This window comes from Cyanobium sp. Aljojuca 7A6 (genome assembly GCF_024346455.1).
GTDB lineage: Bacteria > Cyanobacteriota > Cyanobacteriia > PCC-6307 > Cyanobiaceae > Cyanobium.
The window spans coordinates 1-54,706 of the sequence record NZ_JAGQCY010000004.1 but is presented as its reverse complement, the minus strand read 5'-3'; the positions used below and the strand labels follow the sequence as shown (position 1 = coordinate 54,706).

The window sequence follows — 54,706 nt, the reverse complement described above, 5'->3', positions numbered from 1 at the left end:
ATCCGCTCGGCCCAGACCGTGTTGCGGGGACTTCGCAGCGGCGCCAATGGCGAGCGCTACCGGGTGACTTGCTTCTACATCGATCGCTGCGGCGGCTGGTGGCCGGAGGCCGTGGCGACGGCAGTCCTGGAGCGGGGCCTGCCCGCCGAACCGGACGATCTGCCGGGCCAGCCGGAGGCGGGCGGCTTCCGGGGCTTTCCGGAGGGTGCCCTGGAGATGGAGGTGTGGTTTCCGGTGCTCCATGGCCCCAACGGGGAGGACGGCACGGTCCAGGGGCTGTTCACCTTGATGGGGGTGCCCTTCGTCGGCTCCGGCGTGCTGGGGTCGGCCCTCGGGATGGACAAGCAGGCCATGAAGGCCGCCTTCGCCGCCGCCGGCCTGCCCCAGGTGCCCTACGCCTGTGTCGAGGCGGCTGAGCTGGCCGCCTCCAGCCCCGGTGCCCGGGAGGCCCTGCTGGAGCGGCTTGAGAGCCAGCTCGGTTATCCCTGCTTCGTCAAGCCGGCCAACATGGGCTCCTCGGTGGGAATCAGCAAGGCTGGCGACCGTGCCGCCCTGCTCATGGGCCTGGAGCTGGCCGCGGGCCTCGACCGGCGCCTGGTGGTGGAGCAAGGCGTGAAGGCCAGGGAACTGGAATGCGCCGTGCTGCAACGCAGCGATGGCCAGGGAGATGGTCTGAGCGCCTCGGTGCTGGGCGAAATCCGCTTTGATGCCGACTGGTACGACTACCAGACCAAGTACAGCGAGGGGCTCAGCCACACCGTGATCCCCGCCATGGTGAGCGAGGCGGTGAGCGAACGGGCCCGGACGATGGCCCTCGACGCCTGCCGGGCGGTGGCGGCCGGGGGGCTGGCCCGGGTCGATTTCTTCTACGACGAAGCCTCTGGCGGCCTCTGGCTGAACGAGATCAACACCCTGCCGGGCTTCACGAGCCAGAGCATGTACCCCATGCTGTGGGAGGCCAGTGGATTACCACTCCCCGACCTGGTGCATCAATTGGTGCTGGGCGCGAGAAGATCGGAGCACTGGATGAACGTGGAAGGACCAGCCGCATGATCCATGGCCTGCTGTGGCTGCCCCTGTTGGCGGCCTTCGTGCTCCTGGTGTCCCTCGGCTGGATTGAGCGGCGGCGGCAACAGCTGTTCCGCGACTGGGCCAGTGGCGCCGAACTGGCCAAGCTGGATGGCTGTGGGGCCGCCCGGCTCATCAATGGGGAACTGAGCTGGAGCCGGTTCGTGGCCGGCAGCTTCCAGCCGGTGGGCTGTTTCAGCATCAAGCGCCTCGAAATGGTCGAGCTGCTCTCGCTCAGCTCCGGGGAAGCTCCCCTGACCGAGGAGAGCGAAGGGGCCTGCCGGCTGCGGCTGGTGGGAAGTGGCCAGCAGGAGGAGCTGCCCTTCACCGACGCCCGTCGCGCCCGCACCTGGATGGATGAACTCATGGCCCGCTCCCGCTGCGAGTTGTGAAGCAGGCCCCCTCTTCGCCGGGAGCGCCACCGTCGCCGGGAGCGCCCCTGCCGCCGGGAGTGCTGCGCCGCAAGGAACTGCGCCGTCAGCGCCGCAGCGAGCGGCTGCGCCTGCTCTGGCGCATCCTGGTCTTCAGTGCCGTCTCCGCCGGCCTGGGTTACCTGCTGCTGCGGCAGGGCTGGACCCTTCGGGATCCGGCCCAGGTGGAGGTCATCGGCAGTGCCGTGGTCAGCCGCGACCAGGTGATCACGGCGGCCGGACTGCGCTTTCCCCAGCCCCTGATGGCCCTGCAGCCCCGCCAGGTGGCCAGCAACCTGATGGGGGCCCTGCCCGTGGAGCAGGTGAAGGTGAGCCGGCTGATGCTGCCGCCCCGACTTCGGGTGGAGCTCAAGGACAGGGAGGCGGTGGCCCGAGCTGAGCGCCGCACCGACCGCGGACCGGAAATGGGCTTCGTGGATCGGCTGGGAAATTGGATCAGCATCCGCCAGCACATGGGAGTGCGCCGCCAGGGCGACCTGTCCCTGCTGGTCGTCGGCTGGAACGCCCGCCACCGGGCCGTGCTGGCCCAGGTGCTGAAGGAGCGGGAGGTGCTGGGTCCCGGTCTGCGGGAAATCCGCTTCGAACCGGACGGCAGCCTCTGGCTCACGACCATCCAGCTGGGCCGGGTGCGGCTGGGCCCCCCCGACGCCCGCCTGCCCCGCCGGCTGGAGGTGGTTGCCCACCTCAGTCGCACCCTGCCGGCCAGCATGAAAGGAGGCCCACCGCTGCTGATCGATTTGAGCGATCCCGAACAACCCGAGCTCAGCTTGGGGCGCAAAGGCGGAACCGCCGCACCGCCCCGGCCTTTGAAGCCCCGCCCTACTCCAGCCGGCGCCCAGTGAGGGATCTCAGCCACCGCCAGGCCATCAGCCACCCAGCCAGACAATCCTCACAGGCCGTTGCGCCCTGATGCGTTTCAGTCCAATGTGATCTATCGGCAACTTTGGCTGAGCTGGCCACCGACATAATGCAGCCGCAGACCAACGGCCACGCCTCCCCTCCCGCGATGTCGCGCGATCAGGACCGCCTTCACCACGTCGATCTTTCGTCCCCGCAGGAGCCCCACGCGATGAGCCAGACCTCGCCCAGCAGCAATGGGATCGTCCCGAGCCAATCGGCCCGGATTGAGGTGATCGGCGTGGGGGGAGGCGGCAGCAACGCGGTCAACCGGATGATCGCCACCGACCTCAAAGGGGTGGGTTATCGGGTGCTCAACACCGACGCCCAGGCCCTGCTGCAGTCGGCGGCGGGCCAGCGCATCCAGCTCGGCCAGAAGCTCACCCGGGGCCTGGGGGCCGGCGGCAACCCGGTGATCGGCCAGAAGGCGGCGGAGGAATCCAGGGCCGATCTGCAGCAATCGCTTGAGGGCGCCGATCTCGTCTTCATCGCCGCCGGCATGGGCGGTGGCACCGGCACCGGTGCGGCGCCGATCGTGGCCGAGGTGGCCAAGGAATGTGGCGCCCTCACCGTGGGCATCGTCACCAAACCGTTCGGCTTCGAGGGCCGCAAACGGCTGCGTCAGGCCGAGGAGGGCATCGCCCGCCTGGCCGAGCACGTCGACACCCTGATCATCATTCCCAACGATCGCCTGCGGGACGCCATTGCCGGGGCGCCGCTCCAGGAGGCCTTCCGGGCCGCCGACGACGTGCTGCGCATGGGCGTGAAGGGCATCACCGACATCATCACCAGGCCGGGTCTGGTGAACGTTGACTTCGCCGACATCCGTTCGGTGATGGCCGATGCCGGCACCGCCCTGCTGGGCATCGGCGTGGGCTCCGGGCGTTCACGGGCCATCGAGGCGGCCCAGGCCGCCATGAGCAGCCCGCTGCTGGAGTCGGCCCGCATCGACGGCGCCAATGGCTGCGTCATCAACATCAGCGGCGGCAAGGACATGACCCTGGAGGACATGACCACCGCCTCCGAAGTCATCTACGACGTGGTCGACCCGGACGCCAACATCATCGTGGGGGCCGTGGTGGACGAATCCCTCGAGGGCGAGATTCACGTCACCGTGATCGCCACCGGCTTCCAGAGCGGCGGCCACTACCGACCGGAGCGCACCAGTGCCGCGAGCTTCGCCGACAACCTCACCCACACCCCTGAGGAGCGCGGAGCCATGATCCCGCCGTTCCTGATCAATCGCCAGAACCGGATCGACTGATCGTCCTGGTTACAAGAGGGTGACCCGGAATCCACGCCTGCCCTGAGCATCCCGTGTGGCTGCTCCCTTCCGGTCCTGACCAGATTTGGGCGTCAGAGCCGCGTGGGTCCGAGTCGGGTCGATGCTAGCAATGCCCCCTCCGCCCTCCGTGCCGTGCCCCTGCGACCCGCTGATCTGACACGGCGCAAGCGGGGGGGTCTGCCGATCACCGTGCTGACCGCCTGGGACGCGCTCTCCGCCGCCGTGGTGGCCGGCGCCGGGGTGGATGCGGTGCTGGTGGGCGACTCCCTGGCGATGGTGGTGCTCGGCCACGCCACCACCCTGCCGGTCACCCTCGAGGAGATGCTGCACCACTGCCGCGCCGTTGGCCGGGGGCTGGCGGCGGCAGCGGTGCCCAATCCGCCGCTGCTGATCTGCGATCTCCCCTTTCTGAGCTACCAGTGCGGCGCCGATGCGGCGGTGGCCGCCGCCGGGAGGGTGCTGAAGGAAACACCCGCGGTGGCGGTCAAACTGGAGGGGGCCGAGCCCGAGACGCTCACCGTGATCGACCGGATGGTGCGCAGCGGGATTCCGGTGATGGGCCACCTGGGGCTGACCCCCCAGTCGGTGCATCGGCTGGGCTACCGGCGCCAGGCCGGCGATCCGGTCAGCCAGGACCGGCTGCGGAGGCGGGCCCTGGCCCTGCAGGAGGCCGGTTGTTTCGCCCTGGTGCTCGAACATGTTCCGGCGGAGCTGGCCAGTGAGCTGAGCGCCGCCCTGGTGATTCCGGTGATCGGCATCGGCGCCGGAGAGGGCTGCGACGGCCAGGTGCGGGTGACCGCCGATCTGCTGGGGCTCACCAGTCGCCAACCCCCTTTCAGCCCCCCCCTGATCGAGGGCCGGGCCCTGGCGGTGGAGGTCCTCGGCCGCTGGGTCAAGGAGCAGGGGCCGGCAGCGGTTCCAGGGCCTGCTCCAGCTCCAGGTCCTGCCACCAGGCCAGCATCTCCCGCAGCACCCCATTGCTGAGGGCCAGCCCCGCCGGATCCGCCAGGCGCCAACGGGGTCCCTCGACGCAGAGCAGACCGCGCTGCTCATAGGCCACGAGCCGCTCCCGCAGGCCCTTCAGCTGGGGCGCCTCCAGTCGCTTCTGGCGGGCCAGCTGTTCCATGTTCACCCCCTCCCGGCGGCGCAGGCCCACCATCAGCCGTTCATCGAAAGGCATGCCCTGCTCAGCTTCATCCGGCTCCTCCACCTGGGCCCCCAGGGACACGCCTGCCGCCAGGGACTCCGCATAGCCGGCACGGGTGCGGGGATGGGCCCGCCGGCGACCGCGGGGGGCACCGGTGGCGCCCATGCCGAACCCCCACCAGCCGGCCCCGCTCCAGTAGACGCGGTTGTGGCGCGAGGCGTGGCCGGGCAAGGCGTAGTTCGACACCTCGTAGTGGCCGTAGCCGGCAGCCGTGAGCCGGGCCCAGGTCAGGTCCATCAGGTCGGCGGCCAGATCCTCCGGCGGCAGATCCAGCTCCCCCCGCGCCAGGCGCCGCTCAAAGACCGTGCCCGGCTCGATGCTCAGGTCGTACACCGACAGATGGGGGGGCTCCAGGGCGATGGCCGCGCTGAGCTGGTCGTCCCAGTGGGCGGCGTCCTGCCGCGGCAGCCCCTGGATCAGATCCAGGCTCCAGCTGGCCAGCTCCCCCCGCCGGCGGGCCCGGCGCAACCAACCGGCCGCCTCCCGCAGGTCGGCCCCCCGGTGGCGGCGGCCCAGGTCGAGCAGCACGGCGTCGTCAAAGCTCTGGCCCCCCAGGCTGACGCGGTTGATGCCTGCGGCCAGGTAGCCCGCCAGGCGAGCCTCGTCGAAGCTGGCCGGATCCAGCTCCAGGCTCAGCTCCGCCCCCGGCGCCAGGCCGAAGCGGCTGGCCAGGGCCTCCAGGATCGCCGCCACCTGGGCGCTGCTCAGCATCGAAGGAGTGCCACCGCCCAGATACACCGTTGCCAGCGGTGGGCCGCCGGGGGAAGTGGCGATCTCCTGATGCAACAGGGCCAGGTAGGCGGCGATCGAGCCGGACGCGGCCCCATCGGCCCTGTCGCCGAGGGGCACCACCGGGAAATCGCAGTAGAAACAGCGCCGGTGGCAGAAAGGGATGTGGACGTAGGCGGATCGGGGATCCATCACGGGCGGTAATCCCAGGGACCCAAACGGCGGAAGATCGGCCAAGCTGCTTTGAAGACCTGCTGGGCGGCCAAGGCGTCGGGACTTCGAAGCATGGTGGACACCCTCATCTTGCTCCTGTTCCTGATCTCAGGCGGAGCCACCGGCTGGCTCGGGGTTGACCTGCTGCCGGAGCAGCTGCTGCTGGAGGTCACCAACCAGGAAGGGCTGCGGACGGTGATGGGGGGCTTCGGCGCCTTCTTCGGGCTGATCGCCGGCATCTTCTTCCAGCAACTGCGCCGGCGGCTGATGGCCCAGGTGCGCAGCATGCCCACCGACCTGCTGATCAGCCGGGCGGTGGGACTGATCCTCGGCCTGCTGGTGGCCAACCTGCTGCTGGCGCCGATCCTGCTGCTGCCCCTGCCCTGGGAGGTGGTGCTGGTGAAGCCGCTGGCGGCTGTGCTCAGCAACGTCTTCTTCGGGGTGCTGGGGTACAACCTGGCGGAGGTGCATGGCCGCACCCTGCTGCGGCTGTTCAATCCGGCCAGCACCGAGGCCCTGCTGGTGGCCGATGGGGTTCTGCTGCCCGCCACCGCCAAGATCCTCGACACCAGTGTGATCATCGACGGCCGCATCCGTGCCCTGCTGGCCTCCGGCCTGCTGGAAGGCCAGGTGATCGTGGCCCAGGCCGTGATCGACGAACTTCAGGCCTTGGCCGATTCCTCCAACAGCGAGAAGCGCGCCAAGGGACGCCGGGGCCTGAAGCTGCTCACCGAACTGCGCGAGAACTACGGTCGCCGGCTGGTGCTGAACAGCACGCGCTACACCGGCAACGGCGCCGACGACAAACTGCTCAAGCTCACTGCGGACACCGGCGGAACCCTTCTCACCGCCGACTTCAACCTGGCCCAGGTGGCCCAGGTGCAGGAGCTGCGGGTTCTCAACCTGAGCGAACTGGTCATTGCCCTGCGGCCCGAGGTGCAGCCCGGTGATGCTCTCCAGCTCAAGATCGTGCGCGAGGGCAAGGAGGCCGATCAGGGCGTTGGTTACCTGGAGGACGGCACGATGGTGGTGGTGGAAGATGCCCGTCGCCGCATTGGCGAACGTCTGCCAGTCACCGTCACCGGTGCCCTGCAGACACCCACCGGCCGCATGGTGTTCGCCCGCTGCGACCGCAACCAGGACCGCCCCGGCGAGCAGGGCAATGGCCGCGGCCTCGACAAGCAGGGAGGGAAACCCGTCGCCCTGCGGGAGCACCAGCCTCCTGGCCCCGGCTAGGCTCCTGCCTCAAGAGTGCTGGTGAGCGCGGATGACGGTGTCGGCCCCCTACTACGGCGATTCCGCAGCGATGCGCACGCCGCCGCCGGATCTGCCGTCCCTGCTGCTCAAGGAGCGGATCGTCTATCTGGGCCTGCCCCTGTTCTCCGACGATGAAGCCAAGCGTCAGATGGGCATCGATGTCACCGAGCTGATCATTGCCCAGCTGCTTTACCTCGAGTTCGACAATCCTGAGAAGCCGATCTTCTTCTACATCAACTCCACCGGCACCAGCTGGTACTCCGGCGACGCCATCGGGTTCGAGACCGAAGCCTTCGCCATCTGCGACACCCTGCGCTATGTGAAACCGCCGGTGCACACCATCTGCATCGGCCAGGCCATGGGCACCGCCGCGATGATTCTTTCGGCCGGCACCAAGGGCCAGCGGGCCGCCCTGCCCCACGCCTCGATCGTGCTGCACCAGCCCCGCTCCGGCGCCCGCGGCCAGGCCAGCGACATCCAGATCCGGGCCAAGGAAGTGCTGCACAACAAGCACAGCATGCTGGAAATCCTCTCCGAGAACACCGGCAAGAGCGTCGAGGACCTCTCCCGCGACTCCGACCGGATGACCTACCTGACGGCTGATGAGGCCAAGGCCTACGGCCTGATCGACCGGGTGCTCACCAGCCGCAAGGACCTGCCGACGGCCGCCCCAATGGCGTGACGCACCAGGTGGGCTGAGCCTCGCCAACACCCGGCCCTCGGCCGACCCCTTCCACCACCTTTTCTCCCCGGCTCCGAACGAGAGCCTTCCCGACATGCCCATCGGCACCCCCAGCGTTCCCTACCGCCTTCCCGGCAGCCAGTACGAGCGCTGGGTCGACATCTACACCCGGCTCGGCGTGGAGCGGATCCTGTTCCTCGGTCAGGAAGTGACCGACGGCATCGCCAACAGCCTGGTGGCCCAGATGCTGTATCTCGACTCCGACGACAGCTCCAAACCGATCTACCTGTACATCAACTCCCCGGGCGGCTCGGTGACGGCGGGGCTGGCGATCTTCGACACGATGCAATACGTCAAATCGGACGTGGTGACGATCTGCGTCGGCCTGGCGGCCTCCATGGGCGCCTTCCTGCTGGCGGCCGGCACCAAGGGCAAGCGTCTGGCCCTGCCCCACAGCCGGATCATGATCCACCAGCCCCTCGGCGGCACCAGCCAGCGCCAGGCCAGCGACATCGAGATCGAGGCGCGGGAAATCCTGCGCATCAAGGACATGCTCAACCAGTCCCTGGCCGGAATGTGCGATCAGCCCCTGGAGAAAGTCACCAAGGACACGGACCGCGACTACTTCCTCAGCGCCGCCGAAGCCAAGGAGTACGGCCTGATCGACCGGGTGATCGCCCATCCCTCGGAAGCAGCAGGCGGCTGAAGACGGTGCGGACGCACACCTAAAGTCTGCGTTTGCCCTGCCCGCCGCCCGGAATGGCCCAGCTCTTCTACGACTCCGACGCCGATCTCGGCCTGCTGACCGGCAAGACGGTGGCCATCATTGGCTATGGCTCCCAAGGCCATGCCCACGCCCTGAACCTCAAGGACAGCGGTGTCAACGTGGTGGTGGGCCTTTACGACGGCAGCCGCTCCGCCGCCAAGGCCCGGGCCGACGGCCTCGAGGTGCTGAGCGTCGCCGACGCCTGCGCCAAGGCCGACTGGATCATGGTGCTGCTGCCCGATGAGGCCCAGAAGGCCGTCTACGCCGCCGAGATCGCGCCCCACCTGAGCGCCGGCAAGGTGCTGAGCTTCGCCCACGGATTCAACATCCGCTTCGGCCTGATCCAGCCGCCCACCGACGTGGACGTGGTGATGATCGCCCCCAAGGGCCCCGGCCACACCGTGCGCTGGGAGTTCCAGAACGGCCAGGGCGTGCCCGCCCTGTTCGCCATCGAGCAGGACGCCACCGGCAACGCCCGCGCCCTGGCCATGGCCTACGCCAAGGGGATCGGCGGCACCCGCGCCGGCATCCTTGAAACCAACTTCAAGGAAGAAACCGAAACCGACCTGTTCGGTGAGCAGGCCGTCCTCTGCGGCGGCCTCAGCGAGCTGGTGAAGGCCGGTTTCGAGACCCTGGTGGAAGCGGGCTACCAGCCCGAGCTGGCCTACTTCGAGTGCCTGCACGAGGTGAAGCTGATCGTCGATCTGATGGTCAAGGGCGGTCTCACCGCCATGCGCGATTCAATCTCCAACACCGCCGAGTACGGCGATTACGTCAGCGGCCCGCGACTGATCACCGCCGACACCAAGGCGGAGATGCGGCGCATCCTGGCCGACATCCAGGACGGCACCTTTGCCCGCAACTTCGTGGCCGAGTGCGAAGCGGGCAAGCCCGAGATGGCCAAGGCGCGCGAACGCGATGCCGCCCATCCGATCGAGGCGGTGGGCAAAGGCCTGCGCTCGATGTTCAGCTGGCTCAAGGCCGCCTGATCCCCAGCCGATGCACAGGCGCCTGCTGACCCTGGCCTGGAGCAGCAGCCAGGGCGGCGGCACCCTCGCCATTGGCGCCACCGCCTGGCTGCTCAGCGGCCTCACCCCCTCACCACTGCTGAACGGGGTGCTGCCGGCCCTGGCCACCCTGCCACTGCTGGTGCCCCTGCCCCAGCGCATCCGCCTCGGCTACCTGATCCAGCTGCTCAGCCTGCTGCTGCTGCTGGCCGTGGCCGCCGAACTGCTGGGCCGCTCCGTGCTGGGGCCCCTGCTGGGCATCGCCCTGCTGGCGGTAGGACTGCGCCTGACCCAGGAGCCGCTGGAGCGCCAGCTGCACGGCTTCGGGGCGGTGCCGGTCGGTGAGCTGCGGGCCGGAGCAGAGGCGGGCCGGCTGGTGGGCAACCTGCTCACGGCACTGCTGTTTCCCCTGGGCAAGGCCCTGCTCCAGCTCGGCACCGCCCTGCTGCTGCTGCTGCCCCTGGTGCCGGTGATCGGCGCGCTCCAGGCCGGCGACCGCCCCCAGCCAGACCCCAGCGCTGATCAGGGCGCTCAGGCTCTGCGGCTGGAGCCCAGCGGTGTGCTGCAGGGGCTGTTGTTCGGGGGCCTGTTCGCCCTGCTGCCCCTGTGGGTGCGCCAGGAGGCGGCAGGCAACTGCTTTGATTTCGGCCTGGTGCTGACGGCCTACGGCCTGGGCCGCACCGGCGCCGAAGCCTGGGGCCTGCGGCTGCCGCCGCGGCTGCCTTACCTGCTGATGGCCGCCGTGCTGGTGGCGACCCAACTCATCGGCGGCTGGGGCGCCGTGCTGCTGTTCGTGCCCTTCGGCCTGCTGGCGGCCGTGGCGGACGCCAGCCTGGCCATCGGCGTGGATCCGGCCGGCGACCTGCAGCGCAGCTGGAACCGCCTGGAGCGCTCCTCAGCCCTGGGGGGCCTGGTGGGAAGCCTGGGGATGGGCCTGATCGCCCAGGTGATCGGCCTGGCCGGCAGCCTGCCGATCCAGTTGCTGGCGTTCCTGGGGGCCGGAGCCCTGCTGCCCCTGCTGCAACGTCGCCGGCGTTGACCCCCGCCCTGCTGGTGCTGCTCGCCTGCGGGCTGGATCGGCTGCTGGGGGACCCCCTCTGGTGGCCGCACCCGGTGCAGGCCATGGGCTGGGCCATCGGCGTGCTGCGCCGGGCCGTGGAAGCCTTGGCCGGTGATGTCCCCCGGCGCCTGCGCCTGGGCGGGGCGCTGCTCACCCTGCTGCTGGTGGCCGGCAGTGGCCTGGCGGGCTGGGGGATCGAGGTCCTGGCCAGGCGCGCGCCCCTGGTGGGAACCCCCCTGCTGCTGCTGGGCCTGGCCAGTGCCCTGGCGGGCGGCAGCCTGGCCCGGGCGGTGCGCGCGGTGCTGGAGGCACTGCCGGATGTCCCCATGGCCAGGGAGCGCCTGGCCCGGATCGTGGGCCGCCAGGTGAACCAGCTGCCGGAGGCGGAGATCCTGCGGGCCGCCGCCGAGACCGCCGCTGAAAACGCCGTCGACGGACTGTTCGCGCCGCTGTTCTGGATGCTGGTGGGGGGGGCGCTGCTGGCGCTGGGGCCGCCAGCGCCTTCGCTACCACTGCCGGGGCCCCTCGCCCTGGCCTGGAGCTTCAAGGCGGCCAGCACCCTCGATTCGATGCTCGGCTACCGCCACGGTCGCCTGCGTTGGCTGGGCACCGCCGGCGCCCGCCTCGACGATCTGCTCACCTGGCTGCCCACCCGCCTGGTGGCCCTGACCCTGCCCCTGGCCGCAGGGCACCCCGGTCAGACCCTTCGCTGGTTTCGGGCGGCCCTGCGGGACGGCGCCCCCGACCCTTCCCCCAACGCCGGGGTGTCGGAAGCGGCCTTCGCCCACGCCGCCGGCGTGCGCCTGGGAGGCGCCAACACCTACGCCGATGGCGTTCGGATCAAGCCAATCCTGGCGGCCGCAGGGCGCGCACCCGATGCGGACGCTGTGGAGCGGATCCTGGCCCTGGGGGATCGGCTGCAAGGGCTCTGGCTGCTGGTGGCGCTGCCGGCCCTCTGGGCGCTTAGCGCAACGGCGGCGTTTCAGTAGGCGCCGCGGTCGCGGGGATCCAGCATCACGCTGATCGTGCGCAGGATGATGCGCAGATCCATCAGCAGGTTGCGGCGGCGGGCGTAACGCACATCCAGCCGAACCCGTTCCGGGTAGCTGAGGTTGTTGCGGCCGGACACCTGCCAGAGGCCCGTGAGTCCGGGGCGGACGGCGAGCACCTCGTCCATGCGGTCGCCGTAGCGGACCAGCTCACTGGTGACGATGGGACGGGGGCCGACCACACTCATCTCGCCGCGAAGCACATTGAGGAACTGGGGCAGTTCATCAAGGCTGGAACGGCGCAAAAACTTGCCCAGACGGGTGATGCGGGGATCGTTCTTGAGCTTGAAATCGTTGCGGAACTCTTCGTCGAGATCGGGCGATTCCGCCAGCAGCTTGGAGAGCAGTCGATCGGCGTCCCGACGCATGGTGCGGAACTTGATGCAACCAAAACTGCGGTAATCGCGACCGACCCGTTGCTGCACGTAGAACACGGGCCCCCTGGAGGTGATCTTCACCAGCAGGGCCAGGGTGAGCAGCACCGGGGCTCCGACCGTAAGCACCGTCAACGAAAAAAGGATGTCTCCACTTCGCTTGACGACGCGATCCCGCTTGGACTGGATGGCGATCAACTCTTCAGCGGTGAACACCTGCGCCGGAGCCGTCACGAGCTGACCAGAGGCGTAGGGGGTCCCGATGGAAGAGAGCATGGGAGCCTGCTTCGATAGATGAAGTTAAGGATCAGCAGGACCCGAACTCCATGGCGGGGGGCCACTCAGACCAGAGGCACAGGACCGCGGAGGCGGCGGCGATGCTGCCGCCACAGCTTGTCCAGCAGCGTTTCCATGCGTCGCCGGAAGACCGCCGGGGCGAAGCCCTCCGCCCAGCGCCGCTGCTCCTCCGCCGGCAGGGATCGCCACAGCCGGCTCGCCTCGAAGTGCTCCAGCGCCGCCGCCAGGCTGGCGGCGCTCTGCTCCGGGAACAGCAGACCAGTGGCGCCCCGCTCCCCTTCCCTGAGGCAGCGCACGCTGTCGAGCACCCCGCCTTGCCCGAAGGCGATCACCGGGGCACCGGCGGCCATCGCCTCCACCGGCGCGATGCCGAAATCCTCCAGGCCCGCGTACACGTAGGCCCGCGCCCGCGCCAACCAGGCGGCGCTCTCCTGATCCGACAGGCGACCGAGGAAGCGGACCTGGGGCCCCGCCATCGCCTCCAGGCGGCGCCGTTCAGGACCGTCGCCGATTACCACCAGGGGCAGCCCGGTGCGGTTGAAGGCTTCCACCACCACATCCACCCGTTTGTTGGGCACCAGCCGGCAGAGGCTCACGTAAACGTCATCCCGGGGCCGATCCCAACGGAACCGCTCCACGGCCACGGGGGGATGCAGCACGTGGGCACGGCGGCGCCAGAAACAGCGGATCCGGCGGGCGGTGAAGCGGGAATTGGCCACCAGGGCACCCACCCGGGCGCTGCTGACCACGTCCCATTGACGCAGCTGGTGCAGCTGCAACCGCACCAGGGGACCCAGGGGCCCGCGGGCCAGGGCGGAACGGGCCAGGTAGGGATGCATCTGGTCCCAGGCGTAGCGGGCCGGGGTGTGCACGTAACTGACATGCAACTGGTCCGGGCCGGTGATCACCCCTTTCGCCACCAGATGGCTGCTGCTGATCACCAGGGGATGGCCGGACAGGTCGAGTTGCTCGATCGCCAGGGGCAGCAGCGGCAGGTACTGCTGAACGTGGCTCACGCCCCAGGGCAGGCGCTGAATGAAGCTGGTGTGGATCCTGCGCCCCGACAGCCAGCTGCCGGGCCGGCCGCTCTCCCCATCCACCAGGGCGTAGAGCTCGGGCGGGGTTCCCCGCTGCGCCAGAAGCCGGTCGAGTTCCGCCACCACATGCTCGGACCCACCCACGGACCGGGGTGTGAACCACTCGTGCACCAGGGCGACAGGGGTGGGGAAGGCCTCCATGCCAGGCACCGTAAGGCGCCAGTATCACGAAAACTCTCAGCCGATTGCCCTTGCGGGACTCCCTGCCGAAGCTAAGGCGACGACTGGGATGGCGAGAGCCGCAGCACGATGGCGATCCGCGAGCTCCTCGAAGACGCCTTGCAGGAGCCTTCCATCGGCGAGACCGCCTGCTTCCGGTGGCATGCCACCTCGGTGGGCATTGCGGCGCTCTGGTGCGACGGCAAACCGCCGCCGGCCCCACCGTTTGATGTGGCGCTCCGGGAAGGGCTGTTGGTGGGCCTGGATCTGAGCCGGGAGGAACGGGAGTTTCACCAGGTGAAATCGGGCCTGGTGCTGCTGTTCCATTCCTGAGCGGACCCTTGGCGTTGACGCGCCGATGCCAACCGCAACGCCTGTCGCAACGCCCGGTGCTACGCAAGAACGTCCACAGCCAGGAATCTGGATGACTTGTTTTCGGTCTCGATGGGCACTGCTGCTGCTGTTGCTCCCCACGGCCATCCACGCCCAGGAAGCCAAGATCCAGTGTCCTGGCGATAACACGGTGGAGATGCGCTACTGCGCTGCTCTGTCCTGGGAGCAATCCACCGACCAGTTGAAGCGCAAGCTGCCCAAGCGACGCTTCGAGCAGTGGCAGGAGGCTACAAGGGAGGTCTGTCCCCACGCCTATGCCCCCTACAAGGACGGCACCATCTACCTCCAGTTGGTGGTGGGATGTGAAGACCGCCTCAATCGGGCACTGCTGAAGGCGTTCCAGCCGCTCAACGACCTCCCGTAGATCCTGCCTCCAGCACCATCGCGATCTTCCCTGCTATGTCCAACAACAGTGTCGATGCCACTGTCTGATCGTGCCGAGACCTGGAGGCGACCAACATGGAGGCCAGGTTTGCGGCATAAAAAGTTTTACGACACAGTTAGATATACTTCCTAGTCGCGTCCATAAAATGACATCGACACGGCATTAAAGATGCCATTCGTTCGCTACTTAGCCGTCCGACTGGTACTGCCATTCACCTTCGTAGTTCCATCCAGCGCAGCGGACTGGAAAGGCAGCGACTGTCGCAAAGGCAAGGATGACAGCGGTAATCGCGTTGAGATTTTTCGTGACAACGAGTCAATTGGAGTCTTCTGGGACGATGGCTCGTTTGTCAATGGCTGGTGCGACAATCGCCAATACGGCATTGATTACAAAGGCCTGAGTAAAACTGAGGCAATCTCCTGGGTTGACTATTATTGCAATTGAATCAAACTCAATTGCCCCTATGAAACCTCGGCTTGCAACTTAGGGGAGTTCTCAGCCACGAGGCTCCAGGCAAGACTCCAAGCCATCGCCCCTTGAAGCGGCACTCAGCCGGCCTGTACGTTTTACTCATCACCCGAATCCCCACCCGTTCGTGCTGCACTCGCATCCGGTTCGTCTCTGGAGCTGGAGGGTCGCCCTGGCGAGCACCTTGGTGCTGCTGGCGTCCCCGGCGATGGCGGGCACGGCGGTGGCGGGCACGGCGGTGACGGGGATGTTCACCTACCTGGCCGACGCGGCCAGCATCCGGCTGTGCGCCACCGGCGAGCAGCTGCCGGTGGCCATGGAGGGCGACTTTCTGGCCCTGCAGCGCGCCTATCTCCAGGCCCGTCCGGCAAACCAACCGGGCCAGCCATTGCTGGTGGAGCTGCAGGGGCTGATCACCCAAAGGCCGTCGATGGAGGCAGGGCAGCCGGCTCGCCGCACGCTGGTGGTGGAGACGTTCGGGACGTTCAGGCCCGGCAAGGAGTGCCCACCGCCCCTGGTGGCCCCGTTGCGGGGTACCAACTGGCGGCTGCTGGCCCTTGGTGGGGAGACCGTCGAGCCCCAGCAGCCCCCCGGCCGGGCGATCGAGCTGCAGCTGGCTGCCGAGACCCTGCGCCTGGCTGGGAGCGGCGGCTGCAACCGCTTGATGGGCGCGTTCAGCCTTGAGGGCGAAACGATCCGGTTCTCCCAACTGGCCAGCACCCGAATGGCCTGCAGCCCTGAGCGGATGGCCTTGGAAGGGCGCTTCAGCGAAACCCTGGATCAGGTTCGCCGCTGGAGCATCGACAAGCGCAGCCTGTTGCTTCAGGACGCCTGCGGCAAGACGCTGCTGCTGCTCCAGGCGGGCGAATAGCCAGATCCGGCCCCAGAAGACGGCAAGGGACCTCCGGGAAGGCCCTCAGATCTCAGAAAACGGAGAGGGTGGGATTCGAACCCACGGAAGGTTTCCCTTCAAACGATTTCGAGTCGTTCGCTTTCGACCACTCAGCCACCTCTCCAAGCCCTTCGGCCAGGTGGCATCTTACGGAGCGGCCAGCGCCCCGCTCGCCCCACTGGCCCGCCAACCGGGCGGCAAGGGAGACCCTCCTGGGCCCGGTCCACTGAGCCACACCTGCCGCGGCCCGTGGGCCAACAGGACGCGATGGTCGGAGGGCCGGGGGCGGAACCCCAGCCACACGGACTCCGCCGCCGACCCTGAGGCGTTGGCCGGTTGGCCCGATCGCCAGCTGGCCAGCGACTGTCGATCGGGCAGCAGCAGCCAGCGCTGGTGGCCCAGCTGCAGCCGCAGGGCGTGGCTGTCCATGGCCAGGGCCTGCACCGCCAGCCCCCGGCTCGCCAACCGCTGCCCTGCCGCCAGGGGGACCGCGCCATCGCCGTAGGCCACCACTCGAGCAGCCTGGCGGCTCCAGCAGGCCGGATCGGCGCCCGCCACCGGATCGAGCAACAGGGCCCAATCGAAGCGGGCCACCCCCAGACCCTGGGCCAGCTGGCCGGCCTGGCGGCAACTGAAACCATCGGCGCGGGTGCTGACCAGGGCGGCGCGGCCGCGGTGGCGGGCCAGTAACAGATCGCGGCCGGGACCACCCTCCCCCTGGTGCACCAGCAGCAGCTGGTCGCCACCCAGCAGCACCAGGTGCAGCACCAGCACCCCGAGGCCCAGGCCTGCCGCCAGCAGTCGCCGGCGCCGGCCCAGGCCCGGCAGCACCAGGCCCAGCAACGCCAGCGTGAACAGCAGCACCAGCAGGGGCAGGGGCCGGCCGCTCTGCCACTGGGCCAGGGGAAGGCCGGCGACGACGTGGGCGAGCTGGAGCAGCAAGGCGGCCAGCCAGCCGAGGGGCACCAGCAGCGGCGCCAGCAGGGGCGGCACCAGCACGGCCACCAGCGCCAGGGCCATCGCCCCGAGGGTGAGTGGCGTCAGCAGGGGGGCCGCCAACAGGTTGGCCGGCACGGCGTAGAGGGGCACGACGCCGAAGTGGAGCAGTTGCAGCGGCAGGGTCCAGAGACTGGCCGCCAGCGGCACCGCCAGGGCGGGCGCCAGCCAGCCCGCGCCAGGCAGCCGCTGGGCCAGGGCCTGTTCCAGGGGCCTGGCCGTCAGCACCAGGCCGGCGGTGGCGGCGGCGCTGAGTTGGAAGCCGACGTCGTGGAGCCAGGCCGGCCGCAGCAGCAACATGCCCGCCAGGCTCAGGCCAAGGATCCCCAGGGGGCGCCCCCGCCGGCCGCTCTCAAGCAGCACCAGGGCAATGGCCCCCATCAGCACCGCCCGCACCACCGAGGGCTGGGCTCCGGCCAGCAGCAGAAACAGCGCCATGGCACCACCGCCCAGGGCCAGCCGCGCCGAGCGGCCGAGGCCCCGGCCCAAGGCCAGCACCGCCCCCAGCAGGACGCTGAGATGGAATCCAGAGGCCGCCAGGGCATGGGAGAGGCCGGCGACACGGAAGTCGGCGCGCAGCTCCGCCGGCAGGGGCACCACGGCACTGCCCAGCACCAGGGCCGCCAGCAGGCCGCCCCGCTCCGGGCCCGCCGCGGCCACAAAACGGGCGGCGATGCTGCGGCGCAGGTCGGCAATCGGGGTGGCGGGCCGGCGCAGCACCTCCAGCCGCTCCACCGTCAGGCGGGTCCAGCTGCCGTGGCGGGCCAGGCGCTCGGCCGGGCCGGCCAGCAGCGGATGGGGGGCCGGCCGGGGGCGCCGCAGCTGTCCGCTCACCCGCACGTCCCAGCCTTCGCGCAACGCCGGACAGGTGCCGAAGCTCAGCTCGCTGCGGCCTCCAGCCGTCTGCAGGAGTACCCGGCAGGGGCCGGCCTGGCCGGCGGGGGCAGCCTCGGAAGCCGCGCTGGCCACCGGATCGCTCAAGAGCTGTCCCGTCAGGATCGCCAGCTGGGGGCCATCCCCACCGTCGAGCAGCCGCAGCGGATCCCCAGCGCCGGGCTGGAGCGGCCGCAACTGGGCCTGCACCAGCACCGCGAGCAGCAGCAACAGGGGCAGCAGGGGAGAACGGAGCATGCTCCAGGGTTCCCGGAGGCCGCGATGATCTCCAAAGCCACGACCACCACAGCCATCGACGCCACTGGGTCACCACGGGACAATCCGATCGGCTGATCCAGGGGAACGGTGGTCGAGCGACACAGTGGGAATCGCACGCGGTGGCGCCTCGGCGCGCTGGCCACCCTGCTGGTGCTGGTGTTCGGCCTTGGGCTGAGCCTGCCACCCAGGCCCACCTGGGCCATGGCGGAGGCCATGGCAGGCTGTGCGCCCACGCCCAGCTTCATCGGCCTTGATGGCCGCCGCGATCTGGAGATCCGCCGTGCTCCCGGCGCCCAGAAAATCGACGACTACGTGCGTCGCAGCAACCTCCGCCTGCGGCAACTGGCCGAGGACCGCAGCTTCGAACCGGACCAGATCGTGGTGCAGGAGCAGCCACCCTTCTCCCTGGTCGGGATCCTGAAAAGCGATGGCCGCTTCACGCCTGAGTTGGGCGTGGACGATCCCGCCGGTGCCTGCTTCGGTCTGAGCCGGCAGCAGCTGGCGCTCCGCTACCGGGACGACTTGCGGCGGGCGATCAGCACCTACCGGGGTACCCATACCCCCAGCGCCTGGCTGAAGGGGACGGCGCTGGCGGCGCTTGTTCTGGCGGTCTACATCCTCTGGCTGCGGCTGCAGGGATGGCTCAACCGGCGGCTTCGGCGCCATTTCGCCGAGCGCCCCCACTTCGTGATGCAGGGGCTGGGCCGCCTGGGCGTGGCCGGGTTCGTCGAGGCGGATCAGGTGCGCCAGCTGATGCAATGGCTGCGCCAAGTGGTGCACTGGACGCTGGTGCTGGTGGTCAGCTACCTGTTGATTCCCCTGTTGCTGGGATTCTTTCCTCCCACCGCAGGCATCGCCGAAGGGTTACGGGGACAGATCAGAACCACGCTGCTGGGTGTCCTGCGCTCGGGGGTGCAGGCGATTCCGAACCTGGCCTCGATGGTGGTGGTTCTGGTGATCACGGTGCTCGTGATCCGGGCCAGCCAGGCCTGGTTCAGGGCCATCCACCACGGGCGAATCCGCCTCCCAGGCTTCTACCAGGAATGGGCCCTGCCCACCTCCCGGCTGGTGACGATTCTGTTCAGTCTGTTCGGGCTGGCGGCGGCCTTTCCCTACATCCCCGGCTCCGGCAGCAAGGTGTTCCAGGGCGCCGGCCTGTTCCTCGGCGCTCTGGCGGCCATCGGCTCCAGTGCCGTCACCACCAACATCATCAGCGGCCTGATGCTCATCTACACCCGGGCCTTCCGCGAAGGCGACCGGGTGGAGGTCAACGGGGTGGTGGGGGTGGTGCAGGACCGGGCCCTGCTGGTGACGCGCCTGCAGACGCCCCGCAACGAACTGGTGAGCATTCCCAACGCCAGTGTGATCGGCGCCTCGGTGGTGAACTACAGCTTCTCGCGGCGCGAGATCCAGCAGCCCGTGGCGATCGCCACCACCATCACCATCGGCTACGACGTGCCCTGGCGCCGGGTGCACACGCTGATGCTGGCGGCCGCCCAGAGCGTGGAGGGCATCACCGACGAGGTGGCGCCGTTCGTGCTCCAGACCTCCCTCAACGACTTCCACATCAGCTACGAACTCAACGCCTTCGTGCGCCATCCGGACACCTACCGCCAGACCCTCTCAGAGGTGCTGGCAGCGCTCCAGGATCAGTTCGCCGCCGCCGATGTGGAGATCCTCTCGCCGGGCTACCACGCCATCCGCAACGGCAACCGCAGCACGGTGCCCAAGACCGTCGAGCCAAACGGCTGATCAGCCGGTGGGCGCCAGTTCCCGCTGCTGCCATTTCAGGAACAGGGTGGTGACGATCACCGTGATCAGCACGTAGGACAGGATGCCGGGAACCAGACCGGGCAGCGCCTTGCCGTAGGTGAGAGCCAGCTGGGCCGCCAGGCCCGTGTTGCGCATGCCCGTCACCAGGGCCACGGTGCGGCGCTCCAATGGGTCCGCCCCTGCGAGGCCGTAGCCGATCGCCAGGCTGAGCACGCAGAGGAGGGCCATACCGGCCAGGGCCACCAGGTTCTGCTGCAGGAAGGGCAGCAGAAGCTTGCCGCTGAGCAGCACCAGCGCCACCATCATCAGCAGCAGCATCAAGGTGGCCAGCTTGCCGAGGGCCTGGCTGCAGCGCTGGGCCAGCTGCGGCTGCCATTGCCCCAGCAGCACACCGGCGATCACCGGCAGCACCTGCACCTTCAGCACCTGGCCCGCCACCTGGGCAGGGGTGATTCCCCAATCCACCATCTCCCAGCCGCGCAGGCCGGCGCCGGTTCGGAACACGATCTCCAGCAGCGGAATCGTGACGATGGCCAGCAGCGCCGCGGCGATCTGCAGCCGCGCCGCAAGCTCGGCCGTGCCGCCACTGCTGCGCACCCGGAACAGGATCAAAGGGGCGCTGGGACACGCCAGCATCAGGCCCATGGCCACCCAGGCGGGCCGGCTCAGCAGGCCGTGCAGGGGCAGCAGCACCAGCACCAGCCCAGCCAGGGGCACCAGCAGGCAGGTGCCGAGCAGCACGCGCCAGAGAAAGGCGGGGCGATCCTTGAGCAGCCGGAACGGGTACTGCTTCAGCCCCAGGCCGAGGCTGAACATCAGCGTGACGATGGTGGCGGTGACCAGAAAGGCGGCGGCTTGGGGCATGGCAGTCAGGTGAAAGGGGAACCCATGATCAGCAGCACGAAGGCAAAGATGCCGATGACAGTGAGGGCAACAGCCGTGAAGATGGAAATCGAGCGCTGATCAGCGTAAAGAAAGTCGTCGCGCCGGATCAGCTTGAGCGTGCGCAGGTGCTGACGGGTCGCCGCCGCCATCGCCAAAATCCCGACCAGAACAAACCCCATGGAGATCAGCCGCACACTCAGGCCGGCATGGGCACTGCGATCGAAGCGGCTGCTGTTGATGGCACCGATGATCTTGTCGAGTCCGAAGCCGAAACTGATCAGCGACAGGCAGGTGCGGATCCAGGCCATCATGGTGCGCTCGGCCGCCGCCCGGTTGCGCTCCTTGGCCAGTTCGTTGTTGAGATTCGCCATCAGAAAGAAGCGGTGGTGTCGGTGGGAGAAGTCGGCTGGCTCTGCTGGTTCTGGGTTTCCTCAAACTTCAGCTCCAGTTCCACTTCCCGGCCCAGGAAGATGTTGAGGAAGGTTCGAATCACAGCGATGACCCCCAGCTGAATCAGGTTCTGATTCGAGGGTGCGGTGGTGGTGGCCACGATATCGGCGGCCAGCTGAAACTCCAGCGCCATCGACAGCCAGCTGCCGAAGGTGAGGCGGAGGCTGTTGAACCGCCGCCCCTGGGATTGGCGACCGTGGCCATGGAGCAGCGACTGGCGCAGGGTCTGACGAAGGCTCAGGCGCAGCGTGGCGGCGAAGCCCAGGGCCACGCACACCAGCGACACGGCCTCCAGCACGACACGCAGGCCAAAGGCGAACCGATCGAGCCACTCCAGCAGCGGGATGTCTGGCATGGTTCAGCTCCTCACCAGGCAACGAAAGCCCATGTGACAGGTGGAGGTGTCGATCCCCTGGGCCAGGCGCGCGGCGGGCCGGTAGCGGCGGCAGTAGCTCGGAGCGCAGGGAAACGAACCGCCTTTGACCACCTTGCGGGGCAGGCTGCCGTGCTTGGAGGTGGGATCGATGCTGGCTTCCCGGCAACAACCACCGGGGTTGTCGATGCCGCTGGCATGGGTGACGTACCAGTCGTCGGTCCATTCCCAGACGTTGCCGATCATGTCGCGCAGTCCATACCCGTTCGGCGGGTAGGTTCCCACCGGCGAGGTGTGCTCGGCGGCCGCCCTGTTGCGCTCCTTGGCCAGTTCGTTGGTGAGGTTCATGGAGGTGCCGATCGGTGCCGAAAGCAAGGGGCTGTTCAGGGTTTCGGACTCAGAGGACGATCCTGCTCCAGCCGCCGTTCCGCCGCCAGTTGGATCAGGTTGCTCTCCGAGGGAGCCGCGGTGGTGGCCACGATGTCGGCCCCAAGCTGGAATTCCAGTGCCATCGACAGCCAGCTGCCGAAGTTGATCCGGATCGTGCTGGGGGGACGTCGGCCGCGATGGCCCAGGACAGGCAGGAACGGCAAGGCCAGTCGAAGGGTGGTGATCACCCCCGCCGCCACACAGAGCACTGAAAAAAATTCCAGGGTGAAGCGAACGACACCGGCAAGCCCCTGGAGCAGGGCCTCGGGGGATTCGAGCCAGGGCATCTAAGGGGTCACGAAGGGCACCTGCTGCTTCTGGCGCTGCCAGCGCAGGAAGGGAGTCGACAGCAACACAGTGATCAGCAAGTAGGCGAGAACGGCGAGTTTCAGGCCAGGGAAGCCGGCGCCGTAGGTCGTGGCGAACAGCAGGGCCAGCCCTGGGTTGCGCATCGAGGTGACGAGGGCGAGCGTGGTGCGCTCCCGGTGGTCAGGGCCAGCGATCCCATAGCCGATGGCCAGGGCCGCCAGCACCATCACAGCCATGAAACCCAGGGCCACCACGTTGGCGGCCGCAAAGGGCAGCAGCAGCGGCAGCGACTTGACCAGCACCAGCACGATCAGCACCAGTAGCAGGCCATTCCCCAGCGTCTCGAGCGGACCCGACAGCCGATTCGCCCAGAGCGGCCGCCAACGCCTGAGCCCCAGGCCCGCCAGTAGCGGCAGCACCTGGACCTGGCCCACCTGCAGGGCCACCTCCTTCGGGCCGATGTCCCACCCTGAAATCCCGAAGGAGGAGCGGAACAGATCCGCGATCAGGGGGATCGAAACGATCGCGGCCACCGCCGCGCAGGCCTGAAGCACCGCCGCCAGCTCGCGGTCGCCCCCCTTTTTGCCGGCCTTGCGCAGGGTGAGGGGAGCACTCGGTGAGATGGCCATCAGGGCTATGCCGAAACGGGCGGACCTGGAGAGGGCCAGGTCCGGAGTCAGCTTCATGAGCACAAGGGCCACCAGCGGGACCAGCACACAGGAGCCGATCAGCAGCCGGATCACCAGGGCAGGCCTGCGGCGCAGCTGGAGGATGGCCTCTCCCTTCAGGCCAACACCCAGGCCGAACATGATCGTGAACAGGGTGAGGCTGACGAGCAGCAGGGTTGCCTGGGCCATGGCGTCAGGGTCGGGGGGAGGAAACGGCTTGAGATTTGGAGCGGGTCAGCAGATGGGTCAGCCATCCAGGTACGGAGAGCGTCGCCACCAGGATGGTCAGGGAGGTGCTGAGCCGACTGGAGAAGGTGCGCGCCGTATCCAGTCCGGAATGCAGAAAGCTGAAGGTGACCAGCACCGCGAAGATGCCGGTGGTGAGTGCACTGGCCGAACGCAGCAGGTCCCTGGGGTGGCGGGCGGAATCACCAACGGCATCGCGGCTGAGGTTGTGCCCGGCGATGCAACCGGCAAGGGCGAGACAACCGAGCAGTACGGCCCTGCTGGAGAGATCTGACTGCGGTTCGCTCTGCTGAAGTTTCGCCGCCAGCACCACAGCACTGCCCAGCACCGAGCCGCAGGCGGTGCCGAGCAGGGCCCACCACCGCAGCGGGGAGTGGACCCTGCCGATGAACGTGGAGATGGCGGCCAGGACCAGGGAACTCAGCAGCGTGGCCGGCAGAAAGGGCAGCTGGCGGGTGATCGCATAGGCGGCGGCCATGCCGACGAAGGCCCCAGCGATCCGGCTCCTCTGGGCACGGGGCGCCGTGGGGTCAGCAGCCGGGGGATGGGGCAGCTTCTGGATCACCATGCCATCGGAAGGAATCACGGCTTCAGAGACGCACGATGCAGCGAAAGCCCATGTGGCTGGTGGAGGTGTCGATTCCCTGGGCCATGCGTGCCGCTGGCCTGTAGCGGCGGCAGTAGCTGGGGGCACAGAGATAGGAGCCGCCCTTCACCACCTTGCGCGGCATCGCTCCGTGCTGGCTGGTGGGATCGATGCTGGCTGCACGGGCGTCCGTTGATCCGGCGTTGCTGGCATGGCTGGCGTACCAGCTGTCGGTCCACTCCCACACATTGCCAATGGTGTCAAACAAGCCATAGTCGTTCGCCGGGAAGACACCCACCGGCGAGGTGCCCGCATAGCCATCCAGCAGGCTGTTGTGGTGGGGAAAATCTCCCTGGAAGGTGTTGGCCACCGGGCGCCCGCCTGGGTGCAGTTCCTCCCCCCAGGCGAACTCAGCCCCTTCACTGCCACCCCAGGCGGCCCGCTCCCATTCCGCTTCGCCGGGCAGCTGTTTGCCGCTCCAGGCGGCATAGGCTGCAGCATCGGCATGGGCCACATGCACCACGGGATGGTGGTCGCGCTGCTTGATGGAGCTGCCCGGCCCTTCGGGATGCCGCCAGTTGGCGCCGGCGATGTACTGCCACCAGCGGTAGGGATCGCCCTTGGAGATCGGTCCGGGCGGTGGCACGAACACGATCGAGGACGGCACCAGCAACTCCGTCAGTGCGTCGGGATACTGGGCCGGATCAGCGGGCTGCTCCGCCAGGGTGACGTGGCCGGTGGCCTTCACGAATTTGCGGAACTGGGCATTGGTGACCAGGTAGCGATCCATCCAGAAGCCGTCCACGCTCACCGTGTGGGCGGGCGCCTCCTCCGGGTAGTGGAGGTTGGAGCCCATCAGAAAAGTGCCTCCAGGGATCCACACCATGTCCCGCGCCGGGGGGCGGCCATGCTCACGGGAGGCGCCATACTTCAAGGCGGCCCTCATAGCTGGTGACCCGTACATAGAAGGGGGCATGCCATGGATTCTGGCCCCAACATCAAAAACAACATCATCGGGCGATCCCGCTTGAGTCTTTGACCTCGAAATGAGACTTTATCATTTCGACGCAAGTATATTTAGGCTCCGACTATGAATCGTTACCAGTCGACAGGATGGGGTCTGGATCAACATGATCCCGCCTCCTCGCCGGCTCTCGAAACAGCAACATGTCAGGGCAGATGGTGGCTTCCATCCAGAACGTACGTTTGAGCGCGTCGGACCCGCTGAAAACCCAACCATTCGTGAGAGCATCACTATTTGATAACCAAGTTCTTGCTCTCATTCTTCAGATATTGCATGGCGCTCTCCTTCGACTTGGGAACATAGACGCGAAGCAACGCAGTGAATGGCGAAGGTGTTTCGACGTTGTTCGGCAATCCCGGAGAATTGAATCGAATCGTATAAGCTCCATCTGGGTTAGGAGTTGCCTCAGAATTCGAAATGGCGGCTTTGTCCATGGCCAGCCAACCTTCACTGTTGTAGGTGGTGATCGACCAGAAACCACCTCGGCCATAATCGATTTCGGGAGGCATGAAGGTGATGCTTGATGGCAACGCCTTGCCTTCCCTGATCTCCGTGCAGTTCGTGATCGGAACGTACGCTGCATGTTCGACAGAGAGGCCTCCCCATCCGTAGGCGGTGGCATAGAGATGGGCCTGCAGGTCAGTCTGATACGGTCCACCTATCGATCTACTGGTGTCGGGTAGTTTGCCCGCCTGAACGTCCTTGATCAGCGCCATCCGGATCGCCTCCATTATGGTCTGATCGATCACGATGTCGGGAGTCGTATAAGCCACGGCTGACTTTGCCTCAATGGTTGCCATCCGCTGAAGTTTACGCGTGGCTTCGATTCCACCTTCAGAATCTGGAAGTCCTCGGATCCGCATGTTGAGGTAGACGTAGTTGCCGTACGTCAGGCTGTCGGGCGTAATCGTGAGGCTCTTGCCGGGATAGACGACATCGACAATGTAGTTCTGCTGATCGATGACCTCGATGATGTGATAGGTTTTGCTTACCGGTATGGAGAGAGTTGCACCGTCCCGAACATCGACGACGGCGCTGGAATAAATGACATCCTGATTCTCCCGAATGACTTGCTGTGTCTTGACGTTGCTGACATCGTTCTGATAGGCCCACTGGTTGATACCGGCCTTGGCAAGGCTCCGCTTGATATTAAAATCGGTCTCCGAGACTTTGTAAGCGTAATCGGTAACTCCAAAGTCCGCCGGTGAAGCGAACTGAAGGGGTTTGTCGCCCCCACTTCCGATGGGCTCGGCATTGGGCAGTTTGTAGCTGCCGTCCAGCACCGACTCGCCGGGCCGGTAGACCCGCATCAGGAAATTCCAACCCTCGGTCATATCCAGCCGGTTCGGAACGTCGCCACAAAGTTCCTGCGATCCGAAATAGACGGTGAACGTGCCGTCGGCATTCAGCTTCACATTCGAGGAATTGACGATGCAGTTCTCGCTCTTCATGAAGCCGTCGTTGCCATAGATGGTGATGGACCAGAAAGCCTTGTTTTCAGGCACCTGATAGGTGGCCTTTTGGCCAACCTTTGGATCATGGCCCCCGCTGTAGTTCAGGTAGGTGGCATCCCATTCAGGAAAGAGGCCCCAAGCGCCTGCCGCCGCCAGGTGACGGGTTTGCTCGTTGACCTTGCCGCGCGGCCCCTGCCAGTCGGAGGGGTACTTCGTGAATGTCTTGAATTCCTCTTCGTATTTCACCGTCAAGGTCTTGAGCGACTCAGGGTTCCACTTGAAATCAGGCAGTGGATCGACGCTGTTGGCCTTAATGACGAACTGATCCTGCAACTGGTTGACCAGGGCAATTTCGCCCGAGTCCTTCGGATTGAATACCTGGATGCGGATTCCGAGGGCCAGGTATTTTGTGTCCTTCGGCAATTCGTGTGTGCCGGATGTGTAGATCACCGCTGGACAGTAGTGGTCGTTGTCCACAAGATACACCGAAGCATAACGATCTTTTGGCAGTTGCGGGACGGTGATCGTAGCGCCCTTGGATGCATCGACAACGCCCATGGAGTAAAGGGTGTCGCGGTTCATCCGCACGACGTTTTGCTTGTCGAGCGGTGTGGGGCTGCGGAAGTGGTAGAAGCGATTGATACCCCCCGCCATTTTTACGATCTCGCCGAACTGCCGATCAGTTTCTGCGCGGATGTAGGTTTCCAGCGTCACCTTGATGTCTGCATCCGGGAGGCCTGGTTTCATTCTTTCCATCTCGATTACTCCTTTGTGCTTAAGGACTCTGTTTTGTTGAGCAAGCTAACGCCCAAGATCAGCGGCGGTTGCTGGATCTCAATCCCCTTTGGGCGTGAGTGACTTCATGGCTTCGTCGATGTCGAAGTCGAGGCTCGCCATGCGCGGTGGATAGTCCTTGAGCGACTGCATCAGCACGCCAACCTGAGCGAAGGCGGGCGCATAAGTCCAGGCGTGGTTCTCCTGCCATTCGTCGAACCCGCGTGCCTCGTGCATGCGCTCGAACGGATCAAGCTTCAGGTTGGTGACCAGCGGCGTCAGCATGTTCTGCTGGACGCCGTTGAACCATTTGTCTTGCTTGACGAACAGGAACTTCCAGTCGCCGTAGCGGATGCCGTGGAGCTTGGTTTCTGTGAAGTAGTAGAACTCCTTGCGCTTGGACTTGCCCTTGCCGGTGATGAGCTCGGTCTGGTCGTACCCGTCCAGGTGGATGTGGGCGTAGGTCTGGTCGCCGGCCTGGTAACGGGTGAGGAGTTTCTCCTTCACGTTCGGCTCGCCGACAGCGGCCATGAGGGTGGGAATCCAGTCCTGCATGGTCATGAACTCACCGGTCGTCTGGCCCGCGGGGATCGTGCCGGGCCACTTCACGAGCATCGGCACGCGGAAGCCACCTTCCTTGCCACCGACACCTTTCTCACCGCCGAACGGGGTGTTGCCGCCATCGGGCCAACTGTTCATGGCTGGACCGTTGTCGGTGGAGAACATCACGATCGTGTTGTCCGCGACGCCCAGGTCGTCGAGCTGCTGAAGGAGTTCGCCGACTGTGTCGTCGAGTTCCATCATGCCGTCGGCATAGAGGCCATAGCCACTCTTGCCTTCGTACTTGGGCGACAAGTTGGTGCGGTAGTGCATCCGCGTGGTGTTGTGCCAGACGAAGAACGGTGTGTCTGCCTCGACCGCGTCGTTGATGAAGCGCTTGGATTCGACGAGAATTTCAGCATCCAGCGTGCGTTGTCGCTCCCGACCAAACGGGCCTTTGTCTTCGATCTTCTGCGATCCATCCGGATTTGCCCAGGAGTGAATGACGCCGCGCTGCTCGAACTGCTTGGCGACTTCGGGGGCTTTCGGAAAGTCGTACTGCTCCGTGTATTCCCCGGCATTGAGGTGATACAGGATGCCGAAGAACTCATCGAAGCCGTGGGCGGTGGGCAGGTGCTCATCGCGATCGCCCAGATGATTCTTGCCAAACTGCCCCGTGGCGTATCCAAGCGGCTTGAGCAGGCTGGCCAGCGTTGGATCAGCCTTGTTCAGGCCTTGTTCCGCACCAGGCAGGCCGACGGTGGCCAGACCCACCCGGATCGGATACTGCCCCGTGATGAAGGCCGCGCGTCCCGCCGTGCAGGAGGCCTCGCCGTAGTGATCCATGAAGATCAGGCCTTCCTTGCCGATGCGGTCGATGTTCGGCGTGCTGCCACCCATCATGCCGCGGTGGTAGGCGCTGATGTTCCACATGCCGACATCGTCACCCCAGATGATCAGGATGTTGGGCTTGCTCGTTTGACTCATCTTGAACCCCTTCGTTGATGGGTGAAGTTGCAAGCCAGCCAATACAAAGCTGCTCCCAGCTGATGCTGGGAGCAGCGCTCATCGGAAGCTCAGCTCGCACCTCCGGCGGAGATCATCTTCTCGAGCACATCGCCGACGGTGAAGCTGGCGGCCTTCTGGCGGGGTGGATACGCCTTGAACGACGCCAGGAAGTCGGCCACGAAGGACTGGGCCGGGACCAGCATGAAGGCGTGGTCGAGCATCCAGTCCCAGTAGGTGTTGGAGGTGATGTCGGCCCGCTCGTAGGGATCGGTGAGCAGGTTGAAGATCTTCGGCACCCGCAGCTCGGTGAAGGGCTCGGCCCACACCATCAGCGTGCCGGTGGCGCGCTGCTCCATGAACACGAACTTCCAGTTGTCGTAGCGCAGGCCGGTGAGATCGCCGTCGTCGGAGAAGTAGAAGAACTCCACCCGCGGGCTCTTGTCGGCCTTGCCCGTCCAGTAGTCGAGCATGTTGTAGCCATCGAGGTGGATGTGGAAGGTCTTGCTTCCCACCTGATGGCCGTCGAGGAGCTTCTGCTTGATCTCGGGTTCGCCGGCGGCGGCCAGCAGCGTGGGCAGCCAGTCGAGGTGGCTGACGATGTCGGTGAACAGGGTGCCGGGCGCGATCTTGCCGGGCCAACGCACCAGGGCGGGCACCCGGTAGGCCCCCTCCCAGTTGGAGTTCTTCTCGTTGCGGAAGGGGGTCATGCCGGCATCGGGCCAGCTGTTCATGTGGGGGCCGTTGTCGGTGCTGTACATCACGATCGTGTCATCGGCGATGCCCAGCTCATCCACCAGATCCAGCATCTGGCCGATGCAGTTGTCGTGATAGATCATCACGTCGTGGTATTCCGACTGCCAACGGCCCGACTGGCCCACATCCTGGGGCCGCGCATGGGTGCGGAAGTGCATGTGGGTGGTGTTGAACCACACGAAGAAGGGCTCGCCCGAGGCCACGGCATCGCGGATGAAGCGTTTGGCCTCGACGATGAATTCGTCGTCGGCGGTTTCCATCCGCTTCTTGGTGAGCGGGCCCGTGTTCTCGATCCGCTGGGTGCCGTCGCCGTTGGCCCAGCAGTGCAGCACGCCGCGGGGGGCGAAGCGCTTGCGGAAGTTGGGGAACTCCGGATCATCCGCCTTGGGATAATCCCGAAGCTCCGGCTCCTCCTCGGCGTTGAGGTGGTAGAGGTTGCCGAAGAACTCATCAAAACCGTGCATCGTCGGCAGATGCTCGTCGCGGTCGCCGAAATGGTTCTTGCCGAACTGGCCGGTGCGGTAGCCCAGCGGCTGGAGCAGCTCGGCGATGGTGGGATCCTCGGCGCGGTAGCCCAGCTCGGCACCCGGCAGCCCCACCTTGCTCAGGCCGGTGCGGAACACGCTCTGGCCGGAGATGAAGGCGGCCCGCCCGGCGGTGCAGCTCTGCTCGGCGTAATAGTGGATGAAGCGCCCGCCCTCCTTGGCGACGCGATCGATGTTGGGGGTCTGGTACCCCATCAGGCCGTCGCTGTAGCAGCTGAGGTTGCTCTGGCCGATGTCGTCGCCCCAGAGGATGAGGATGTTGGGCTGGCCGTTTGGCATGGCGGGGAACACCCGGCGGGTGAGGAAGTGGGGTAGGAAGAGGGATCAGGTCCCCCGTTGTCACGTGACGGACGCCACGCCTTCGGGGGACACGCCCCTAAAGGATGCACTGAGTGGAACGATCCGAACACTCAAAAAGTGCGGATCCGCTTCTTCCCCGTGCCGCCCCATCCACGACGTCGCGCGCCTGGAAGGGGTGCTGAGCCCCCTGCTGCCGGTGCAACTCACCCAGCTGGCCGGCGGCCGCCTGGGCAGCGAGCTGCTGGCCCTCGACCTCGGTGCGCTCCAGGTCATGCGGCTGCGTTTCGATCGGCCCCTCCACGGGGGTGGGCCCAAACCCACAGGCCGCCAGCTGATCGCCCTTGACCTGGAGGAGAACCCCGGCCAGCCCGTGATGCGCTCCCACGGCTTGGAGCTGCCGGTCACGGCGTTCTTCGGCCTGGCCGCCGGCGGCGAGATCCACCTCACCACCCCCGAACGCTGCAGCCTGGCGTTGCTGAGCCTGGATCGGGAGAGGTTCCTGCAGTGGGCCCGCGAGCTGGGCGGACCGGGCCTGGAGGAGCCGCTGGAGGGTGTCAACTGGCAGGCGATCGATCCGCGGCGCTTCGAAACGGTGAAGGCCTGCCTGCGCCGGATCTTCCGCCTGGCCGAGCGGTCTCCAGCCCTGATGGAGGATCCGGCGATCCGCCGGCAGCTGGGAGGGGACCTGGTGCCCCTGCTGGTGGAGGCCCTGGTGCACCGCACCGGCCACGGCGCGCGGCTGGCCCGGCCGCCGGCTCGGATTGAGCTGGTGAAGGCCGCCCAGGCCTGGATGGCGGAGCATCCCCACGAGCCGATCAGCCTCGATGGGCTGTGCCGCCAGGTCGCGGCCGGTCGGCGCAGCCTGCTGCAGGGATTCCAGGAACACCTGGGCATGGGCCCGATGGCCTACCTCAAGATCCGTCGCCTGCACGGGGTGCGGCAGGCCCTGCTGAGCGCCGATCCGGAGACGGAGCGGGTCGCTGAACTGGCCGCCCGCTGGGGATTCCTGAACGCGGGCCATTTCGCCCGCGACTACCGCGCCCTCTTCGGCGAGCCTCCCGGCACGAGCCTCAGGGTGACGGGTGCCAACCGCTGAGGCATCCCGCCCTGGCCCCGCCAGTCCCGGCTAGTCTGCTTAAGATCCCGCCCATGAAGAACCGTCCGAGCAGCCTGGTCCGAGTCCTGGCGGGCCTGGCCCTGGCCTCACCTGCCCTCCTGGGGGCAGCCGCCCTGGCCGACCCGGCCCGGGGCCGCTCGGCGGAGGCCAGCTGGATCGGCCAGGAGCTGCGCCTGCCGCCAGCGTCTTCGGCGGTGGCGGCCGCGCCGGAGACGGCTCAGGCGGAGCCGGCACCAGGGGAGACGGCCCCAGCCGTCAATCCCTGGAGCGGCACGGTCGAGCTCTATGGCTTTGCGCCGCTGCGCTCCACCGGCTCGGTCACCATCCGTGGCCAGGAGGCCGAGGTGGACCAGGACCTGGGGGAGATCCTCAGCGTGCTGCGCTTCGCCGCCTCCGCCCGCGGCAGCGTCGAGAAGGGACGGCTGGGCCTGCAGGGCGATCTCTGGACCATCAACCTGGGGGACCAGGCCAGCCGGCTGGTGGGTCAGCGCAACCTGTTCACGACCACGGCCGACGTGGGCCAGCAGCTGGGGATCTACGACCTGGCCCTCCGCTATCGCTTCGGCGCGCGGGAATCGGCCCTGGGCAAGCCCGGGACCTATTCGGTGATCCCCTATGCCGGGATACGGCTGATCGATGGCCGCCTGAATCTGGCCGCCACCCTCGATGGCCCCTTCGGACGCACCCTGCTGGAGCCCACCCGCAACCTTCAGCGCACCTGGGTGCAACCCCTGGTGGGCACCCAGGCCACCGTGTTCCTCTCGCCGCGCCTGCGGGCCTTCGCCCGCGCCGACGTGGGGGGCTTCGGCCTGGCAGGCCAGCAGGACCTCAGTGGCAATGCCCAGGTGGGCCTGGGCTATGCCATTGGCGACAACACCGATCTGAACCTGTCCTGGCGGTACATGGGCCTGCAATGGAACAACGGCGATGCCCAGTCCAACGGCTTCGCCTCCTACCTGAACGGCATCGAAGTGGGCGTGAAGTTCTTCTTCGGCGGCGCTCCCAAGGTCAAGGCGGTGGCCACCGCGCCCTGAGCCGGGGACCCGGCCGCCTCAGAAACTCGGCAGCTTGAGCATCAGCTCGCAGAGCTGGGGGCTGGGCAGCTCCTGACCCAGCAGGGGGGCCACCAGGGCGGCCAGGGGCCGCAAGCGGCAGGGCCAGATGGCCCGCTCGGTGAGGCGGCCGGCCTGGAAGGCGCCGACCACCAGCACCGCCACCAGCAGGGTGCGCTTCACGCCGGTGGTGGGGTCAGCAGGGGGAAGCCCAGGGCCCGGCGTTCCTCCAGCCAGGCCTCCGCCACCTGCCGCGCCAGATGGCGGATGCGACCGATGGTGGCGGTGCGCTCGGTGACCGAGATCACGCCGCGGGCCTCCAGCAGGTTGAAGGTGTGGCTGCACTTGAGCACGTGGTCGAGGGCCGGGGCCGGCAGCCCGGCCGCCACCAGATCGGCGGCCTCGGCTTCATGCAGGGCGAACAGCTGCAGCAGCCGTTCGGGGTTGGCGGCCTCGAAGTTGTAGGTGCACTGCCCTTTCTCGAAGGGCAGCCAGATGTCGCCGTAGCTGCGTTCCCCGTTCCAGCGCAGGTCCCAGATGCTCTCCACGTCCTGGAGGTACATCGCCAGCCGCTCCAGGCCGTAGGTGATCTCGATCGACACCGGCCGGCAATCGAGGCCGCCGCACTGCTGGAAATAGGTGAACTGGGTCACCTCCATGCCATCGAGCCAGACCTCCCAGCCCACACCCCAGGCCCCCAGGGTGGGGGATTCCCAGTTGTCCTCCACGAAGCGGATGTCGTGGTCTCTGGCGCGGATGCCCAGGGCCTCAAGGGAGGCCAGATAGGTCTCCTGGATGGCATCCGGAGAGGGCTTGATCAGCACCTGGTACTGGAAATAGTGCTGGGCCCGGTTGGGGTTGTCGCCGTAGCGGCCGTCGGTGGGGCGCCGGCAGGGCTCGGGATAGGCCACCGCCCAGGGCTCCGGGCCGATGGCCCGCAGTACGGTGTGGGGGCTCATGGTGCCGGCGCCTTTTTCGGTGTCGTAGGGCTGCAGGATCAGGCAGCCCTGGTCGGCCCAGAACCGGTTGAGGCTGGCGATGATGTCCTGGAAAAGCATGGTGCGCCGGTCGGGTTGTGGCCAGGACGGAAGAAGGGTGGCTCGATGCTGCCAGATCGGTGCTCCCCGAAGCTGCGGCCGGAGTCCCAAGCCAGGGGCTCAGGCCAGCAGCTCCAGCTGCCCCATCAGGCCGCCGGCCAGGGGTCGGTGCCGGGCCATGGAAAATCCGGCGGACCGGGCCAGCTGCTCCTGGACGGGGGCGGTGGGGAAGCGGGCCAGGCTTTGCTCCAGGTAGGCGTACTGCTCCGGCAGGCCCACGGCACGGGCGGCCGGCACCACCAGACGCCGCAGGTAGAAGCGCTGGAAGGCGGCCGGGGCTGAGGCCGGAGCGGGCCGGTTGAAATCCAGCACCGCCGCCCGCGCGCCAGGCCGCAGCAGGCGCCGCAGCTCCACCAGGCCGGCGGCGGGATCGGCCAGGTTGCGCAGGCCATAGGCCATCACCGCCCCATCGGCCCAGCCGTCGGCCAGGCCGGTGGCCAGGGCATCGCCCTGCTGCCATTGCAGGGGCAGCCAGGGCTGACGGGCGGCGCGGTGGCGGGCGATCGCCAGGGGCGCGGCGGCCGCATCGAGCCCCAGCACCAGGCCTCCGGGGCGGACGCGAGACGCGAGCACCAGGGCCAGGTCACCGGTGCCGCAGCAGAGATCCAGCAGGCGCTGGCCGGGCTGGGGACGCAACCAGAGCAGCGCCTGCCGTTTCCAGAGGCGGTGCAACCCCAGGCTGAGCAGATCGTTCAGCTGGTCGTAGCGGGGGGCGATGGCGTCGAACAGATCGCTGATCTGCCCGGGGTCAACTGTCGCCAAGGCCGGCAATCAGGGAGTCATCCCATGGCAGCACGATGGCGTCCAGGCTGACGCCCGCCGCTTCAAGGTCGGGAGCCGTCAGGCCACGGGCTTCGAGGCGAACCGGGCTGGTGAAGGTGAGCACCATCACGGTGGCCAGGCCAACGGCCGCCGAGCAGACCATGCAGCCGGCCAGCATCAGGGAAAATTCGCGGCGGTCGGTGGCGGCCTGCATCAGCTGCAACGCCCAGGCCACCAGGGCGATCACCACCAGCACCACCACCAGCGCGATGGCCGTGACGACCGGCGTTGGTAGGAGCAGAAAGGCGTTCACCGATGCACCACGATCCACGGACAGACCTCAATGTTACGGGAAGTGAAGCGACCGCTGCGATCGAAGCGGCCTCCGACACCTCAGGCTGTGGTCTGGGGCGCCAAAAGGGGGCGGACGGGCAGGCCCCGCCGCAGCAGGTCCGTCTTGATCTCCTCCACCGTGAGCACCCCGTCATGGAGAAGGGAGGCCAGCAGGGCGGCTGAGGCCCCGGCCACCTCAAGAGCGGCGGCGATGTGGTCGATGCAGCCGGCACCTCCGGAGGCGATCACAGGCACCTCCACGGCCTCGACCACCGCCCGGGTCAGGGCCAGATCGTATCCCGCCTGGGTGCCATCGCCGTCCATGGAGGTGAGCAGGATCTCGCCGGCACCGAGCGCCACCACGCGCCGGGCCCAGGCCACCGCATCAAGGCCGGTGTTCTCCCGCCCGCCCTTGACGAAGACATCCCAGGCCGGGGCGGCGTCGCCCGCGCCGGGGCGACGGCGGGCATCGATGGCCACGACGATGCACTGGCAGCCGAAGCGATCGGCACCGGCCGTCACCAGCTCCGGGGTGCGGACCGCCGAGGAATTGAGGCTCACCTTGTCGGCACCGGCCCGCAGCAGCTCCGTGATGCCCTCGACGCTGACGATGCCGCCGCCAACGGTGAAGGGGATCGTCACCGCCTCGGCGGTGCGCTGCACCATCTCCACCAGGGTGGCGCGGCCCTGGTGGCTGGCGGCGATGTCCAGGAAGACGAGTTCATCGGCACCGGAGAGGCTGTAGCGACAGGCCAGTTCCACCGGGTCGCCGGCATCGCGCAGACCAATGAAGTTGATGCCCTTCACAACCCTGCCCCCGGCCACGTCGAGACAGGGGATGATCCGTTTGGCTACCAAGGGTTCGCTGTTAGGGTTTCTCCACTTTCTAATCGCGCCGGACATGGCCCAGGCTGGCATCACCATCGGTTCGAAGGTGCGGGTCACCCGCGTGCGCGATCGGATTCCGGCCACTCTGGTGGCGGCCCTCAAGGCCGATGCCACCGGCACCGTGAAGGACTTCCGGGTCACCGACGGCACGGGGATCGGCGTGGTGGTGGAGCTGAGCGGAGGGACCACCACCTGGTTCTTCGATGATGAGATCACCCCTGCCTGAGACGGCCCACCCATGAGCCAGAGGCCCGAAAGCAGCGCCGGCTCGCCAGGCGTCTCCGGCGGCGCCAGGCAGCTGCTCGGGATGAAGGGCGCCACCGGCAGCTCCAACATCTGGAAGATCCGGCTGCAGCTGATGAAGCCCGTCACCTGGATCCCCCTGATCTGGGGCGTGATCTGCGGCGCGGCGGCGTCGGGAAATTTCCACTGGACCCTGCCGGAGGTGGGAGCCTCGGTGGCCTGCATGCTGATGAGCGGTCCGCTGCTGGCGGGCTACACCCAGACGATCAACGACTACTACGACCGCGAGATCGACGCGATCAACGAGCCCTACCGGCCGATTCCCTCCGGGGCGATTCCCCTGGGCCAGGTGCGGCTGCAGATCGTGGTGCTGCTGCTGGCCGGTCTGGCCGTGGCCTGGGGTCTGGATGTCTGGGCCGGCCACAGCACGCCGGTGCTGCTGCTGCTGGCCCTGGGCGGCTCGTTTGTCAGCTACATCTATTCGGCGCCACCGCTGAAGCTGAAGCAGAACGGCTGGCTGGGCAACTACGCGCTGGGGGCCAGCTACATCGCCCTGCCCTGGTGGGCCGGCCAGGCCCTGTTCGGCCAGCTCACCTGGGCCACAGCCCTGCTGACCCTGGCCTACAGCCTGGCGGGGCTGGGCATCGCCGTTGTCAATGACTTCAAGAGCGTCGAAGGCGACCGGGCCCTGGGGCTGCAATCGCTGCCGGTCGTGTTCGGCATCGAACGGGCCAGCTGGATCAGCGCCGGCATGATTGACCTCTTCCAGCTGGCGATGGTGGCGGTGCTGATCGCCATCGGCCAGCACTTCGCCGCCGTGCTGCTGGTGTTGCTGATCGTCCCCCAGATCACCTTCCAGGACATCTGGCTGCTGCGTGATCCCGTCGCCTTTGATGTGAAGTATCAGGCCAGCGCCCAGCCCTTCCTGGTGCTCGGCATGCTCGTGACCGCCCTGGCGATCGGCCACAGCGACCTGACCCTGCCATGACTAGGGTGGGGCCGTCCACGGCCGCCACCGGCCCTCGGGACCCTGGCGACCCACCGCCCAGCCGACCGGCGCGGCGCTCGAACTGGCGCCTGCTCGTGCCGGCCCTGGCAGCGGCCGCCGCCGGTGGGCTGGTGGCCCTGGGCCAGACGACCCTGGTCAGGGCCCTTGACGGGATGCTTCCCGACGCTGGCCGCATCACCAGCTTCAACCGGCCGGGGACGATCACGATCCTCTCCTCCGATGGCAAGGTGTTGCTCAAGAAGGGGCCGGCCACCCGGGAGAAACTGCCCGCCGGCAAGATGCCGCTGCTGATCCAGCGCGCCTTTGTGGCCGCCGAAGACCGCCGCTTCTATCAGCACGACGGCATCGATCTGTTCGGCATCAGCCGGGCCTTGATGCGCAACCTGCAGCAGGGCGCGGTGGAGGAGGGGGCCAGCACGATCACCCAGCAGCTGGCCCGCACGGTGTTCCTCAGCCAGGACCGCACGATCATTCGCAAGCTGAAGGAGGCGGCGCTGGCCGGGAAGATCGAGCGCCAGCTGAGCAAGGCGCAGATTCTCGAGCAATACCTCAATTACGTCTATCTCGGCTCCAGCGCCTACGGCGTGTCCGATGCCGCCTGGATCTACTTCTCCAAACGGCCCGACCAGCTCACCCTGCCGGAAGCCGCCATGATCGCCGGCCTGCCGCCGGCCCCCTCGGTGTATTCGCCGCTGGTGAATCCGGAGGTGGCCCTGCGGCGGCGCTCGCTCGTGCTGGTGCGGATGCGGGAGGCGGGCTCCATCGACGACGCCCAGCTGCAGCGGGCCGAGGCTGCTCCCCTGGGCCTGAAGCCAGCCGAACCGAAGTATTTCTATAACCCGGCCCCCTGGTACACCAGCTGGCTGGAGCAGGAACTGCCCAAGGTGCTCAGCAAGGAGCAGCTGGAGGTGGGCGGGCTGACGATCCGCAGCGGCGTGAATGCGGCCTGGCAGGCCCAGGCCCAGAAAACGATCGACAGCTACGCCACCGGCAGCATGGAAGGGGCGCTGGTGGCGATGGAGCCGGGCACCGGGCTGGTGCGGGCGATGGTGGGCGGCAAGGACTGGGAGAAGACCCAGTTCAACCGGGCCTCCCAGGCCCTGCGTTCGCCGGGCTCCACGTTCAAGCTGTTCGTGTATCTCACGGCCCTGAAGCAGGGCATGAAGCCGGAGGACACGGTGCTGGATTCGGCCCGCTGTTTCGGCAAGTACTGCCCCAGGAACTTCGGCAACCGCTACATGGGCCGGGTGAGCCTGGCCACGGCGATGCAGAACTCCCTCAACATCGTGGCGGTGGCCCTGCTGCAGAAGCTCGGGTACGACCCGGTGATCGCCACCGTCAAGAGCCTGGGCATCCACCGGGAGATCGGACGTTATCTGTCGATGGCGATCGGCTCCAACGACCAGACGGTGCTCGACATGACGGCGGCCTACGCGGCGCTGGTGAACCGGGGGGTGTACATCCAGCCGCTGCCCTTCGAGGAGATCTTCGGGCCGGAGGGGGACTTGCTCTGGTCACGCCGGGCCAACGGCCCCCGCGGCACCCGGGCGGTGAGCAGTGACATCGCCGACGCGATGGTGTGGATGCTGCAGCAGGTGGTGCAAGGCGGCACCGGTGGCGGCGCTGCCCTGCCCGACCGGCCAGTGGCCGGCAAGACGGGCACCTCCGAGGGGGCGCGGGACCTCTGGTTCATCGGCTCGATTCCCCAGCTCACCACCGGCGTGTGGCTGGGGTACGACAACAACCGCGGCACGGGCACCACCAGCGTTCTGGCCACCTACGCCTGGCGGACGTTCATGGAACCGGTGACCAAGGGCCTGCCGGTGCAGAAGTTCCCGCCCAAGCCGGTGCTCACCGGCAGCTTCAAGCCGGTGGCCCCGGCGAAGCAGGCCCCACGCGACGACCGGCCGGAGGACAGCTGGAGGCGCGAAAGCCCGCGCTGGGAGCCGCCGGCCCAGGAGCCCAGCCGCACAGCTCCACCCACCTGGGAGCCCCCCAGCGAGCGCCCCCCGGCTGAAACCGCCCCGACCCCCCAGGCGCCGCCGAGCAATCCCGTGGCGGCTCCGCCACCGGCCCCACCGGCCGACGTGCCAGCCCCGCTGCCGCCACCGCCCCCCGTCGCCGCGCCGCCGCCTCCCTAGGCCGGCGCTTGCAACACGGCGGCATAGAAGCCATCGCCGCCGCCCCGTTCGGCTTCGGGGGGTTCCGGCCACCACTGGCGTTCCTGCAGCAGCGACAAACCGGGGTGGGCCGTCAGCAGGGCGTTGATCAGGCCTCCGTTTTCTCGCGGTTCCACCGTGCAGGTGGCATAAACCAGGCGGCCGCCGGGGGCCAGCAGGGGCAACAGCGCCTCCAGCAGCTGGCGCTGCAGCGTCACCAGGCCCTCGATGGCGTCGGGGGTGATGCGCCAGCGGGCATCCGGGTGGCGGGCCAGGGTGCCGAGGCCGGAGCAGGGGGCATCGAGCAGAACGCGATCGAAGGAGCCGCACCAGTGGGGCTTGGCTTCGGCGAGGGCGGTGGCATCGAGCGCCAGGGAGCGGATCGCGGTGAGTCCGAGGCGCTCGGCATTGCGATCCAGGCGCCGCAGCCGGGCTTCGGAGCGATCCAGCGCCCAGAGCTCAGCGACGTCGCCGACCAGCTCCGCCAGGTGGGTGCTCTTGCCGCCCGGGGCGGCGCAGGCATCGAGGATCCGCTGGCCGGGCTGGGGATCGAGGAGGGGGGCGATGGCCTGGGCACTGCGATCCTGCACACACCAGAGCCCGCCGGCGTAGCCGGGCAGATCGCGGGGATCACCGACCCGCTCCAGCAGGGTGAGGCCGTGGGGCGCGCCGGGCAGGGCGCGGGCGGCCACACCGGCGGCCGCGAAGCGCGCCAGAAGGTCGTCGCGGCTGGTGCGCAGCGGGTTGGCGCGCAGGTCGAGGGCCGGCACGGCGTTGCAGGCCAGGGCAAAGGCCTCGGCCCGCACTGGCGGCAGCCAGCCCAGCAGCTCGGCGCTGAGCCAAGGGGGAAGGGAGCGGCGCAGGGCCAGGGCGGCGGCGGGATCGGCCGGCAACGGCAACCCGTCCCAGGGCTCGTGGTGGGGTTCGGTGCCGCCCTGCTGCTCGCGCCGCCGCAGCAGGGAGCGCAGCATCCCGTTCACCACCGGCGCCAGGCGGCCCAGCCCAACGCGCTTGGCCAGGGCCACGGTGGTGCTCACCGCCGCCGCCGCCGGCACCCGATCGCTGAACAGCAGCTGGTAGAGCCCCACATGCAGCAACCAGCGCAGGGCCGGCGGCTGGCGCAGGGCCGACACATTGCCAAGGGCGTCAATCCAGCCATCCAGCAGCAGCCGCTGGCGGATGGCGCCATAGGCGATCTCGGTGGCCAGACCGCGGTCGGCTGCCGACAGGCAGCCGACCGCGCGGGCCAGGGAGGCCAGCTCCCGCTCCAGGGCCGCATCGGCATAGGCGCCGGCCGCGACGGCCTGGAGCACCTGCCAGGCCAGCTGCCGCGAGGCCAGGCCGGGCATGGTGTCGCCGGGGACGGTGTCGCTGGCGTGAATCGGCGGGCTCCTTAGACGGTTCACTCCTTTGTACAGGAGGGCTCGGCCAGCTCCAGCGGTGGCCGCCAGCGGTGCCGGGCCAGGGGCAGGCGGCCGTCGGCGGCCACGGCGATGCCTTCGGCCAGCAGCAGCTGCCGCTGCATCCAGTCGCTGCCCTCCCGGCCGGGGCTCATGGCGATGCGCCCCTGGGCATTCACCACCCGCTGCCAGGGCACCGCCGAGGGCAGGGGCAGGCGCCGCAGGGCCCAACCCACCTGGCGGGCGCAGCCATAGGCGCCGATCAACTCGGCCACCTGGCCGTAGGTGGCCAGCTGGCCGTGGGGGATGCGCCGCACCATCGCGTAGACGCGGCTGTCGAAGGGGCGCTCCGTGACAGCCATGGGGTGAGAGGCGCAGCGGGCAAGGTCGATGATGGCGTTTTACCAGGCCCATGCCGCTGCTGCCCCGCCGCTTCGAGCGCCTGCGCACGGTGCTCGATCGCCGCATGGGCGACCTGACGGTGCTGCTGGAGCATGTGGACAAGCCCCACAACCTCTCGGCAATCCTGCGCAGCTGCGATGCGGTGGGGGTGCTCGAAGCCCATGCCGTGAGCCTGAAAGGGCGGGTGCCCACCTTCAACGGCACGTCGCTCGGCAGCCAGAAATGGGTGGCGCTGCACCGGCATGAGCGCAGCTGCGACGCCATCGCGCGGCTTAAGGCCGATGGCTTCCGCCTCTATGGCACCCACCTGGGGGCCGACGCGGTGGACTATCGGAGTTGTGATTTCACCGGACCCACGGCCTTTGTGCTGGGGGCGGAGAAGTGGGGACTGAGCGAGGCCACCGCCGCCGCGATCGACCAGGCGATCGTGATCCCGATGGCAGGGATGGTGCAGTCGCTGAACGTGTCAGTGGCGAACGCGATCCTGCTGTTCGAGACCCTGCGGCAACGGCAGGAAAAGGGTTGCCTGCCCAGCCACGGCGAAGGTGTGGACCCGGAACGCTATGGGCCGCTGCTGTTTGAGTGGGCCTACCCGCAGGTGGCGGCCTGGTGCCGCCGCGAAGGGCGCCCCTACCCAGCCCTCAGCCCCGAAGGCGCCATCCTCGAGGAGCTGCCGCGGGGGGTTCGTCTGCGGTGCTGATCGGGCCGCCATCGGCTGCTCAGCCGTGTGATCACTCAGGTGTGATCAGCTGCAGCCCGGGAAACGCCTGCCGGTAGCGCCGGGCGTCGCGCGTCAGCAGCCGGCAGCGTTCGATCAGCGCATGGGCGCCAATCAAAAAGTCCGGCAGGATCATCTGGCGACTGCCGCCTCTGGCGCGGTAACTGGCATGGGCACGGGCCGCGAGAAAGGCGGCTTCCCTGGGGATCGGCCAGTAGGCGTAGAGGTGGCGGGGCAGCACCTCCTCCACCGGCTCAATTCGCTCATAGGCGAAAGCCACCTCGCCATAGATCAGCGGATTGATCGCCACAGGGCCGGCGATCAGGCAGCGACGCAGCTGCTCGGCACTCCAGGATTCCCACTGCAGGTCTGCGGTGATCACATCGAGCAGCACACAGGAATCGACCATGACTGCGGCGGCACCGGCCATGGCCATCAGGTCTCACCGCGACAGAGGGCCAGGATGGCCTCGGTGCTCAGACCCTGCCGGGGCCGGTGGGCCCGCAGCCTCATCAAGGCCTCCTCGCCCCGCTGCTCGGCCTGGCCATCCGTCTTTTCCAGCACCACCTGATCACCCACCAGCCGAAACTGCACCTCACAGTTGGGATGCAGGCCTGCCTGCTCGCGGATGGCCTGAGGAATCGTGACCTGACCCTTGCTGGTGATCCGCATGGCGATCCGGTGTGGCGCGAGAGTAAGAGTCTTACAGCCAACTGCCGCAGCAGGCAAGACGACGCAGCGGCTGCTCAGCCCCGAAGGCGCCATCCTCGAGGAGCTGCCGCGGGGGGGTCGTCTGCGGTGCTGATCGGGCCGCCATCAAAGCGGGCGGCATTCGGCAGAAAGACGGCGAAACCCAGCACCAGGACCTCCAACAGGATCTGGCGACCGCCCAGCAGCACCACCAGTACGGCCACCACGGACAGGAACTTCTGGAAGACACTCCAGACGTCATCGGGCGTGTTGCCGCCCTTGACCCAAAGCAGCACGGCTGAGCCAAGCAGAACCAGATCCAACCACCAGGGCATTGCCATTACCACCGTGCAACAAAACGCTACTTCAGGTCGGCAAGAGAGCCACTGAGCCAGTTCTCCAGGCCCTCGCCCAGAAACGACAGCCCCAGCACCAGAACAAACATCGCCAATCCCGGGAACAGGGCGGTCCACCAGATGCCGGTGGGCAGGGCCGTCAGGGCCTGCTGCAGATCACTGCCCCATTCAGGGATCGTTTCCGGCAGGCCGAGGCCAAGAAAGCCCAGCCCCCCCAGCACCAGCACCGCATCGGCCGCATTGAGGGTGAGCAGCACCGGCACCGAGGTGATCACGTTGCGAAACAGGTAGCGGCGCAGGATCCAGGCGGGGCCGGCCCCCAGGGAGCGGGCCGCCTCGATGAACAGTTCCGCCTTCACCTGGGCCGACTGGTTGCGCACCACCCGGAAGTACTGCGGCACATACACCACACAGAGGGCGGCGGCGGCATTGGGCAGGCCCCGGCCGAGCAGAAAGGCGAGCACCACCGAGAGCAGCAGCACAGGCAGGGTGTACAGGGTGTCCATCACCAGCACGAGCACGCGGTCGACCCCCCCGCCGAGGTAGCCGCTCACCATGCCGAGGGGAACACCGATCACCAGAGCCAGCACCAGGGCGCTGAGCACCACCTGCAGGGCCACGCTGCTGCCGGCGAGGGTGCGCACACAGACATCGCGGCCGAGACGGTCGGTGCCGCACCAGTGGCCGAACGAGGGCGGGGCATAGATGGGATTCTCCAGGCCCGCATTGGGATCGGGCAGCAGGCCGCCCTGCACCAGCAGGGGCGTGAGCAGGGCCATCAGGCCATAGAGGGCCACGATGGCGATGCCCCAGCGGGCCATTCGCGCCGAGAGTGGGCGGGTTCCGACCCGACTGGCATCCATGGTGCGTGCGTCAGTGAGGTCCTGTACTCGAACCCATCAGGAGACCAACGCCTTCGTGATAGTTACCAGGCTCGCGGGGAATGAGCTTCTGCTCATGTGCGGTGAGGTGGATTGGCGCCACAGTACCGTCGCCGCGTCGTCGATGGGGTCACCCGCCCCCTCAGGGGCAAAGATTGGCGAGGAAACTAATTTTTACCCCAAGTGTGGTCGCGGGCTGACCCCTGCCAAGCCAGCCCATCCCAGCCGGCTTGGGCCTGCCTTCACCTGTTTGAACGCGTAGAGGCAACAAAGCGGGAAGGATTCCTACAAGGTTGCAAGACAATTCTCACACTGGTATAATGTGAAGCGATTGCGCCTCTCAACTCCAGAGAGCTTTATTTTCCTTTGGCCAAGCGACGTTCAACCCTACCGATCCGATGACCGGTGCTCGCCTGCTGATCGTCGATGACGATCCTGAGATGCGCGGCTTCCTCTCTTCCGAGCTGGCCGTTGAAGGGTATGAGTGTGAAGAAGCGGCCTGCGGGCAGCAGGCCCTGGGCAGGATCCGCAGCCAAACCTGGGATCTGGTGCTGCTCGATTGGAACCTGCCCGATTTCAGCGGTGTGGAGGTGTGTCGTCGCATGCGAAAGGGGGGGATTTCCACGCCCGTGCTGATGCTCACGGCCCGCGATGAGGTGCAGCAACGGGTGGAGGCGCTCGATTCCGGCGCCGACGACTACCTGATCAAGCCGTTCTCGATCGAAGAGCTGCTCGCCCGGGTGCGGGCCCGCCTGCGTCGCAGCGGCATCGATGAACAGGAAGGCGGTGTGCTGCGGATGGCCGATCTGGAGGTGAATCCGGCCAGCCGGGAAGTGGCCAGGGGCGGTGAATCGATCCATCTCACGGCCAAGGAGTTTGATCTGCTGATGCATCTGTTGCGTCACCCCAACCAGGTGCAGGAGCGCCGCGCCATTCTTGATGCCCTGTGGGGCGAAAACTGGCTGGGCGACGACAACCTGCTGGATGTGTATGTGCGCTACCTGCGCCGCAAGCTCGAGCCGGCCGGCCAGCCCACCTTGATCCAAACGGTGCGCGGCGTCGGCTTCATGCTGAAGGAAGGCCCGCCCCGCTGACCATGGCGTCGCGGCTGCTGATCGTCGAAGACGACGCGCGCATGCGCGCCTTCCTGGCCGGCGAATTGAATTGCGAGGGCTACAGCGTCAGCGAAGCCGAAGACGGCCAGGGGGCGCTGCTGCACCTTCGCGATGCCACAACGGATCTGGTGCTGCTCGACTGGACCCTGCCTGATTTCAGCGGTGTGGAAATCTGCCGGCGGCTGCGCTCCAGTGGCGACATCACGCCAGTGCTGATGCTCACCTGCCACGACGACATCCGCGACCGTGTCGAAGCGCTTGATTCCGGCGCTGATGATTACATCCTCAAACCCTTCTCGATCGAGGAGCTGCTGGCCCGGATCCGTGCCCAGCTGCGGCGCACCGCCTATTGGCGCGGTGTGGCCAATTCCGATCTGGTCAGCTGCGCCGATGTCACGGTCAACACGGCCACCCGGGAGGTGACACGGGCCGGCGAGGCGATCTCCCTGTCCGTGCGCGAATACGATCTGCTGCTGTGCCTGCTGCGCGGGGCGGGGCGGGTGGTGGAGAGGGAGGAGATCCTGCGGGAGGTGTGGGGCGAAAACCACTTCGGCGATGAAAATCTGCTGGGTGTCTACATCCGTTATCTTCGCCGCAAGCTGGAGCCCGAAGGCCTGCCCACCCTGATCCAGACGGTGCGCGGCGTGGGCTTCATGCTCCGAGAAGGGGAGCTGCGCCCTTCAGACGCAACTGGAAATCAGCCCCCCCCTGGGGCCCATCCGCCACAGAAACGCTCCCCCCCATCGCCTCCATCAACGCCCTGACCACCGCCAGGCCCACGCCGCTGCCGGGGATGGCGCTGGTGTGGCGCCCGCGGCCAAAGCGTTCAAAGATCAGCTGCTTCTCGTTGTCGGGCACGCCGGGGCCGGAATCGATCACATGCACCACCACCCGATCGAGGCTGGAATCCAGCCGCAGCTGAATCGGCCCGGCGCCCGGATCATATTTCTGGGCATTTTCGATCAGATTGGCCAGGCACTGCTCGAAGCGATCGGCATTCCCCAGGGCGAAGGTGCGTGCGGCCTGGGTGGCGCCGGGGCAGATGCGCAGGCGGCCATAACAGCACGATCGCAACCGCTCCGCCACCCGCTCGATCGCCTGGGCCACATCAAAGGGCTCAAAGGGCATCAAGGTGCGGTGGGCATCGATGCGGGTGAGGGCGAGCAGATCCGCCACCAGACGGCCCATGCGGCTGGCTTCGTCTTCGATCAAAGCCAACTGCTCGGCCTGCTGATCGGAGAGATCCAGGGAGCGGCGGCGCAGGCTGCTGGCGTAATTACGGATCAGGCTGATGGGGGTGCGCAATTCATGGCTCACCCCATTGGCAAAGCTGCGCTGGCGCTCCCAGGAGGCCGAGAGACGATCGAGCAAGTCATTGAAGGCCAGGGCGATCGGCGCCAGCTCCAGAGGCTGAACGGCCACCAGCACCCGCTGGCTGTCGAGGGTGTCGGTGCTGATCGCCTGCATGCGCTGGCCAAGGTCATCAAGGGGGGAGAGGCCCCGCACCAGAACGGGCCGCAGCAGCAGGCCTGTGAACAGGGTGGCGATGCCGGCCGCCGCCGACAGAAGAATCAGCAGCAGACGCTGCTGGGCCAGTTTTTGGGTGATGTCCTCCAGGAAGCGAAGGCGCACGGAGCGATCACCCAGCTGAATCTGCTGCGAACTGGTGAGGTAAGTGAGGCCTCCCCCCCGTACTACCGCTACCTGATCAGAGCCCCTCTTGAGGCCTGGCAGGCGGGCCAAGGAAACTCCCGTGGGGATGGTGAACATCCGGATCTGGCCGGCGGCACCGTACGGAATGCCCTGGTCGGTCTCGACCCAGCCCAGGAAGTTGGGGCTGATCAGCTGGGCCATGGTGGCGCTGATGGCCTCAAGGCTCTTTGGAACAGGCTGGCGCTCAAACAGGACGCGACGCACGCTGGCCGCCGTGGCACGGTGCTGGCTACGCCGTTCCTGGCTGGCCAGCAGGGCCGTGGCCACGATCAGCAGGGCGTAGCCCCCCAGGACGGCCAGCAAGCTGAGCCCAAGCAGCCGCCGGCGTATGGAAAAGGCCTGGGAAGGCCAACGGAAGCTCCCGAGCACCAGAGAAAATCCCGTCAGTTTCATTAGAGGATCATTAGGCCTCAGCGAGATCCAGCACCAAATCGATCCTACTGAACAATGAAAAGTCCGACATCACGGCTGACTCCGATGGGGCCACTATCCTGAAGATCGCAGGCAGGGCAGTCGGTCTGGAGCTTAGTCGCTACAACGGCGCCCATCACAGCGAAGGCCGAAACAAGGTGGACGCAAGCCGTTGTGTTGCCTAATGTGATGGAAGTCAAGAACCTCCCAGCCCTTCCCATGAACATTTCCCCCAAGACCAAGTTGGCGCTGATGCGCAGCCTGCGCGATAAGAAGAACCCTCTGCAAAAGGGCTTCACCTTGATTGAGCTGATGATTGTGGTGGCGATCGTGGGCATCCTGTCCGCCGTTGCGTTGCCCAACTTCTTGGGAGCACGGGCTGCCGCTTCTGCCGGTGCCGCAGTGGGCGAAGTTATTGGCCTTTCGAAAGATTGTGCAACATTTATTGCTTCAAGTGGGGTGGGTCAAACCGCTGTAACTACTGTTGGTGGCCCTGCCATCACCTGTGGCACTGGAGGCGGTACGGTAACTAAAGCCTTCGATGCAGGTGCCGGTGGAGTTCGCTGTCTCGATGCCACTTCTGTTTCAACCAATAAGGGCGTCAAAGTAGTAATTGCTGGCTCTACTGGAGCCATGACTTGTACCTTTACGACTTGATACTAGAATATTCAATCTTTGACTTCTGCAAGGGGCATTTATGCCCCTTTTTTATGGTCACGTATTACCGCTTCACCACCCAGCACCTTACCCTTGCCGCCAACCAGTAGAAAGCATTACATTCAATCCACAAAGAGAGGCAGGAGAGACTAGACTACTTCATCACTTAGAGTCAGCCATCAATGCGAACGTTAGATCTGAAATTGTTGGCGCGTACCTAATAGTTCAACTCAAGCCAAGGCAACGAGCAAAGTGCCTAGCCCAATCGCTCTTTGTTGCTATTTTCGCTATTAGTCAGTAAAGAGGAAAAGCACTGTGCAACTCAATGACCGCGACGACTTGTTCGCAACTGCCAAGTCTCACTTCGAGAATTGCGATTACAGCAAGGCGATTCAATGTTTAGTGCGCCTTCTGAATGACAAAGAATACCACACCAAAGCGCTCAGCAACCTTGGCTCATGCCTGCATCAATTGGGACATTTACGAGCAGCTAAGAAGTATCTTCTAAGAGCTATTGATGCCGATTCAACTTATCTTCCAGCGCGCCAGAATCTCGCCAATACCCTTTTCGCACTAGCAGAGTATTCAGCTTCTGATCAAGAGTATTTCACAGTCTTAGAACAAGACGCAGACAACGATGCCGCCTGGAACGGCCGGTTTGAATGCTCTTTTGCAAAGACAGACATTGACAAATGCCACTCCATCTTGCGAGATTGGCAAAGATCATTGCAATTAACGCAAACATACTATCTCGCGAGCGCGCGACTTCTACGGCACGAAGGCAAAGACATGGAAGCCCTTCGCACCCTTCAGTGTGCGGCAAAAGCAGAGGATTCCGAAGCTGAAGTCTATGCATTAATGTGTGAGATATTACTTGCCAGCAACAGACTTGAAGACGGACTTGCAATGATCAGAACTGCAATAACTCTTCAGCCTTATAACCTGATCTACAGATGCAAGATGGCGAGTATCTACTTTCTTCTATCTGACATCACAAAGTGCTCGGAGGCCATGCACGCTGCTTCTATGTTTTTTCCAGAGTCTGCCATATTACTGCTTAACCAGTATCTTCTTTTCCCGGTCATTCCAACTTCCGCTGAGCAGATTGCAGAATGCCGAGTTCAGTTTGAAGAAGGCCTATGCAAAGCAGAATCTATGCCAAGTTTGCAATTAATTACGCAGCATCCAGTTTCCCTTCATACATTTACCCTTGCTTACCACAACCAGAACGATCGCGGCCTACTCGAAAGATATTCGACTCTCATGAGAAGACTTGCCGACCCACTACTTTCTGAGTTTATCAAGAAAAGAGCAAAAGCTACTAGCTCGTCACCACTAGTCAGCAAAGATCAGGAAGCAAAGATTAGAATTGGATTTCTCTCAAGTTATTTCTATGGACACAGCAATACAATGGCTTTTCAGGGCTTAATCCGATTCTTGGATCGAGGCCAGTTTCAAGTCATTTTGATCCATGGAATCGGCAGCATAGATGACGCAGTGAAAGACGAGATTAACTCCTTTGCTGATGAGATTGTTACTCTCACTAACGATCTATACAGCATCTACGCTCAGTTGCATGATCTTCAGCTAGACATCCTATTCTTTACTGATCTTGGCATGTCACACTTTGACTTTCTCTATCCCTTCTTCAGAGCATCACCTATTCAGATTACGGGCTGGGGAATTCCACATACATCTGGCAGTAGCTATGTAGACTACTATATATCTGCAGAAGGGGTTGAGCCTGACGGAGCCGAGGAACTTTACACGGAAAAGCTTATTCGACTGCCAGGAGGGTTGCCCTGCTGTTTTTACTCGGATTCTCTAGACACACCAGAAGTTGGAAGAGAGTATTTCTTTCTTCCATATCACTGTAAGCTGATTGGCTGCCTGCAATCCCTACATAAACTCCATCCAGACTTTGATCTTCTTCTAGAAGCAGTTGCCATTCGGAACCCTGATGCAATCTTTGTTTTTGTTGAAGATACATATAGCTGCTCCACCGAGCTTTTCCTTCATCGACTTGGCTCGTTCGCTCCAACTGCGAAAGAGCAGACGCTTGTTCTCACAAAAATGCAACGCGGGGAGTATCAGGCACTCTGTAAATGTATGGACATTTTGTTAGATCCTATTTATTATGGAAGTGGCATTACATTTTTTGAAGCAGTTCTCGCAGGCACACCAATAGTCACCTTGGAAGGGCGATATCTTCGTTCCAGAGTAGTTTCCTCAGGTTACCGTGAAATGGGAATTTTCGATCCTCCCATTGCAAGATCGAACTCCGAGTATGTTGAGATCGTTCATGATTTACTAGAGAATGATGACAAGAGAAATAGCTTAAGAAAGCAGATTCTTTGTCAACGGCATCGCGTTGTCAATAGGGCTGATTATGTTCGCCATTTTGAAGAGTTTTGCCTCACTGTCACTGGGCTTAAGCAGTCAGAATGCCTAGAGGCAAACAAATGACCGCTCATTATTTATGCGCAGGCATTATAGACTTTCGTCCAATGCAGCCCAACCAAGGCTCAGGATAAGTTTTGATTGAGATCAAAAGAATCTTCTTGAGCCCATCTCGTTGCCATATGGAGTGATCTGCAGATCAGACAAATTACTCTTATCAATTAAGATACAATTCTGTGAGAAGCGAATACTATCAATCATTCCAACGGCTTGCGGATCAAAGCCAATGCTCATCATTCTATACTGGAGAAGATTTTTGTCTTCATCGCACAAGAATTTCTTATTGACATAATCTGCGGCTGTCTTGAAAGCCTCCATGGTCGACCAGGGATCGTTGAGCCCATAGTTTGTTGCATACCCATAGAGTGATCCATTCCGCCAATAAGACGTTTCGATGTCCTCAATAGCATAAATGCCTTCGCCTCTCAATAGCTCTTGGAAAAGATAAGAAAATGTCAGCAACTGATGCGATGGATGATGGGAACCATCGTCGATAATCAAATCAATAGGATGCGCAATCTGCCCAACACCTTGTCGCAGGCTATCCAAGTCAGATTGGTCAACTTTCATCACTTGTAGTCTTTCGTCTCCTCCTTCGTAGTCACGATCAAAGCAATAGACAAACGCACCTGGAAAGACGGTTCGCCAGAAGTTGACTCCGGCACCGGTTCCATATCCGATCTCAAGCATCGCAAACTCTTCTTGTTCCCTGAAACTCTGTAGACATTTGGAATATGGCCTTTCGTAATGATGATGGGATATTTTATCTGTTTGCGCGGCAGTCCCTGCAGCTATCATTACCTCACGCAAGGATTCAATCGACATGGCCTTTCACTTTGTTATTTATGCCGGACTTTAGCCAGGGATGCTCTTTCAGGCAAGGCTCGGGTAGCCGTGCTCACGGTCTGACATCAGTCCCTTGGCACTTGACGTGCTACCTGTCAGGAAAGCGGCAGCCGGAGCTCGGCAAGTCAATGCCGACGCAACTCAGATCAGCATCGACACCATTTCTTGATACTATTTCTGATACTCCTTTCGTGCCTGCATGAAAGATTCGATAGGCAACCACCTCTATCGTTGACACCAAACCGACTGACCTTCCCCTTGCGCTGCACATGGTTGCTGGACTTGATGCTGCAACCAGAACGCCATCGGTTCAGGGTTGGCGATGAAGAGTTTGATGTCGAGGCGTGCGTTGATGTCATCCATATGGCCGAACCCCTCAACAAGATTGTCGTCGAACAGAGGCCTGAGCGAGGGCGGCGGACAGCGGCAGGAGGAAGTGGCTTCATTTGTGCACGGCGCCGGCCGTAGGGTGAAATTCTGAATTTCTGCCACTGGAGGGCTGCATGGGTGGCCTCAAACGCGATGTGCTCACGATGTCCAGCCGCGGCCAGATCACCTTGCCGGCTGGGATGCGCAAGCATCTCGGCATCACCCCAGGCAGTGCCCTGATCGTTGAGGAGTTGGACGGTGAGCTGCGTCTGAAGCCGGCCGCCATAGTGGAACTCCACCACCACAGCGACGCCCAGATCCAGGAGTGGGACAGCGCCGATGCGCTCCCATCCGCTGAGCGCGATGCGATCCTCCAGCGGCTCAGCGGTCGGTGACGCGACTGTTGCTGGATGCCAATGTCCTGTTCACGGCTGCCCACAACCCAAACGCCAAGGCAACGTCGCTCTCACGTGCCTCAGCAGCCTGAGGAGACGGCTCACCACCTTGCCAGCCGGGACATCAAAATCGCCTTCGCTGATGCGCGCCAGGTTCAAGGCTGGACTTTCGAGGTGAATCATCACCATGATCACCTGGTAGCCGAGGGACTTGGCGCGACCGACGAAGTCCACCTTGGATCTGAGCAGCAGGTTCTGCCGCTGCTCTTCAGCCAGCTTGGCCGCGTCATAACTGTGCGCCTCAGGAGCGTTGGGATAGGCAACTCGGGCGATCACCTCGGCATTCACAAACGGCACGCCAAGAGGCTGGAGATAGAGGCGATAGAACGTTGATTTTCCAGCTCCATTGCCCCCCACCAGCATCCAAAGCTGCCTGGGCTGGGTCAACACGCCGAGCCGCTAGAGCGTTCGTTTTCGATCAGCTCAAACGACCCATGGCGAAACGTCCCCACGAGCCGCTTGCCGTCGGGGCCGATCTGGTCCAGGTGGCCAGGTTGGCTGATGGAGGCCTGATAGCGGAAGGCCGCCGTACTCACGGCTTCGACCAGAGTGCCGGACACGCGATCGGCATTCAGCGCCGCAAACACCTGCCCTGGGCCAACGATCGGTGCAACAACGGGCTCAAGCCGAAGGCGTGTCAGTCCCGCGGCCACATCGAACAGGCTGTCTGGGTCAAGCACCCGAGCCACCTGGCGACCCAGGGCTGCCCAGTATTCAATCTGCTCGGCGGCACTGCGATGGTGCCGGGCCCCGACCAGGGCGGCGCTCTCCATCAGCTCTCTCTGCAACCCCACAGGTAATGCTACGTGGCCAGCACCACACGCTGTGCCAGCTGCTGGAAGTAATCCTGCGACCAGATCGCCAAGGATTCGGGCTGGGCGATGAAACGTTCGATATCGAGGCGGGCGTTGGCGACATCCAGGCGGCCGATCCGTTCAGCCAGCAGGGCTTGCAGTGACCTGGCTGAGAACGGCTGATCCAGAGGCCAATGGCCGCTTTGGCGCGCACGCTCGGCCTGATGATCGAGATGCAGGGGGATACCACCACGCACGTACCACTCCAGATCGAACCAATCGCGGCCCTTGACGCGCTGCTGCCATTGACGGAAGAGAACCGCATGCATCTTGCCGGCGAACAGATCGGGCAGGCTGAAACACTTCACGTAACACGAATAGGGCTGAAGCAGCAGCTGCTCCTCGGTGCTGAATCCAAGCGGAGGATCGGTATCCACCTCGAACTTGATCCTGAGGGTCGTCGACCCAGTGATGGCCAGCTGAACAATCGTCGTGCTGGCCTTGATGAAAGCGGAAAGAATCGGGCTGGGGCTGGTTGTCTGCTTCTCGCTCTCCTGCGGTACGCGCCGCAACATCTGTTCCACCACGCTGTTCACTGATTTCTCCTGCATCAGCCCAGCGCCTGTTGCAGGGAGGCGATCACCTTCAGCAGTGTTCCCAGCTGGCGTCGCTTGTAGCCGCTCGCCTGGCACTGGCCGATGACATCCAGGTTGAGCTGGACGAGGCCTTCAAGATCGATCCTCAGATCCTCCAGCAACCACTGTCGCATCGCCGTCCGCGACAACACCGGAAGCTGCCGGCTGAGCACCAGCCGATCGCACAGGGCCTTGGTGGGAGTGGCGATCAGAAAACTCAGACCCGCAGCGTCCACGCCCAGCTGCTGCCCAATCCCGTAGTAGCGCAACGGCAGATGGTGATACGAGAACCGCCCCAGGCCGTTGCTGATCCTGCGGGCTGGTTTCAGCGTCACGGAGGTGACCTCCGCGACCCCCTCCGGGATCAGACTATGGAACGCCAGGGCAAAGTCGAGGGAAACATAGGAAGGGCCATAGAGATGGTTGGCCAGCAGGGGCAGGCAGGCGGGGCTGGTCCGCAGGCCTGGTCCAGCCAGGTAAAGGCCGCGCCGCAGCGGCTGCAGCGCCCCTTCCCGAATCCATTCGCTCACCTTGTCGTTGGGGCGCCGGTAGCCACGCATCACCTCATCCAGCACGTCGCGCGCCAGGGGCAGCGAACCAAAGCGCCGTAAGGAGCATCCAGCCTGGCCGCGAACGATCTGTCTGATCTGCCTGCTCAGCAGTAGACATCACGGCGATGGTCAATCCGAACGACTTGGAGCGCGATGCAACCCCGAGCACCAGCCCGCAGAGTGGTAAAAGTGCTACCAGATCGTCTTGGTGGCGGGTCTGGTGTACGGCATTGTTCTGCGGACAGTCAGTCATCGCCGCTGGTAGGTTCTATTGAGCTATCCAACAGGAGGCGGATAATGCGGCGTGCAAGCGGTTCCTTGATCTCTCGATGCCATGGCACAGGCTGCGAGACACCTGTAACTGGATTTCGATACCAATCGTGTTTGCCTCCGTGGCGCACCAGGACGCATCTACCCCGTTCGATCGACCTGATCAGATCAGTCGCTTCATGGCATGACTAGTTCACCGACCTTGCGAGCACCCGGAATATGTCCACCCGAGAGATCAAGGTAAAGATCTTTCAGATGCTCAACTAAATCAGTCAGGGTGTCGCCTTGTGTCCAGTAATCAGGATATTCCTGAAGGTACCCAAGCCAGGAATCATCCTCCTGCCAATGAACGTACTTGATCTTTTGCACTGAATGTACCTCCGGGAGCCATTGGACTGGGGTATTCAGTTAAGTCTACTAAAGTCGCCCATGCTCCGGCCAGGCCCACGCGCGAGGCAGGGCAGCGTCTCTGGGCCGCAGTTTCCCGCCCCTCTGCCCCGATCTGCTGGTTGAACTCGCCACCCCCCCACGGCGCCACCGCGCTGGAGGCTGGCGAGCGATTCCCCGGGCTGAGGCTGGAGTTGGCGGAGATCTGGGAGGCCTGAACGCCTGTGAGCGGTTTCTCGATGGACTTGATGCCGAGGCGAGCCTGGTGGTTCCTTCCATCAGCATCCTGGAGCTATTCAAGTGGGTGATGCGTGAACACAGCGAGGCTTGGTCGTGGATCTCGATCGTCGACTCACCCATGCCAGAAGCCATTGTCCAACCTGTACATTGTGTACAGGTTGGACAATGGGTCAGAGCCTCATACACCCTGCTGCTGCTCCCCAACCTGGAGCTGGCTGAAGCTGGGAGGTCTGAACGTCGCCTGCGGACAGGAACAGGCAGCCCCAGTCTCCATCAATTCATGGCAGTACCTGATCGGCAAGCCGTCGCAGACGTTGATCGGCGGTGAGAAGCAGAGCCGCTTCCCGCCGGGCCAGGGCCAGGTAAAGACAGTCGTAGACGGGATGGTTCAGATGGCAGGCCAGGGCCAGGGCTTCCACCTGCAGATGGCGGTCGGGCTCAATCTGATCCACCAGATCGGCGGCGTCCGCCAGCAGCGGCTGGGGATCCATGCCCACCAGCCCAGCGCCGCGCTGCAGCTTCCAGAGCGCATTCGCCACTTCCGTGAGCATCAGCTCGGGAGCCAGCACCAGCGGCGCCTGCCCTAGTTGTGCTTTCCCACCAGGTTGTTCATGCCTGCAGCTCAGCGAGCCGCTGCTGGGGGGTGAGGCCACCGAGGGCCATGTGGCACCTGCAGCCGTTATAGATCCGCAGGTAGGCCGGCAACAGTGCGTTC

60 protein-coding genes, 1 tRNA gene, 1 other RNA gene and 1 pseudogene (1 of these 63 cut by a window edge) are annotated in these 54,706 nt (G+C 65.4%); 26 read left to right on the top strand and 37 right to left on the bottom strand.

The window, feature by feature from the left end; genetic code table 11:
* The 4 genes from KBY95_RS05065 to ftsZ form a co-directional block, all read left to right on the top strand.
* Positions 1–1,053 carry the 3' portion of a D-alanine--D-alanine ligase family protein gene (locus tag KBY95_RS05065; protein WP_254963820.1) on the top strand. It extends 66 nt beyond the left edge of the window, so only the last 1,053 of its 1,119 coding nucleotides appear in the window; its start codon lies beyond the left edge, outside the window; the stop codon is at positions 1,051–1,053.
* The gene (locus KBY95_RS05060) at positions 1,050–1,460 is read left to right on the top strand and encodes a hypothetical protein (protein ID WP_254963819.1); all 411 of its coding nucleotides are present in this window, start codon (positions 1,050–1,052) and stop codon (positions 1,458–1,460) included. Before KBY95_RS05065 ends, KBY95_RS05060 begins: the two co-directional genes overlap by 4 nt.
* Entirely contained in the window at positions 1,457–2,341 is an 885-nt protein-coding gene (locus KBY95_RS05055; protein WP_254963818.1) for an FtsQ-type POTRA domain-containing protein, read from the top strand. The genes KBY95_RS05060 and KBY95_RS05055 overlap by 4 nt, the downstream gene beginning before the upstream one ends.
* Positions 2,342–2,568: 227 nt before the next feature.
* A complete protein-coding gene (gene ftsZ, locus KBY95_RS05050) occupies positions 2,569–3,660 on the top strand; it encodes a cell division protein FtsZ (protein WP_254963816.1) in 1,092 nt (363 codons plus the stop codon).
* Between the two features lie 18 nt (positions 3,661–3,678).
* Here the strand turns inward: ftsZ and ffs are convergent.
* An RNA gene (gene ffs / locus KBY95_RS05045) (signal recognition particle sRNA small type) lies at positions 3,679–3,775 on the bottom strand.
* A 44-nt stretch (positions 3,776–3,819) separates the two neighbouring features.
* On the opposite strand from ffs, the gene panB reads away from it, so the two are divergent.
* Positions 3,820–4,665 carry a 3-methyl-2-oxobutanoate hydroxymethyltransferase gene (panB, locus tag KBY95_RS05040; RefSeq protein ID WP_254964035.1) on the top strand — a complete coding sequence of 282 codons (846 nt, stop codon included), beginning with the start codon at positions 3,820–3,822 and terminating at the stop codon, positions 4,663–4,665.
* Here the strand turns inward: panB and hemW are convergent.
* On the bottom strand, positions 4,574–5,809 hold the full coding sequence (gene hemW / locus KBY95_RS05035; protein ID WP_254963815.1) for a radical SAM family heme chaperone HemW: 1,236 nt from the start codon (positions 5,807–5,809) through the stop codon (positions 4,574–4,576). The genes panB and hemW overlap by 92 nt on opposite strands.
* A 93-nt stretch (positions 5,810–5,902) precedes the next feature.
* Here hemW and KBY95_RS05030 point away from each other — a divergent pair, with 93 nt between their 5' ends.
* The 6 genes from KBY95_RS05030 (at position 5,903) to cbiB (ending at position 11,591) form a co-directional block, all read left to right on the top strand.
* The gene (locus tag KBY95_RS05030) at positions 5,903–7,066 is read left to right on the top strand and encodes a PIN/TRAM domain-containing protein (RefSeq protein WP_254963813.1); all 1,164 of its coding nucleotides are present in this window, start codon (positions 5,903–5,905) and stop codon (positions 7,064–7,066) included.
* 31 nt (positions 7,067–7,097) lie between these two features.
* The gene (locus KBY95_RS05025) at positions 7,098–7,769 is read left to right on the top strand and encodes an ATP-dependent Clp protease proteolytic subunit (RefSeq protein WP_254963811.1); all 672 of its coding nucleotides are present in this window, start codon (positions 7,098–7,100) and stop codon (positions 7,767–7,769) included.
* 94 nt (positions 7,770–7,863) lie between these two features.
* Complete coding sequence (locus tag KBY95_RS05020; protein ID WP_254963809.1) at positions 7,864–8,475, top strand: ATP-dependent Clp protease proteolytic subunit; 612 nt, start codon at positions 7,864–7,866, stop codon at positions 8,473–8,475.
* Between the two features lie 53 nt (positions 8,476–8,528).
* Complete coding sequence (ilvC, locus tag KBY95_RS05015; RefSeq protein ID WP_254963808.1) at positions 8,529–9,524, top strand: ketol-acid reductoisomerase; 996 nt, start codon at positions 8,529–8,531, stop codon at positions 9,522–9,524.
* A gap of 10 nt (positions 9,525–9,534) precedes the next feature.
* Complete coding sequence (locus KBY95_RS05010; protein WP_254963806.1) at positions 9,535–10,581, top strand: hypothetical protein; 1,047 nt, start codon at positions 9,535–9,537, stop codon at positions 10,579–10,581.
* Entirely contained in the window at positions 10,578–11,591 is a 1,014-nt protein-coding gene (cbiB, locus tag KBY95_RS05005) for an adenosylcobinamide-phosphate synthase CbiB (RefSeq protein WP_254963805.1), read from the top strand. Before KBY95_RS05010 ends, cbiB begins: the two co-directional genes overlap by 4 nt.
* On the opposite strand, the gene KBY95_RS05000 is transcribed toward cbiB, so the two are convergent.
* A complete protein-coding gene (locus KBY95_RS05000; RefSeq protein ID WP_254963804.1) occupies positions 11,585–12,301 on the bottom strand; it encodes a sugar transferase in 717 nt (238 codons plus the stop codon). The genes cbiB and KBY95_RS05000 overlap by 7 nt on opposite strands.
* 65 nt (positions 12,302–12,366) lie before the next feature.
* Positions 12,367–13,560 carry a glycosyltransferase gene (locus KBY95_RS04995; protein WP_254963803.1) on the bottom strand — a complete coding sequence of 398 codons (1,194 nt, stop codon included), beginning with the start codon at positions 13,558–13,560 and terminating at the stop codon, positions 12,367–12,369.
* Positions 13,561–13,668: 108 nt separating this feature from the next.
* Here KBY95_RS04995 and KBY95_RS04990 point away from each other — a divergent pair, with 108 nt between their 5' ends.
* From KBY95_RS04990 to KBY95_RS04980, 3 genes are all read left to right on the top strand, one after another.
* Positions 13,669–13,911, top strand: a complete 243-nt coding sequence (locus KBY95_RS04990) for a hypothetical protein (protein ID WP_254953568.1) — start codon at positions 13,669–13,671, stop codon at positions 13,909–13,911.
* Positions 13,912–14,041: 130 nt separating this feature from the next.
* Positions 14,042–14,335, top strand: a complete 294-nt coding sequence (locus KBY95_RS04985) for a DUF1311 domain-containing protein (protein ID WP_254963802.1) — start codon at positions 14,042–14,044, stop codon at positions 14,333–14,335.
* Positions 14,336–14,951: 616 nt separating this feature from the next.
* Positions 14,952–15,695, top strand: coding sequence for an META domain-containing protein (locus KBY95_RS04980; RefSeq protein WP_254963800.1), 744 nt, complete (start codon positions 14,952–14,954; stop codon positions 15,693–15,695).
* A gap of 60 nt (positions 15,696–15,755) precedes the next feature.
* Here KBY95_RS04980 and KBY95_RS04975 read toward each other — a convergent pair.
* Positions 15,756–15,840 (bottom strand) — tRNA-Ser (locus KBY95_RS04975).
* A 23-nt stretch (positions 15,841–15,863) separates the two neighbouring features.
* On the bottom strand, positions 15,864–17,843 hold the full coding sequence (locus KBY95_RS04970) for a ComEC/Rec2 family competence protein (protein WP_254963798.1): 1,980 nt from the start codon (positions 17,841–17,843) through the stop codon (positions 15,864–15,866).
* A 108-nt stretch (positions 17,844–17,951) separates the two neighbouring features.
* On the opposite strand from KBY95_RS04970, the gene KBY95_RS04965 reads away from it, so the two are divergent.
* Positions 17,952–19,616 (top strand): mechanosensitive ion channel family protein, encoded by a 1,665-nt coding sequence (locus tag KBY95_RS04965; RefSeq protein WP_254963796.1) that lies wholly within the window; start codon positions 17,952–17,954, stop codon positions 19,614–19,616.
* On the opposite strand, the gene KBY95_RS04960 is transcribed toward KBY95_RS04965, so the two are convergent.
* The 11 genes and pseudogenes from KBY95_RS04960 to KBY95_RS04910 form a co-directional block, all read right to left on the bottom strand.
* Positions 19,617–20,501 (bottom strand): bile acid:sodium symporter family protein, encoded by an 885-nt coding sequence (locus tag KBY95_RS04960; RefSeq protein WP_254963794.1) that lies wholly within the window; start codon positions 20,499–20,501, stop codon positions 19,617–19,619.
* A gap of 5 nt (positions 20,502–20,506) precedes the next feature.
* Positions 20,507–20,893, bottom strand: a complete 387-nt coding sequence (locus KBY95_RS04955) for a YidH family protein (RefSeq protein WP_254963792.1) — start codon at positions 20,891–20,893, stop codon at positions 20,507–20,509.
* Positions 20,893–21,327 carry a DUF1622 domain-containing protein gene (locus tag KBY95_RS04950; RefSeq protein ID WP_254963790.1) on the bottom strand — a complete coding sequence of 145 codons (435 nt, stop codon included), beginning with the start codon at positions 21,325–21,327 and terminating at the stop codon, positions 20,893–20,895. Before KBY95_RS04950 ends, KBY95_RS04955 begins: the two co-directional genes overlap by 1 nt.
* A gap of 3 nt (positions 21,328–21,330) precedes the next feature.
* Positions 21,331–21,639 (bottom strand): annotated as a pseudogene (locus tag KBY95_RS04945) (formylglycine-generating enzyme family protein); the annotation flags it as partial.
* 89 nt (positions 21,640–21,728) lie between these two features.
* Positions 21,729–22,061 carry a DUF1622 domain-containing protein gene (locus KBY95_RS04940; RefSeq protein ID WP_254963786.1) on the bottom strand — a complete coding sequence of 111 codons (333 nt, stop codon included), beginning with the start codon at positions 22,059–22,061 and terminating at the stop codon, positions 21,729–21,731.
* Positions 22,062–22,940 (bottom strand): bile acid:sodium symporter family protein, encoded by an 879-nt coding sequence (locus tag KBY95_RS04935; RefSeq protein ID WP_254963785.1) that lies wholly within the window; start codon positions 22,938–22,940, stop codon positions 22,062–22,064. It abuts the gene before it with no gap.
* 4 nt (positions 22,941–22,944) lie between these two features.
* The gene (locus tag KBY95_RS04930) at positions 22,945–23,583 is read right to left on the bottom strand and encodes a hypothetical protein (protein ID WP_254963784.1); all 639 of its coding nucleotides are present in this window, start codon (positions 23,581–23,583) and stop codon (positions 22,945–22,947) included.
* Positions 23,584–23,587: 4 nt separating this feature from the next.
* Positions 23,588–24,517: a formylglycine-generating enzyme family protein gene (locus tag KBY95_RS04925; protein WP_254963783.1), complete on the bottom strand. Its 930-nt coding sequence runs from the start codon at positions 24,515–24,517 to the stop codon at positions 23,588–23,590.
* 320 nt (positions 24,518–24,837) lie between these two features.
* Positions 24,838–26,808, bottom strand: coding sequence for a DUF1254 domain-containing protein (locus KBY95_RS04920; protein ID WP_254963782.1), 1,971 nt, complete (start codon positions 26,806–26,808; stop codon positions 24,838–24,840).
* Between the two features lie 87 nt (positions 26,809–26,895).
* A complete protein-coding gene (locus KBY95_RS04915; RefSeq protein WP_254963781.1) occupies positions 26,896–28,362 on the bottom strand; it encodes an arylsulfatase in 1,467 nt (488 codons plus the stop codon).
* 89 nt (positions 28,363–28,451) lie between these two features.
* Positions 28,452–29,960: an arylsulfatase gene (locus tag KBY95_RS04910; RefSeq protein ID WP_254963780.1), complete on the bottom strand. Its 1,509-nt coding sequence runs from the start codon at positions 29,958–29,960 to the stop codon at positions 28,452–28,454.
* A gap of 196 nt (positions 29,961–30,156) precedes the next feature.
* On the opposite strand from KBY95_RS04910, the gene KBY95_RS04905 reads away from it, so the two are divergent.
* Both KBY95_RS04905 and KBY95_RS04900 read left to right on the top strand, forming a co-directional pair.
* On the top strand, positions 30,157–31,077 hold the full coding sequence (locus KBY95_RS04905; RefSeq protein ID WP_254963779.1) for a helix-turn-helix domain-containing protein: 921 nt from the start codon (positions 30,157–30,159) through the stop codon (positions 31,075–31,077).
* A 53-nt stretch (positions 31,078–31,130) separates the two neighbouring features.
* Positions 31,131–32,132, top strand: a complete 1,002-nt coding sequence (locus KBY95_RS04900; protein ID WP_254963778.1) for a hypothetical protein — start codon at positions 31,131–31,133, stop codon at positions 32,130–32,132.
* An 18-nt stretch (positions 32,133–32,150) separates the two neighbouring features.
* Here KBY95_RS04900 and KBY95_RS04895 read toward each other — a convergent pair whose 3' ends face one another.
* The 5 genes from KBY95_RS04895 to hisF form a co-directional block, all read right to left on the bottom strand.
* Positions 32,151–32,333 (bottom strand): hypothetical protein, encoded by a 183-nt coding sequence (locus tag KBY95_RS04895; protein ID WP_254963777.1) that lies wholly within the window; start codon positions 32,331–32,333, stop codon positions 32,151–32,153.
* Positions 32,330–33,208, bottom strand: a complete 879-nt coding sequence (glyQ, locus tag KBY95_RS04890) for a glycine--tRNA ligase subunit alpha (RefSeq protein ID WP_254963776.1) — start codon at positions 33,206–33,208, stop codon at positions 32,330–32,332. The genes KBY95_RS04895 and glyQ overlap by 4 nt, the downstream gene beginning before the upstream one ends.
* 99 nt (positions 33,209–33,307) lie before the next feature.
* Positions 33,308–34,009 (bottom strand): bifunctional demethylmenaquinone methyltransferase/2-methoxy-6-polyprenyl-1,4-benzoquinol methylase UbiE, encoded by a 702-nt coding sequence (gene ubiE, locus KBY95_RS04885; RefSeq protein ID WP_254963775.1) that lies wholly within the window; start codon positions 34,007–34,009, stop codon positions 33,308–33,310.
* The gene (locus tag KBY95_RS04880; protein ID WP_254963773.1) at positions 33,996–34,322 is read right to left on the bottom strand and encodes a hypothetical protein; all 327 of its coding nucleotides are present in this window, start codon (positions 34,320–34,322) and stop codon (positions 33,996–33,998) included. The genes ubiE and KBY95_RS04880 overlap by 14 nt, the downstream gene beginning before the upstream one ends.
* 80 nt (positions 34,323–34,402) lie before the next feature.
* Entirely contained in the window at positions 34,403–35,200 is a 798-nt protein-coding gene (hisF, locus tag KBY95_RS04875; RefSeq protein WP_254963771.1) for an imidazole glycerol phosphate synthase subunit HisF, read from the bottom strand.
* 43 nt (positions 35,201–35,243) lie between these two features.
* Between hisF and KBY95_RS04870 the strand changes: the two genes are divergently transcribed.
* Genes KBY95_RS04870 through KBY95_RS04860 form a run of 3 tightly spaced genes read left to right on the top strand, consistent with a single transcriptional unit; the run spans position 35,244 to position 38,623 of the window.
* On the top strand, positions 35,244–35,456 hold the full coding sequence (locus KBY95_RS04870) for a DUF2862 domain-containing protein (protein ID WP_254963770.1): 213 nt from the start codon (positions 35,244–35,246) through the stop codon (positions 35,454–35,456).
* Between the two features lie 12 nt (positions 35,457–35,468).
* Entirely contained in the window at positions 35,469–36,461 is a 993-nt protein-coding gene (chlG, locus tag KBY95_RS04865; RefSeq protein WP_254953169.1) for a chlorophyll synthase ChlG, read from the top strand.
* Positions 36,458–38,623: a transglycosylase domain-containing protein gene (locus KBY95_RS04860; protein ID WP_254963769.1), complete on the top strand. Its 2,166-nt coding sequence runs from the start codon at positions 36,458–36,460 to the stop codon at positions 38,621–38,623. Before chlG ends, KBY95_RS04860 begins: the two co-directional genes overlap by 4 nt.
* On the opposite strand, the gene KBY95_RS04855 is transcribed toward KBY95_RS04860, so the two are convergent.
* Positions 38,620–39,990 carry a 16S rRNA (cytosine(967)-C(5))-methyltransferase gene (locus KBY95_RS04855; protein ID WP_254964034.1) on the bottom strand — a complete coding sequence of 457 codons (1,371 nt, stop codon included), beginning with the start codon at positions 39,988–39,990 and terminating at the stop codon, positions 38,620–38,622. The genes KBY95_RS04860 and KBY95_RS04855 overlap by 4 nt on opposite strands.
* Before the next feature lie 53 nt (positions 39,991–40,043).
* On the bottom strand, positions 40,044–40,403 hold the full coding sequence (locus KBY95_RS04850; RefSeq protein ID WP_254963767.1) for an MGMT family protein: 360 nt from the start codon (positions 40,401–40,403) through the stop codon (positions 40,044–40,046).
* A 50-nt stretch (positions 40,404–40,453) separates the two neighbouring features.
* Here KBY95_RS04850 and trmH point away from each other — a divergent pair, with 50 nt between their 5' ends.
* Positions 40,454–41,143 carry a tRNA (guanosine(18)-2'-O)-methyltransferase TrmH gene (gene trmH / locus KBY95_RS04845; protein WP_254963765.1) on the top strand — a complete coding sequence of 230 codons (690 nt, stop codon included), beginning with the start codon at positions 40,454–40,456 and terminating at the stop codon, positions 41,141–41,143.
* A 31-nt stretch (positions 41,144–41,174) separates the two neighbouring features.
* Here the strand turns inward: trmH and KBY95_RS04840 are convergent, their stop codons facing one another.
* The 4 genes from KBY95_RS04840 to KBY95_RS04825 all read right to left on the bottom strand — a co-directional run bounded on the left by KBY95_RS04840 (position 41,175) and on the right by KBY95_RS04825 (position 43,028).
* Positions 41,175–41,570 carry a type II toxin-antitoxin system VapC family toxin gene (locus KBY95_RS04840; RefSeq protein ID WP_254963763.1) on the bottom strand — a complete coding sequence of 132 codons (396 nt, stop codon included), beginning with the start codon at positions 41,568–41,570 and terminating at the stop codon, positions 41,175–41,177.
* A 26-nt stretch (positions 41,571–41,596) separates the two neighbouring features.
* Entirely contained in the window at positions 41,597–41,833 is a 237-nt protein-coding gene (locus KBY95_RS04835) for an AbrB/MazE/SpoVT family DNA-binding domain-containing protein (protein ID WP_254963761.1), read from the bottom strand.
* A 74-nt stretch (positions 41,834–41,907) separates the two neighbouring features.
* Positions 41,908–42,174, bottom strand: a complete 267-nt coding sequence (locus tag KBY95_RS04830) for a hypothetical protein (protein ID WP_254963760.1) — start codon at positions 42,172–42,174, stop codon at positions 41,908–41,910.
* Between the two features lie 38 nt (positions 42,175–42,212).
* Entirely contained in the window at positions 42,213–43,028 is an 816-nt protein-coding gene (locus tag KBY95_RS04825; protein ID WP_254963759.1) for an ABC transporter permease, read from the bottom strand.
* A gap of 458 nt (positions 43,029–43,486) precedes the next feature.
* Here KBY95_RS04825 and KBY95_RS04820 point away from each other — a divergent pair, with 458 nt between their 5' ends.
* Both KBY95_RS04820 and KBY95_RS04815 read left to right on the top strand, forming a co-directional pair.
* Positions 43,487–44,182, top strand: a complete 696-nt coding sequence (locus tag KBY95_RS04820; RefSeq protein ID WP_254963757.1) for a response regulator transcription factor — start codon at positions 43,487–43,489, stop codon at positions 44,180–44,182.
* 2 nt (positions 44,183–44,184) lie between these two features.
* Positions 44,185–44,967, top strand: coding sequence for a response regulator transcription factor (locus KBY95_RS04815; RefSeq protein WP_254963755.1), 783 nt, complete (start codon positions 44,185–44,187; stop codon positions 44,965–44,967).
* Here KBY95_RS04815 and KBY95_RS04810 read toward each other — a convergent pair.
* Positions 44,855–46,309 (bottom strand): sensor histidine kinase KdpD, encoded by a 1,455-nt coding sequence (locus KBY95_RS04810; protein WP_254963753.1) that lies wholly within the window; start codon positions 46,307–46,309, stop codon positions 44,855–44,857. The two genes, KBY95_RS04815 and KBY95_RS04810, sit on opposite strands and share 113 nt — an antisense overlap.
* Positions 46,310–46,546: 237 nt before the next feature.
* Between KBY95_RS04810 and KBY95_RS16370 the strand changes: the two genes are divergently transcribed.
* Together KBY95_RS16370 and KBY95_RS04800 are read left to right on the top strand one after the other, a co-directional pair.
* Positions 46,547–46,984 (top strand): prepilin-type N-terminal cleavage/methylation domain-containing protein, encoded by a 438-nt coding sequence (locus tag KBY95_RS16370; protein ID WP_315858892.1) that lies wholly within the window; start codon positions 46,547–46,549, stop codon positions 46,982–46,984.
* Positions 46,985–47,323: 339 nt separating this feature from the next.
* Positions 47,324–49,450 carry a hypothetical protein gene (locus KBY95_RS04800; RefSeq protein WP_254963751.1) on the top strand — a complete coding sequence of 709 codons (2,127 nt, stop codon included), beginning with the start codon at positions 47,324–47,326 and terminating at the stop codon, positions 49,448–49,450.
* Between the two features lie 81 nt (positions 49,451–49,531).
* On the opposite strand, the gene KBY95_RS04795 is transcribed toward KBY95_RS04800, so the two are convergent.
* Complete coding sequence (locus tag KBY95_RS04795; RefSeq protein WP_254963749.1) at positions 49,532–50,269, bottom strand: hypothetical protein; 738 nt, start codon at positions 50,267–50,269, stop codon at positions 49,532–49,534.
* Positions 50,270–50,793: 524 nt separating this feature from the next.
* Between KBY95_RS04795 and KBY95_RS04790 the strand changes: the two genes are divergently transcribed.
* A complete protein-coding gene (locus KBY95_RS04790) occupies positions 50,794–51,054 on the top strand; it encodes an AbrB/MazE/SpoVT family DNA-binding domain-containing protein (RefSeq protein ID WP_254963748.1) in 261 nt (86 codons plus the stop codon).
* Between the two features lie 30 nt (positions 51,055–51,084).
* On the opposite strand, the gene KBY95_RS04785 is transcribed toward KBY95_RS04790, so the two are convergent.
* The 7 genes from KBY95_RS04785 to KBY95_RS04755 all read right to left on the bottom strand — a co-directional run bounded on the left by KBY95_RS04785 (position 51,085) and on the right by KBY95_RS04755 (position 54,560).
* The gene (locus KBY95_RS04785) at positions 51,085–51,501 is read right to left on the bottom strand and encodes a hypothetical protein (RefSeq protein WP_254963746.1); all 417 of its coding nucleotides are present in this window, start codon (positions 51,499–51,501) and stop codon (positions 51,085–51,087) included.
* Positions 51,498–51,908, bottom strand: a complete 411-nt coding sequence (locus KBY95_RS04780) for a ParD-like family protein (protein ID WP_254963744.1) — start codon at positions 51,906–51,908, stop codon at positions 51,498–51,500. The genes KBY95_RS04785 and KBY95_RS04780 overlap by 4 nt, the downstream gene beginning before the upstream one ends.
* Before the next feature lie 8 nt (positions 51,909–51,916).
* Complete coding sequence (locus tag KBY95_RS04775; protein ID WP_254963743.1) at positions 51,917–52,504, bottom strand: nucleotidyl transferase AbiEii/AbiGii toxin family protein; 588 nt, start codon at positions 52,502–52,504, stop codon at positions 51,917–51,919.
* Between the two features lie 14 nt (positions 52,505–52,518).
* The gene (locus KBY95_RS04770) at positions 52,519–53,118 is read right to left on the bottom strand and encodes a hypothetical protein (protein WP_254963742.1); all 600 of its coding nucleotides are present in this window, start codon (positions 53,116–53,118) and stop codon (positions 52,519–52,521) included.
* A gap of 221 nt (positions 53,119–53,339) precedes the next feature.
* Positions 53,340–53,528 (bottom strand): type II toxin-antitoxin system HicA family toxin, encoded by a 189-nt coding sequence (locus KBY95_RS04765; RefSeq protein ID WP_254964033.1) that lies wholly within the window; start codon positions 53,526–53,528, stop codon positions 53,340–53,342.
* Positions 53,529–53,541: 13 nt separating this feature from the next.
* Positions 53,542–53,733, bottom strand: coding sequence for a type II toxin-antitoxin system HicB family antitoxin (locus tag KBY95_RS04760; RefSeq protein WP_254963741.1), 192 nt, complete (start codon positions 53,731–53,733; stop codon positions 53,542–53,544).
* A 536-nt stretch (positions 53,734–54,269) separates the two neighbouring features.
* Complete coding sequence (locus KBY95_RS04755; RefSeq protein WP_254963740.1) at positions 54,270–54,560, bottom strand: type II toxin-antitoxin system VapC family toxin; 291 nt, start codon at positions 54,558–54,560, stop codon at positions 54,270–54,272.
* Between the last annotated feature and the right edge of the window lie 146 nt (positions 54,561–54,706).

Bases quoted from the DNA above. Each gene is read 5' to 3' on its own strand.
- KBY95_RS05060 (WP_254963819.1), top strand. From the start codon at position 1,050: ATGATCCATGGCCTGCTGTGGCTGCCCCTGTTGGCGGCCTTCGTGCTC.
- ftsZ (WP_254963816.1), top strand. From the start codon at position 2,569: ATGAGCCAGACCTCGCCCAGCAGCAATGGGATCGTCCCGAGCCAATCG.
- hemW (WP_254963815.1), bottom strand. From the start codon at position 5,809: ATGGATCCCCGATCCGCCTACGTCCACATCCCTTTCTGCCACCGGCGC.
- KBY95_RS05030 (WP_254963813.1), top strand. From the start codon at position 5,903: ATGGTGGACACCCTCATCTTGCTCCTGTTCCTGATCTCAGGCGGAGCC.
- KBY95_RS05025 (WP_254963811.1), top strand. From the start codon at position 7,098: ATGACGGTGTCGGCCCCCTACTACGGCGATTCCGCAGCGATGCGCACG.
- KBY95_RS05020 (WP_254963809.1), top strand. From the start codon at position 7,864: ATGCCCATCGGCACCCCCAGCGTTCCCTACCGCCTTCCCGGCAGCCAG.
- ilvC (WP_254963808.1), top strand. From the start codon at position 8,529: ATGGCCCAGCTCTTCTACGACTCCGACGCCGATCTCGGCCTGCTGACC.
- KBY95_RS05010 (WP_254963806.1), top strand. From the start codon at position 9,535: ATGCACAGGCGCCTGCTGACCCTGGCCTGGAGCAGCAGCCAGGGCGGC.
- KBY95_RS05000 (WP_254963804.1), bottom strand. From the start codon at position 12,301: ATGCTCTCTTCCATCGGGACCCCCTACGCCTCTGGTCAGCTCGTGACG.
- KBY95_RS04995 (WP_254963803.1), bottom strand. From the start codon at position 13,560: ATGGAGGCCTTCCCCACCCCTGTCGCCCTGGTGCACGAGTGGTTCACA.
- KBY95_RS04990 (WP_254953568.1), top strand. From the start codon at position 13,669: ATGGCGATCCGCGAGCTCCTCGAAGACGCCTTGCAGGAGCCTTCCATC.
- KBY95_RS04970 (WP_254963798.1), bottom strand. From the start codon at position 17,843: ATGCTCCGTTCTCCCCTGCTGCCCCTGTTGCTGCTGCTCGCGGTGCTG.
- KBY95_RS04960 (WP_254963794.1), bottom strand. From the start codon at position 20,501: ATGCCCCAAGCCGCCGCCTTTCTGGTCACCGCCACCATCGTCACGCTG.
- KBY95_RS04955 (WP_254963792.1), bottom strand. From the start codon at position 20,893: ATGGCGAATCTCAACAACGAACTGGCCAAGGAGCGCAACCGGGCGGCG.
- KBY95_RS04950 (WP_254963790.1), bottom strand. From the start codon at position 21,327: ATGCCAGACATCCCGCTGCTGGAGTGGCTCGATCGGTTCGCCTTTGGC.
- KBY95_RS04940 (WP_254963786.1), bottom strand. From the start codon at position 22,061: ATGCCCTGGCTCGAATCCCCCGAGGCCCTGCTCCAGGGGCTTGCCGGT.
- KBY95_RS04935 (WP_254963785.1), bottom strand. From the start codon at position 22,940: ATGGCCCAGGCAACCCTGCTGCTCGTCAGCCTCACCCTGTTCACGATC.
- KBY95_RS04920 (WP_254963782.1), bottom strand. From the start codon at position 26,808: ATGAAACCAGGCCTCCCGGATGCAGACATCAAGGTGACGCTGGAAACC.
- KBY95_RS04915 (WP_254963781.1), bottom strand. From the start codon at position 28,362: ATGAGTCAAACGAGCAAGCCCAACATCCTGATCATCTGGGGTGACGAT.
- KBY95_RS04910 (WP_254963780.1), bottom strand. From the start codon at position 29,960: ATGCCAAACGGCCAGCCCAACATCCTCATCCTCTGGGGCGACGACATC.
- KBY95_RS04900 (WP_254963778.1), top strand. From the start codon at position 31,131: ATGAAGAACCGTCCGAGCAGCCTGGTCCGAGTCCTGGCGGGCCTGGCC.
- glyQ (WP_254963776.1), bottom strand. From the start codon at position 33,208: ATGCTTTTCCAGGACATCATCGCCAGCCTCAACCGGTTCTGGGCCGAC.
- KBY95_RS04870 (WP_254963770.1), top strand. From the start codon at position 35,244: ATGGCCCAGGCTGGCATCACCATCGGTTCGAAGGTGCGGGTCACCCGC.
- chlG (WP_254953169.1), top strand. From the start codon at position 35,469: ATGAGCCAGAGGCCCGAAAGCAGCGCCGGCTCGCCAGGCGTCTCCGGC.
- KBY95_RS04860 (WP_254963769.1), top strand. From the start codon at position 36,458: ATGACTAGGGTGGGGCCGTCCACGGCCGCCACCGGCCCTCGGGACCCT.
- KBY95_RS04855 (WP_254964034.1), bottom strand. From the start codon at position 39,990: ATGCCCGGCCTGGCCTCGCGGCAGCTGGCCTGGCAGGTGCTCCAGGCC.
- KBY95_RS04850 (WP_254963767.1), bottom strand. From the start codon at position 40,403: ATGGCTGTCACGGAGCGCCCCTTCGACAGCCGCGTCTACGCGATGGTG.
- trmH (WP_254963765.1), top strand. From the start codon at position 40,454: ATGCCGCTGCTGCCCCGCCGCTTCGAGCGCCTGCGCACGGTGCTCGAT.
- KBY95_RS04840 (WP_254963763.1), bottom strand. From the start codon at position 41,570: ATGGTCGATTCCTGTGTGCTGCTCGATGTGATCACCGCAGACCTGCAG.
- KBY95_RS04835 (WP_254963761.1), bottom strand. From the start codon at position 41,833: ATGCGGATCACCAGCAAGGGTCAGGTCACGATTCCTCAGGCCATCCGC.
- KBY95_RS04825 (WP_254963759.1), bottom strand. From the start codon at position 43,028: ATGGCCCGCTGGGGCATCGCCATCGTGGCCCTCTATGGCCTGATGGCC.
- KBY95_RS04820 (WP_254963757.1), top strand. From the start codon at position 43,487: ATGACCGGTGCTCGCCTGCTGATCGTCGATGACGATCCTGAGATGCGC.
- KBY95_RS04815 (WP_254963755.1), top strand. From the start codon at position 44,185: ATGGCGTCGCGGCTGCTGATCGTCGAAGACGACGCGCGCATGCGCGCC.
- KBY95_RS04810 (WP_254963753.1), bottom strand. From the start codon at position 46,309: ATGAAACTGACGGGATTTTCTCTGGTGCTCGGGAGCTTCCGTTGGCCT.
- KBY95_RS16370 (WP_315858892.1), top strand. From the start codon at position 46,547: ATGAACATTTCCCCCAAGACCAAGTTGGCGCTGATGCGCAGCCTGCGC.
- KBY95_RS04795 (WP_254963749.1), bottom strand. From the start codon at position 50,269: ATGTCGATTGAATCCTTGCGTGAGGTAATGATAGCTGCAGGGACTGCC.
- KBY95_RS04790 (WP_254963748.1), top strand. From the start codon at position 50,794: ATGGGTGGCCTCAAACGCGATGTGCTCACGATGTCCAGCCGCGGCCAG.